Consider the following 54,896-nt stretch of genomic DNA (forward strand, 5'->3'; position numbering starts at 1 on the left):
TATCGACGTAGCGGCCGGTCAACTCGTCCTTGTCCGAAAAGCCGATCGCGTGAACGATGAAATCGATCTTGCCCCACAACTTTTCGATGTGATCGAAGACCGCATCAATGGTGGATTCGTCGCTGACGTCGCAATGCCCGGCAAGAACGCCGTTTACCTCTGCAACCAGCGGCTCGACGCGCTTCTTCAGCGCATCGCCCTGATAGGTAAAGGCAACTTCGCCACCCTGCGCATGAATAGCCTTGGCAATACCCCACGCAATCGAGCGATTGTTGGCAACGCCCATGATGACGCCGCGTTTGCCTGACATGAGGCCTGTTGCCTGAGCCATATTTTGCCCCCTAAGTAATTCTGATCGGTCCTGCCTATGGCATAGGCTGCTAATCGGTTCAAGATTGGCAGCAATCATCAACTGTTAGGGATCGTAACAAAGGGTGCGTGTGTCACCAAAATTTCACAGAAACAGCCCATTCTTCATGCTTCGCATCAGGTCCGTGACTTTGTCATCCGGTTTTTCCCACAAGATTATGCGCAGTTCCACGACGAGATCGCCCCTGTCGCCGTCGGCGTTGGCGAGGCCCTGACCGTGGATTCGGATCGTCTTGTCGGAACCCGACCAGGCGGGGACCGTGATATTGATCGGACCGTCCGGCCCATCGATACGGGCCTCGGTTCCGAGTACGGCGTTTTCGATCGTCACCGGCAGCACCGTATGCAGGTCGAAGCCGCTGACCGTAAATCGCGCATCGGGAGCGATGTGGAGGTTGATGACGGCATCGCCGCGCTGCATGCCGGCGAGCTTGTGGCCCTGGCCCTTGAGGCGAACCTGATGGCCTTCGGTGGCGCCGGCGGCAAGTGCAAATCCGGCCTCGCGACCCTCGCCGAGATCGACGGTGACCCAGCTGCCCTTGATGAGATCGTCGACGGTGACCGTCTTCGTCGCGAACTGGTCCGGTGCCTTCTCGGGCCCCGGCATGCCGCCGCCAGTAAAACGGCGCACGAGCGATGTCAGCAGGCTGAGCGGCTGCATCACTGCTGATGCCTGCGCTGCCGCATCGTCGGCGGCTTGTTGTTCCGCTTCGGCCTTGCCTGCGTCAGGCTGCTTTTCCGATGTCGCGGGGTCGGCGTCCGGACGTTTGGCCGCGCCGGGGGCAGAGGCATACGCTCGGCCACCACCGGCGGCTGCGCGCGCCTGCGTACCGAAGATGCGCTCGATCATCTCTTCTGCCGGCTCGGCCGCGCCAGCCTTCTGTTGTTTGGCGGCATCGGCTGCAGCCTTCTGGGCGGCGGCCCGCGCCAGCTCTTCCATCACGCGCTCTGCATTGGCCTGGGCGGCCTTGGCACGTGCGGCTGCCTCACGGGCTGCCTGGCGCTGCTGCATGATCGTGCCTTCGTTGGCCTTGGCTTCGGCCATGCGGGCGGCGTTGTCGAAAAGGCTCCGCTTCTTCGGATCCTTCAGCGTCTCGTAGGCGCGGCCGATCTCGGCAAAGCGCGCGCTTGCTGTCGGGTCGTCCTGATTGTGATCAGGATGTACCGCCTTCGCCAGGTTGCGCCAGGCTGCCTTGATTTCGTCCTGCCCCGCGTCGCGCTTGACGCCCAAGATCTTATAAGGATCGCGCATGTTCCAAACCGCCGGTTTTGGGATGCGTGTGCCTGTCCTGCCCAGCGCGCCCCGAAGCCACTACAAACTATTCGGTGCATCCCAGAATTCGCTCCAGGAGCGACAGTAGGTGCACACATCAGGCGATTGTCGGGTGAAGTTGCTAATCAGTCCTTATTGCGCGAGGGCAAGCATTTCGCTTTTGCGCCGAATGGTTAGCCTTTTACTAAATATGGGAAAACCGAAGCGCACACTTCAAGCACGCTCGTCGAAGCATCAGCTTTCCGGTTGGAAACTCAGCAGTTGCCAGTTGCCGCCGCCAACCAGGCAGGTCTTGCCGTAGAACTTTGCGATGCCGACGTAGGAATGCCGCGTCGTGCGGAACTGGCGGCAGACGTGGCCGGAATCCGTATTCTCGACGATTGTGTCGATGACGCCGGCGCTGCCGGTCGAAGCGTTCGCCCAGGGAAGGGGTCTACCCTCCAGCCGTTGGATATCGGCGGAGGTCACGGCGTTGCCGACCGTCATTTCATCAGAAATCGAATCACTCGTCGGTGCGGGCTGCGGCACCGTGCCGGTTGCGACCGACCTATCGACCTTGGAACTGCTGAAGAGATCGAGTCCACCCGAGACGCAGCCGGAGAGGCCGAGCATCGCCGTCCCGACAATGCAGAAGGCCGCGCAGCGACGCAGCAGACCCTTTGTATGACGATCTGACTTTGCTATGACTTTCACCCTGCGTCCTGTCCAGTAGCCAAAGGCTGGGCAAATTTTGAATAAACCCGGGGCATTTGAGCTAATATGTCGGCAAATGAGTTAACAAGCGGTGACTTCACCGAGAGCAACGAACCGTTCGATCTTTTTGCCGAGTGGCTGAAGGAAGCGGAGGCTTCCGAGATCAATGACCCGAATGCGGTAGCGCTTGCGACGGTCGATGAGGACGGCCTTCCCAATGTCCGCATGGTTCTCCTTAAGGGGTTCGATCAAGACGGCTTTGTCTTCTACACGAATTTCGAGAGTCAGAAAGGGCAAGAAATCCTCGGACAGAGAAAAGCGGCCATGTGTTTCCACTGGAAAACGCTGAGGCGGCAGGTTCGCCTGCGCGGGCCTGTGGAAATCGTGAGCGACGAAGAAGCAGATGCCTATTTCAAGACGCGGGCTCGCGGCAGCCGGATCGGCGCCTGGGCGTCGAAGCAGTCGCGGCCGCTGGAAAGCCGATTCGCGCTGGAGAAGGCTGTGGCTGAATACACGGCGCGCTACGCCATCGGCGAGATCCCGCGCCCGGCGCACTGGTCGGGCTTCCGCATTCGGCCGCTGTCGATTGAATTCTGGAAGGACCAGAAATTTCGCCTTCACGATCGCATCGAATTTCGCCGTGCGTCGCCTGAAGGCAATTGGGCGAAGGTTCGCATGTACCCCTGATCTTGCAAGGTCAGGTCACGTCCGATTGAGCGCGAAGCGCAAGGGAATGCCGGACGCAAGGCCGGAGACGTAGCGAACCTTCTGGTAAAGGCCGTTGACCGAGAGCCGTGGGAGGTAGGTCACGTTGTCGATCGAACGCCGCGTGATGACGCCAGGCTGTGTGGTCACTGCCACCGCAAAGCCGAGATCGCGGGCGATTGCGGATTGCCGGAGTGTTGCAGCCTCGCGGGTGCCATAGGGGTAAGCAAAGGACTGCGCAGGCTTGCCCGTGATCGCCGCAACATAGTCGCGGGAGGCTCCCATCTCCTCGCGTGCGTCGCTTTCGGAGAGACGCGATACCGCTCGATGGCTGATCGTGTGCGCGCCCAGGGAGGCGAGGGGGCTCGCCTCCAGAAGGTTGAACTCCGACGGGCTCATCACCAGATCGTCGACAATCTCTATTGGATCGATTTCATGCGTCCGCGCGATCGTGTCGATCGTTGAGACTGCAGTAGTTTCGTCATGATGGTGAAGATGATTGGCGATACGCGCGAAAACGCGCTCCTTTGCATCGATCGTCGTAATGTCGAGCATCTCGTGGCCGCCGCCGAAATCGAAGCCAAGCTTCTCCTCCTTGCGCAGGAGTGCTGCAAGCGTCTCCCACCAGATTGTATGGGTGCGTTCGGCAAGGCCCTTGGCGACGAAGACGGTAAAGGGCGCCTCGTGCTTTTCGAAGATAGGCAGCGCGTAGACGAGGTTGTTGCGATAGCCGTCATCGAGAGTGAAAGCCGCGAAAGGCTGGCTGGACCCGGGCTCTGAAAGCAGCGCCGGAATCTCGTGAAGTGCCACGAAGCGGTAGCCGTCGCTCTTCAACCGATCAAGGACGATATCGAGGAACTCCGGAGTGATCTCCAGATGCGCGTTGGGTGCGAACGCAGTCTCGTCATGCGGGCGGACATGGTGGAGCGTGAAGATGGCCCCAAGTCCCCTGGCGCCGCGCATAACGCCAGCTGCGCGCAGAAGATTGGCAGTCTCAAGACCGCCCGCAATCGCAATCCGCTTCGCAAGCCTTTGGACGCCCACCGTCATCTCATCCGCCCGTTGGTTTTCTTGAGCGGCGAAGCTAGCAAGCGCGCGGTTAAGTCTTGCTGAATGAAGATTTTTGAGTGTCCTCTTTACTGGATTTTCACTATGAAGGATAAAACTTGACAAAAATGGTACCAGTTGCCGCAAAGTAGCGCCACATTTGCGCCTTTGTAGCGGAACGGGACAAATCCGAATGGCGCCGGCCATTCGCGCTCATCGAGGGGAAATGCATGAAGAAGCTGTTGGCCGCGTTTTTGACCGCGACGCTCGTCGTTGCGGCGCCGTTGACGGCGATGGCAGGCAGCGCCTCGCTTATCCTCGATGCGAGAACCGGCAAGGTTCTCAGTGCCGAAAATGCCGATGTTTTGAACCATCCCGCTTCGCTGACGAAGATGATGACCATCTACATGGCCTTCGAGGCGATCAAACGCGGCAAGATTGGCTGGGACACGCCGCTCGTCATGTCGAAATACGCCGCCTCGCGGCCCCCGACAAAGCTCGGCGTTCGCGCCGGTGACTCCATTACGGTTCGCGAAGCGATCCTTGGCATGATCACCAAGTCGGCCAACGATGCCGCAGCCGCGATGGGTGAGAAGCTTGGTGGCTCGGAAAGCAATTTTGCCCGAATGATGACGCAGAAGGCCCGGCAGCTCGGCATGAACCGCACGGCTTTCTACAATGCCTCCGGCCTTCCGGATGGCCGCCAGGTCACGACCGCGCGCGACATGTCCACGCTTGCCGTGGCGCTGATGCGGAACTTCCCGAGTGAGTACCGACTGTTCTCGGCGGCAAGCTTCACCTTCCGCGGACGCACGATCCGCGGCCACAACAACCTGATGTACCGGTATCAGGGCATGGACGGCATCAAGACCGGCTACACCAACGCGTCCGGCTTCAATCTGGTCAGCGCCGTAAGGGATGGCAACCGCCGAGTCGTCGGCGTCGTGCTCGGCGGACGCACCGCTCGCAGCCGCGACGACAAGATGGCGGGTCTGCTCGACAAGTATCTCGGCCGCGCTTCCTCGTCTGGGGGAGCAAAACTGGTCGCAAGCAACAACGCTCGTCAATCTGTGGAAGTTGCTTCCGCGGCGGACGACAGCGACATGCCGATCCCGGAAAACGCGCCGCGTACCAGTGAGCTGTCACCAAAGGCGCTCGGTTATCTGAGCGATGCGACAGTGCCGATGGAACGTCCATCCGCCCTTGCCGAGATCGCCAATGTCGGCAAGCCGGCAGCCAAAGCCGCCGGCGCACCATCTGCTTCCGGCGACTGGCAGATTCAGATTTCGGCAGCCCCGAGCGACGATGCCGCCCGCGCGCTTCTTGCCCAGGCCAAGGCTGAGGGGGGCCCAGCCCTGAAGAAGGCGTTGCCCTTTACCGAGGCTGTCGGCAACGGCGCAAATACGGTCTATCGCGCCCGCTTTATCGGTTTCCCGAGCCGCGAAGCTGCAACGTCGGCCTGCGATGCTCTGAGAAAGCGCTCCTACGACTGCATGTTGCTGCCCGAACACGGCTGACCCATCTCGACTTTCCAATAGAATCAGAGTTCTCCTACGTAAACAAAAGGAGAACGTCATGCTGCATGATCTCGCCGAAAAGTTCGAGCGCGCTTCACGGAACTATGCCGATGCCAACGGGATAGATCGCGATGCGGACTGGTTTCTTCTAAAGCTTCAGGAGGAAATCGGCGAGCTCACCCAAGCTTGGAACCGCGTCAGCGGGCGAGGACGCAAGAAGGGCAGGTCGGATGAGGAGCTCAGGCGCGATCTTGCAGACGAGGCGGCCGACGTCCTCGGGCACATCCTTCTTTTTGCCCACAGGAACAATTTGGATCTCTCGGCAGCTATCAGGCGCAAGTGGCTCTTCCAGCCCGAACAGCCCAGTTCTTAGGCCGCAGTGATCCCGCGCCGATAGAATTTGGTGTCCACGGCCATAAGCGGAAACGACTGCGGAAGCTCGCCCTTCGAAACTTCCGAAAAGCCGTTCTTTTCGTAGAAGCGATGCGCGGCGAGGAACTTGTCGGTCGTCCCAAGGAAGATATCCTTGATGCCGTGATCCTCCGCATGTGCCACCAGTTGCGACAGCAGCCGGTTTGCAACGCCATGCTCGCGGCCGCGTACGTCAGCCGCGACGAACATCTTGCGCAAAGCGGTCTGGTTGTTCCCGATGTCCTTCAGCCCGAGCGTGCCGACAACCTGGCCGTTGCGAACGGCGACCCAGAACTGACCTTTGCCGGCTTGATAGAATTCGGGAATGACAGCGAGATCCGGCTGGTCGTTGGCCGTGATCGCGATACCGAATTCCTCGCACTGGATAGGCAGGATCACCGCTAGAACGCCGCCGAGGTCGGCGCCGACGAAGGGTCTGATTTCGATCTCGCTCAACGCTACTGCTCTCAGGCCTTTGTTCCGCCGACAGTCACCTGGTCCATCCTGAGGTGAGGCTGGCCGACGCCAACCGGAACCCACTGTCCGGCCTTGCCGCAATTGCCGATGCCGGTGTCGAGCTTCATGTCGTTGCCGACCATCGAAACGCGTTTCATGGCGTCAGGTCCGTTGCCGATCAGCATCGCCCCCTTGATCGGGGCGCCGATCTTGCCGTTGTCGATCAGGTAGGCCTCGGTGCAGCCGAACACGAATTTGCCTGAGGTGATATCCACCTGCCCACCACCGAACGAGACGGCATAGATGCCCTTCTTGACGGAGGAGATGATTTCTTCCGGCGTCTTGTCACCGCCGAGCATGTAGGTGTTGGTCATGCGGGGCATCGGAACATGCGCATAGCCCTGACGGCGGCCGTTGCCGGTAGGCGCCATGCCCATCAGGCGCGCATTCTGCCGGTCCTGCATGTAGCCGACGAGTTTGCCGTTTTCGATCAGGACGTTGTAAGCGGACGGTGTACCCTCGTCATCGATGGTGATCGAGCCGCGGCGGTGGTCGATGGTACCGTCGTCGACGACGGTCACGCCGGGAGCCGCAACCATCTGGCCAAGAAGTCCGGCAAAGGCCGATGTCTTCTTTCGGTTGAAGTCGCCTTCAAGCCCGTGGCCGACAGCTTCGTGCAGCATGACGCCCGGCCATCCGGAACCGAGCACCACGTCCATGGTGCCTGCCGGTGCTTCGATCGCTTCGAGGTTCACCAGCGCTTGCCGCAGCGCTTCGTCCGCGCCGAATTGCCAGCTGTCCTCGGCGATGAAGTCGCCAAAACCGATGCGCCCGCCGCTGCCGTAGGAGCCGCTCTCCTGGCGCTCGCCTTCGCCCACGATGACCGAAATATTGATGCGCGTCATCGGGCGGATATCGCGAACGCGGTGGCCATCGGCGCGCAGAATGTCAACAACCTGCCAGCTGGCGGCGACCGATGCGGTCACCTGCCGTACCTTGTCGTCCTTACCGCGCAGATAGGCGTCGATATCGGTCAGCACCTTGACCTTGTCTTCGAAGGTGGGTGTGCCGATCGGGTTCTCGTCGGAATAGAGCTTCTTGTTTGTCCGCTGGGGAGCGGCGGCATAGCTGCCGGAATAACCGCGGGTGACAGCACCGACTGCGTCGGCGGCGCGCTTCAATGCGGCCACAGAGAGGTCGCCGGCATGTGCATAGCCCACTGCCTCGCCGGCAACCGCGCGCAGGCCAAAGCCCTGCTCCGTATTGAAGCTGCCGCCCTTGAGGCGTCCGTTGTCGAACATCAGCGATTCCGCCTGGGCATGTTCGATGTAGAGCTCCCCGTCATCAGCGCCCGAAAGCGCCTCGGCGACAAGCGAGCGCATCTTCGCTTCGTCGGCATCGAAAAGCGTAAGGAGATCCGTATTCATGTCTTTATGCTCCGCTGAAGCAGGAATGCTTTCAGCCGATGTAGGTCCGGGGGACGGTTCGAGCAAGTCCGAAAATCGAGACGATCAGGGGAGGGCGTCGTAGCCTTCGGCGAAACCCTTGAGATCGACAGGGATGCCGATCCCTTCCTCTGGCGTCTGGAAGACGATGAAGGTGGCGCTCGCGCCGCTGCGGAACGTCTTCAGAAGCTCGTCCTCAAGAACGACCTCGGCATAGCAGCCATCGGCGAAGCAGCGGACGAAATAAGCACGACCGATATCCTTGCCGTCGACGTTGAGGCCAAGGCCGTTCGGCAGCAGGACGCCGAGAGGCGCCAGAACGCGCAGGATTTTTGACTTCCGGTCGGCAGTCTTCAGTACCACGACGGAGAGCCCGACTTCCGGGCGGTCTTCGGCAATGACGTTCTGCATTAGCGCGCACTGCTCAGCCGAGGCGCCGGCCGGCTTGTCGCACACGACGGACCATGCGCCGTGGTTCGACCTAACGGTGCCGGGCGCCTGAGGTTGCGTCTGCCCAGGTGTTGCCTGCGAAGCCGGAGGCGTTGGCGCAGGCTGCGCCGGCTGCTGGGCGAAAGCGGGAGCAGTTGCTGCGGCCGCGATGCACGCTGTCAGCACGAATGGCCGTGCGAGGGAACGAAAACCCATGAAAACCTCTGCAGTTCGAATCAGTGCCGCTAAGTTGGGGCGCGACACCAAAAATGAAAAGCCCCACACGCTGAAAAGCCGGGGACTACGGCGGAAATCGGACCTTTACGCGAGATTGTTGGCGGAGTCTGCCCGTCGCAAGCGTCTTTTTAGAGGCGACGACGAAAAGATGGAGTGTTTCGTTATGCTTGGATGAACCTGTTTGAAAGCGAAAATGCCGCACAGGCAAATGCTTTGTGATGTTGCGGCGGATGGCAAACTGTGGTTTGAAGCGCTGAGGATGGCAAGGATTCTGCGCGCATTTTACGCAGATCAGCGCTCGAGGGAGATTTTAAGGTGATTAAGAAGGCTTATGCAGCTCTGACCGCGCTGGTCTGTCTGCTTTTTGCTTCCGGCAGTTATGCCGACCAGCCGACGCCGTGGCAGGCAACATTGCAGCCGGCAGCCACGCCGATCATGCGGGACATTCATTGGTTCGAACAATACACCCTTTGGTTTATCGTTCCGATCACGCTCTTCGTTCTGGTCCTTCTTATCGTCGTCTGTCTTAAGTTCCGCGCTGGGGCAAACCCGGTGCCGTCCAAGACGAGCCACAATACGGCCATCGAAGTAGCCTGGACCGTGGGACCGGTTCTCGCGCTTCTTTTCCTCGCTGTGCCGTCGTTCAACCTTTTGACTGCTCAGCTGACGCTTCCGGAAAATCCTGACGTCACCATCAAGGCGACGGCCACCCAGTGGCAGTGGAACTACGAATATGAAGGTTCGGGCGAAACCCCGGTCGCCTTCGATTCCTATCTTCTGAAGGATCAGGACCGCGCGGCCGCCGGCAAGGAAGACAAGTCGAAGTATCCGCGCCTCCTGGCTGTGGACAACGAGCTGGTTCTGCCAGTCAACAAGACCGTCCGCGTTCTTGTGACCGCTGCCCCGACCGACGTCATTCATGCTTTTGCAATGCCGTCGTTCGGCGTCAAGATCGATGCCGTTCCGGGTCGCCTGAACGAAACCTGGTTCCGCGCCGAGCGTGAAGGCATGTTCTACGGACAGTGCTCCGAGCTTTGCGGCAAGGATCACGCGTTCATGCCGATCGCCATCCACGTCGTTTCCGAGGACAAGTACAAGCAGTGGCTCGCCGCTGCTGCCAGCGATTTGCCTGGCGCGTACAAGACACTCATGGCCGCAACCGATGGCTCTGCAAAGACCGTCGACGTTGCCGAAAACGTCGCACAGTAAGGGAAGAGGGAACGGGACATGGCTGGACCTTCCGCACACGACGATCGTCACGCACACGATCACTCTCATGGCGCGCACGCCCATGACGACCACCACGATCACTCGCACAAGCCGAGCTTCATCAATCGCTGGTTCTTTTCGACGAACCACAAGGATATCGGCACGCTCTACCTGATCTTCGCGATCATCGCCGGCATCATCGGCGGCGCGCTCTCCGTTGCCATGCGCATGGAGCTGCAGGAGCCGGGCATCCAGATCTTCCACGGTCTGGCCGCCATGGTTTACGGCTATGAAGGCGACGCCGCCATCGACGGCGCCAAGCAGATGTTCAACATGTTCACCACAGCGCACGCGCTGATCATGATCTTCTTCATGGTCATGCCGGCGATGATCGGTGGCTTCGCCAACTGGATGGTGCCGATCATGATCGGTGCGCCTGACATGGCGTTCCCGCGTTTGAACAACATTTCCTTCTGGCTGATCGTTCCGGCCTTCCTTCTGCTCATCATGTCGATGTTCGTCGAAGGTCCTGCCGGTGCTTACGGTGCAGGTGGCGGCTGGACGATGTATCCGCCGCTGTCGAGTTCGGGCACGCCTGGCCCCGCGGTTGACCTTGCGATCTTTGCGCTCCACGTCGCAGGTGCTTCCTCGATCCTCGGCGCGATCAACTTCATCACCACGATCCTGAACATGCGCGCTCCCGGCATGACGCTGCACAAGATGCCGCTGTTTGCCTGGTCGGTTCTGATCACCGCCTTCCTGCTCCTGCTGTCGCTCCCGGTTCTCGCCGGCGCCATCACCATGATGCTGACCGACCGCAACTTCGGCACGTCCTTCTTCGTGCCGGAGGGCGGCGGCGACCCGATCCTCTACCAGCACCTGTTCTGGTTCTTCGGTCACCCGGAAGTCTACATCCTGATCCTGCCGGGCTTCGGCATCGTCAGCCACATCATCTCGACCTTCTCGCGCAAGCCGGTTTTCGGCTACCTCGGCATGGCCTACGCCATGGTCGCGATCGGTGCCGTCGGCTTCGTCGTCTGGGCGCACCACATGTACACGGTCGGCCTGTCGCTCGATGCGCAGCGCTACTTCGTGTTCGCAACGATGGTCATTGCCGTTCCGACGGGCGTGAAGATCTTCTCCTGGATCGCGACGATGTGGGGTGGCTCGATCACCTTCCGCACGCCGATGGTCTGGGCGATCGGCTTCATCTTCCTGTTCACCGTCGGTGGCGTTACGGGCGTCCAGCTCGCCAATGCCGGCCTCGACCGCTCGCTGCATGACACCTACTACGTCGTGGCTCACTTCCACTACGTTCTGTCGCTCGGCGCCGTGTTCGCAATCTTCGCTGCCTGGTACTACTGGTTCCCGAAGATGACCGGCTACATGTACAACGAGTTCCTGGGCAAGCTGCACTTCTGGGTCATGTTCATCGGCGTCAACCTGGTGTTCTTCCCGCAGCACTTCCTCGGTCTCGCAGGCATGCCGCGCCGTTACATCGACTATCCGGATGCATTCGCCGGCTGGAACTACGTTTCCTCGATCGGCTCCTACATCTCGGCCGTCGGCGTCCTGATCTTCCTGGTCAGCGTTTTCGAAGCGTTCGCCAAGAAGCGCGTGGCCGGTGACAATCCGTGGGGTGAGGGCGCAACCACTCTCGAATGGCAGCTGTCTTCGCCGCCGCCCTATCACCAGTGGGAACAGCTCCCGCGCATCAAGTAAGATGCGAGAAATTGCGACCGCCGCGTGTTACAGTGCGGCGGTCGGCTTACAAGTTTGCAGGACAAGAGAATGACAGTAATCGGCAATCGCAAAGCTCTTGCACACGACGGCGAGTTCCGCCTGTCGGAAGCGAATGCGCGCGATTATTTCGAGCTTCTGAAGCCGCGCGTCATGTCGCTCGTGGTTTTCACGGCCTTCGCCGGCCTCGTTCTGGCACCGGGCCATATCAATCCGGTTCTGGGCCTCATCGCCATTCTTTGCATTGCCATCGGCGCAGGTGCTTCCGGCGCATTGAACATGTGGTACGACGCCGACATCGACGCCATCATGACGCGGACTGCAACCCGTCCGATCCCGGCTGGCCGCATCGCTCCGCGCGAGGCACTGGCGTTCGGTCTCGTGCTTTCCTGCTTTTCGGTGACGATCCTCGGGCTCGCCGTGAACTGGCTGGCAGCCTCGATCCTTGCCTTTACGATCTTCTTCTACGCCGTCATCTACACGATGTGGCTGAAGCGCTCGACCTCGCAGAACATCGTCATCGGCGGTGCAGCAGGCGCGTTTCCGCCGATGATCGGCTGGGCTTGCGTGACCGGTACCGTGACGATCGAAAGCTTCGTCCTTTTCATGATCATCTTCCTCTGGACGCCGGCTCACTTCTGGGCGCTGGCGCTGTTCAAGATGGGAGACTATGAGGCGGTCGGCGTTCCGATGCTGCCGAATGTCGCGGGCGAGCGCACCACCAAGCATCAGATTGTTGTCTATGCCGTGCTGACCGCCGTGTGCGGGGTGTTGCCGACGGTGCTCGGATTTGCAAGCCTCGGTTATGGACTGGTTGCTGCAGCGCTCGGCGCAATCTTCATCTACTGTTCCATCGCCGTCTGGCGGATGCCGGATGGCGACGAGAAGATGATCCCGGCCAAGAAGCTCTTCGGCTACTCGATCCTGTATCTCTTCGCGATCTTCTCCGCCCTGATGTTCGACCGGCTCGCCGCCGTGCTCGTTTCTCACATGGGAGGCATTTCCTGATGGATGTCGTCAAGCTAACGGACGCGCAGCGCAAGTCGCGCCGCAACCGTAATGTCGCTCTGGGCCTCGTCCTGGGCGGTCTGGTCGTCCTGTTCTACGCAATCACGATCGTAAAGTTCACCTCGGGGCATATGTGAGATGAGCGAGACGCAAAGCACGCCGAGAAAGCCGCGCAACAATGGCGCCGTCGTTTTCATGTGCCTTGCCTTCGCTTTCGGCATGGGGGCTGCAAGCTACGCCGCAGTGCCGCTCTACAGGCTTTTCTGCCAGGTCACCGGATATAACGGCACCACGCAGCGGGTCGAGCAGGCCTCCAGCGTGATTCTCGACCGCAAGATGCGGGTCACCTTCGATGCCAACGTCGCGCCCGGCCTTTCCTGGGAATTCAAGCCTGTCCAGTACGAGGTCAATCCGCGTATCGGCGAAACGATCCAGGTCAATTTTATCGCCGAGAACAAGTCGAATGAAACGCAGCGCGGTGCCGCTGTATTCAACGTGACTCCCGGCGAGGCGGGCGCCTATTTCAACAAGGTGCAGTGCTTCTGCTTCAACGAAACCGTTCTGAAGCCGGGCGAAAAGCTCGAAATGCCGGTCGTGTTCTATATCGATCCTGATATTACCAAGGCTGTGGAATCGAAAGACATCCACACCGTCACATTGTCCTATACGTTCTACCCGAAGGAGGGACCGAAGCCGCTGGCTTCGAATGAGGGTGGAACGGTGAAGCTTGAAAAGAAACTTTGATTGAGGTTCGTTTCCGGCCATGCCGGAGCGGAGAGGAAGAGATCCGGGGATAGCTTACATGGCTGATGCTCATCAGAAACATCACGACTACCATATCATCGATCCGAGCCCGTGGCCGCTGCTGGCCTCGATCGGTGCGTTCGTCATCACGTTCGGCGGCGTCGGTTACATGCGCTACCTCAACGGTGGCTCGCTGCACCTGTTCGGTGTTGAATGGGCGCATCCGTGGCTGTTCTTCATCGGCCTCGCGATCATTCTCTACGTCATGTTCGGCTGGTGGTCGGACACCGTGAAGGAAGCACACGAGGGGGCACACACGCGTGTCGTATCGCTGCACCTTCGCTACGGCATGATCATGTTCATCGCTTCTGAAGTGATGTTCTTCGTCGCTTGGTTCTGGGCTTATTTCGACGTGAGCCTGTTCCCGAATGAAGCCATCCAGGCCTCGCGCCTTGCCTACACCGGTGGTCAGTGGCCGCCGAAGGGCATCGAAGTCCTCGATCCCTGGCATCTGCCGATCTACAACACGGTCATCCTGCTTCTCTCAGGCACGACCGTCACCTGGGCGCACCACGCGCTGCTGCACAATGACCGCCGCGGCCTGATCCAGGGGCTGACGCTTACCGTTCTGCTCGGCATCCTGTTCTCGGCTGTCCAGGCTTACGAATACGCCCACGCTCCGTTCGCCTTCAAGAATTCGATCTACGGCGCGACCTTCTTCATGGCCACCGGTTTCCATGGTTTCCACGTTTTCGTCGGTACCATTTTCCTGCTGGTCTGCCTGCTGCGTGCGATCCGTGGCGACTTCACGCCGAAGCAGCATTTCGGCTTCGAGGCGGCTGCCTGGTACTGGCACTTCGTCGACGTCGTATGGCTCTTCCTGTTCTTCTGCATCTACGTCTGGGGTGGCTGGGGCGCTCCACTGCACGCAGGCTGAGCCGGGATTACGGAATTGAAAAGGGCGGGTGCCACGGCACCCGCCCTTTTGTTTTGCGATCACCGCATGGCGGCGATGCGCTCGAATGCGGATGGTTCGGGAATGCCGAGGTCCAGGCGCTGCCGGATTGCTTCGGCGCATTCGAAGGGTGTCAGCACTGACGTGTCGACCTCAAGGTCGTAGATACCGGGAATATGGACCTGTTCCTGCCAGAGCTGGACGGGATGGGGGACGGCCTCATCTTCGGTTGCCGTGACGTAGAGCGAGTGACGACCTGGCGCCGGGATGTTTCGCCTTTTCATGATGACCTTGATCGGACATCTGACACCGACGAAAAGCACCGGCAGTCCCTCAAGCCGGCGCGCACAATCGGCGAGAATGCCGAGCGGTTGAGAGTAGCTGTCGTGATGGCCGAGGTCGGCCACGACATTGAGGCCGAGCCCGGCATGGATGGCGATCGACTCGTAGAGTGCGGCGTAGAAGAACGGAATCATTTCCTCGAGGTCGGGGCGCTCCCCGCCCGGGCGCAGCCCGATTCCCGGCAGATAGCGTTCCGCGGTCATGCTGTTGTAGGTGTCGACGCCAAAGTTCATCCAGGGGCCATCGAAGTGCTCCTGGATCGCGTTGGCGATCGACGATTTTCCGCTGCGCGGGGCGCCGTTCAGGATAACGATCTGTCCGGCCGAGCTGTCGTATGTCATCAGTTTTCTTCTTCTGTTTGGCGCGAATCGCTGGGGCGAAAGAGCGCAGGTATTTCCCTTCCCTCTGTGATTACTTTATGGGTGAGTTATGGCGGAGGAACCAGTTGGCCATAGGCAATTGGAAGGATGGCATGAACGAGGACAGCGCACATTTCCCACCGGTCGATCCAGTCAGGACGGGCATCAAGGGATGCTGCCCGCGCTGTGGCCAGGGGAAGCTCTTCAACGGCCTGCTGGCGCTGAAGCCGAACTGCTCGGCCTGCGGTCTCGATTACGCCTTTGCCGATGCCGGTGATGGTCCCGCGGTGTTCGTTATCCTGATCGTCGGCTTTATCATCATCGGTTCAGTGCTGTGGCTTGAGGTCAACTACGCGCCACCGATCTGGCTGCACATTCTGCTGTTCGGCCCGCTCACGGTCATTCTCTGCCTGCTTGCCCTACGCTGCTGCAAGGGGATCCTCATCGCGATGCAGTATCGCCACAACGCCAGCGAGGGGCGCCTCTCCCGTGACTGAATTCGAAATCTCGGCGCCAAGCCGAAAGCGGTCGGTGCTGACCGGCATCGCGGTGCTCGTTGCGCTCGCCATTCTCCTCTCGCTCGGTACCTGGCAGGTCGAGCGGCTGCACTGGAAGGAAAAGTTGCTTTCCAATATCGCCGAGCGCCGCGTGACACCGCCGGCATCGCTTGCCGACATCGAAGCGCTGGCCGCGAAGGGCGAGGATATAGACTATCGCCACATCACGGTTAGTGGCGAATACGTCAACAGCAAGGAGCGGCACTTCTTCGCCACCTGGCACGGCCGGACGGGCTTTTACGTCTACACGCCACTACAGCTAGCCGATGGCCGCTATCTCTTCGTCAACAGAGGTTTCGTTCCCTATGAGAACAAGGAACCGGAAATGCGCATGCAGGGCCAGCTGACCGGTCAGCAGACGATGATCGGTCTTGCCCGTGCGAAGCTTCTCGGCAAGCCATCGTGGGCCGTGCCCGACAACGACGTCCCCAAGAACATCTTTTACTGGAAGGACCTCGACGTCATGGCCTCCAGCGTTGGGCTGGACAGGGCTGAGGTGGTTCCTTTCTTCGTGGACGCAGATGACACTCCCAATCCGAAGGGGCTGCCGATCGGTGGCGTGACCGATGTCGACCTGCCCAACAACCATCTGCAATATGCGTTTACATGGTATGGCCTTGCGGCAACGCTTGTCATCATCGTCGTGGTCGCCCGTTTCCGTAAGCGGGGGGCGGCGCAATAGTATCGCTTCAATTCTTGCCTATATTGGGCTAGAGCCTTTCAGGGTTAAATTGAAGCGTTCTGCCGGAGCAGGTTTTCGTCAGGAGCAGAGGCGATTGGCGAAGGGCATACCCCAAGGTACGTCCGAGCCGATCGCCTCTGATCCTGGCGGAAAGATGCCCGGCCCTTCGGGTTGGCTGAAACGGGCCGCCTGATCGACGGGCCGGCTTGGCCGTAGAGTATGGCTACGACGCGCGCCGGCCAGTCGACCATCCGACTCCGTTTGAGCCAACAGAACGCTTCAATTTAATCCTGAAAGGCTCTAGAGAGCCCTATCCCTACGAACCGGAACAGACATGAATATTGCGGCGAAACCTCCCTTGACGATCAGGCTCTGCGGACCGCGCGGCTTCTGCGCCGGCGTCGACCGTGCCATCCAGATCGTCGTGTTGGCGCTGAAATCCTATGGTGCGCCCGTTTATGTCCGCCATGAGATTGTCCACAACAGGTATGTGGTCGAAGGCTTGGAAGCCAAGGGCGCTGTCTTCGTCGAGGAACTGAACGAGATTCCGGAAGAGCACCGCGCTCAGCCGGTCGTCTTCTCCGCCCATGGGGTACCGAAGTCTGTCCCGGAAGATGCCAGCGCGCGCAACCTCTTCTATCTCGACGCCACATGCCCGTTGGTCTCGAAGGTGCACAAGCAGGCGATGCGCCACAACAAGCTCGGTCGCCACGTCGTCCTGATCGGCCACGCCGGCCACCCCGAAGTGATTGGGACCATGGGGCAGCTGCCCGAAGGATCGGTATCGCTGATCGAGACGATCGAGGACGCCGACGCTTACGAGCCCGCTGATCCCGACAATCTCGGCTACGTGACGCAGACGACACTATCGGTGGACGACACGGCCGGCGTCATCACACGCCTGCAGGAGCGCTTCCCCAATCTGACTGCGCCTGCGGCGGACTCGATCTGTTACGCGACGACCAACCGCCAGGAAGTGGTCAAACAGGCAGCCCCCGGCTGTGATCTCTTCATCATCGTTGGAGCGCCGAACTCCTCGAACTCCAAGCGGCTCGTCGAGGTGGCGCTCAGGGCAGGGGCGAAGAAGTCGCTCCTCGTGCAACGCGCCTCGGAACTGGATTGGGATGAGATTGGTCCGATCTCCACGCTTGGTCTGTCAGCCGGCGCATCGGCGCCCGAGGTGATCGTGAACGAGATCATCGAGGCCTTCCGCGCGCGCTTCGATGCCAAGGTCGAGCTTGCCGAGACGGTTCAGGAAAACGAGCATTTCCTCGTCAACCGCGAACTGCGCAGCATAGAGCTCACGCATGAGGATATGGCGTGGGTGAACGGGTGAGCCGCAATCCCGGTTAGGGGAGCAGTCGTCGAGGGGACGATTGCAGTGGCTGCCAACGCTCTGCCGGGCGCTGGCGTTCGATTGATCAAACACTTTCGTGGGACGTAAATTGGCAGTCTATACCGATATTTCCGAAGACGATTTGAAGTGGTTCCTGACGGAGTACGATGCCGGAACGCTGCTGTCCTACAAGGGCATCGCGGAAGGCGTCGAGAACTCGAACTTCTTGCTCCACACTACGAATGAGCCGCTAATCCTCACGCTTTACGAGAAGCGCGTCGAAAAGAACGATCTGCCGTTCTTTCTGGGGTTGATGCAGCATCTGGCCGCCCGCGGCCTGTCCTGCCCGCTGCCTTTGCCGCGAAAGGACGGGGCCCTGCTCGGTACCCTGTCAGACCGCCCTGCAGCGCTGATCTCGTTCCTGGAAGGCATGTGGCTGCGCAAGCCCGAGGCCAAGCATTGCCGCGAGGTCGGCAAGGCGCTGGCACAGATGCACGTCGCCGGCGAAGGCTTCGAGCTCAAGCGTCCGAATGCGCTTTCCGTCGATGGCTGGCAGGTGCTCTGGGAGAAGTCCGAGGCTCGTGCCGACGAGGTGGAAAAGGGGCTGCAGAACGAAATTCGCACCGAGCTTGATTTCCTCGCGAGCCACTGGCCGAAGGATCTCCCATCGGGTGTCATCCACGCCGATCTTTTCCCCGACAACGTTTTCTTCCTTGGCGACGACCTCTCGGGCCTGATCGACTTCTATTTCGCCTGCAACGACCTGCTTGCCTATGACGTCTCGATCATCCTGAACGCCTGGTGCTTCGAGAAGGACGGTGCCTACAACATCACCAAAGGCATGGCGATGCTCGATGGCTACCAGAGCGTCCGGCCACTCAGCGATGCCGAACTTGCGGCACTTCCAATCCTGTCGCGTGGCTCGGCGCTGCGGTTCTTCCTGACGCGGCTCTACGACTGGCTGACAACGCCCGAGGGCGCGCTGGTCACCAAGAAGGACCCGCTCGAATATCTGCGCAAGCTGCGCTTCCACCGGCAGATCGCCAACGCTGCCGAATACGGGCTGTCGGCATGAAGCATGTCGATATCTACACCGACGGCGCCTGCTCCGGAAATCCCGGCCCCGGTGGCTGGGGCGCGGTGCTGCGCTATGGCGAGGTCGAGAAGGAACTTTGCGGCGGCGAGGCGGAAACGACCAACAACCGCATGGAACTGCTGGCCGCCATCTCGGCGTTGACGGCGCTGAAGAGCGCCTGCGAAGTCGATCTCCACACCGACAGCAAATACGTCATGGACGGCATCTCCAAGTGGATCTTCGGCTGGAAGAAAAACGGCTGGAAGACCGCCGACAAGAAGCCGGTGAAGAACGGCGAGCTCTGGCAGGCGCTCGATGCCGCCAACCAGCGCCACAAGGTCAAATGGCACTGGGTCAAAGGCCACGCCGGTCACCCCGAAAACGAACGCGCTGACGAGCTTGCCCGCAAGGGCATGGAGCCGTTCAAGAAGCGGTAGAGGCGGCGGCTCAACCCGCATGAAAACAGCCACATGAGGTGCTTGCCTGAATCAATCCGGCAAGCGCTTGAATCAACGCCTGAGGAGGGCTGCGGTGCGCGTGATCTCGCTGAATGCCTGGGGCGGCAAGCTTCACGAGTCGCTGGTCCGCTATCTTCTCGATGCCGATCCCGACGTCCTCTGCCTGCAGGAAGTGACCCGTTCGGTGGGCGTTACCTCGGACTGGCTGGAGTACCGCGATGGCAGCGATATCCTGCCGCAGCGCGCCAATCTCTTCGATGAGATCAAGGCGATCCTTCCCCATCACGACGCCTTCTTTGCGCCGACGGCGCGCGGCACGCTCTTCGATGGCGATCGGCAGGTCTGGTCCGAATTCGGCCTCGCCACCTTCGTGCGCAACAGCTATCCGGTCATCGGCCACGCAATCGATTTCGTGCATGGCGATTTCTCCGGCGATGGCTACGGCGAGCATCCGCGCCCGCGCAACGCCCACTGCCTCAGGATCTTCGACTACGCGAGAAGTCAGCCCATCACCATCGCCCAGCTGCACGGTCTGCGCGACCTCGCCGGCAAGGGCGATACACCGGCCCGCCATGCCCAGGCGCAATCGCTGGTCTCGCTGATCCGCCGCATCTGGCGACCGGGCGAACGGCTGGTCGTCTGCGGCGATCTCAACCTTCTGCCTGACAGCGCGACCTTCGCGGCATTGGCCGAACTCGGCCTCACCGATCTGGTCACCTCCCGCGGCCACACCGATACGAGGACGTCGCACTACACCAAGGACGGCCGCTACGCCGACTACATGCTGGTGACGGCGGATGTTTATGTGGCAGTGTTCGATCCGGTGGCCCATCCCGAGGTCTCCGACCATCGCGCGCTGCTGCTGGAAATCGGGTAGGGCATCACTGCCCGGCGATGGCGAGATAGGCCGAAATCGTCGCGATCGACAGCACCGTCGAGGCAAGCACGACGCGCCCCGTCAGGCTCGCCTCTCGCCCATAGAATTCGGCCAGCATGAACGGCCCGGTGCCGGTCGGCAGTGCCGCAAGCAGGACGGCGGTGTGCACGGCAACCGGCGGCAGCCTGAGCAGCGGACCGGCGATGATCCACGTCACGGCAGGCTGCGCGATCAGCTTGAGCCCGACGAGAATGCCTGTGGTCGCTGCCCGCTCGGTGGCAGCGCCCGCTTTCGAACCCGCCAGGAACAGGCCGAGCGCGATCAGCGCGCAGGGCGAGGCCGCGCCGCCGAGAAGCTTCAGGAAGGAATGCATGGGCGCCGGCAGCGGCACGCCTGAGAGCATGAACAGCGCGCCGAGCACGGGCGCGATCAACAGCGGGTTTTTGGCCAGCGAAACGAAGGTCTTCGTGGCGACATCACGCCGCCGTGTCTCCGATTGTAGTCCGCCCTCGATCAGCACGATGGCAACCGCGAAGAGCACGCAGACCGTCAGGATCGTCGAGATCAGCGTCGGCGCCATGCCGGAATCGCCGACCAACGACAGCACCAGTGGAAAACCGACGAAACCGGTGTTGGCGTAGCTGGCATTCAGGCTGTCGATCGCCGCATCGGCCAGCTGCCGCCCCTTGGCCATCCGCCACCACAGCGTCGCCCCGAAGATGATGGCGCAGCCCGACGTAAACGCCAGGATGAAGCCGGGCTGCCAGATCTGCGAGGGCTTGGCATTGGCCATGATGTCGAAGAGCAGGGCGGGTAGCGCCAGATAGACCACCAGCCGGTTGACCTCGCGCGTCGCGTTCGGACCGAGTGCGCCGGATTTCCGCGCAATCCATCCGGTCAGTATCAGGGCGAAGATCGGCAGGACGATCATGAGATTGGTGAGCATGGGAGGCACTCAGGTTGCAAAGACCATTGTCTACCGCCTGACATCAAGATAATCCAATGTCGGTTTGGTGGCTGATTGATGCCTTGGAGGTATTGAATGGACACGCGCCACATGCGCTATTTCGTGGCCTTGGCGGAGACGCTGCACTTCGGCCATGCCGCGGCGCGCATGAACATGAGCCAGCCGCCCTTCAGCCGCCAGATCGCGGCGATCGAGCGTAGCCTCGGGGCCCGGCTCGTCGAACGCAATTCCCGCAACGTCGCGCTGACGGCGGCCGGCAGGCATTTCCTCGAAGAATGCCGCGCCATACTTGCCCATTTCGATGCCGCCTGCCGCGACGTGCAGCTGGTGGCATCGGGCGTAAAGGGCGAGCTGAAGCTGGGCTTCATGATGAACGCCGCCTACAGCGTCGTGCCGGCGCTGGTGCGGCTGTATTCCACGACGCGGCCGGATGTACGCCTCGTCCTTGAGGAACGCATACCGACCGATATCGAAGAAATGCTGATCGAAGGCCGCCTTGACGCCGCCGTCACCTTCGGCGGCAGTCCCGCGCCGCACCTGCGGACAGCACTTCTCGCCCGCGACCGCCTCCGCCTGATCGTGCCCGACAGCCATCCGCTCGCGCGCATCGAACAGGCCGAGCCAAGGCATCTGCAAGGCGAACGATTGATCGCCGCGCCCGCAAGCGTAACGCCAACCCTGCGCGATGCCATCAGAAACTACTGCGTGGCCGCAGGCGTCGTCCCGCATTTCGCGCTCGAACCGCGCCTGCAGCACACCATCATCCGGCTCGTCGCCGAAGGCCTCGGCATTGCGCTGATCCCGCAGTCACTGTGCTCGGATCTGGCCGAGGGGCTGGTTTCAAGACCGATCGCCGATGCCCCGGAGTTCGATATCGTCCTCTGCGCCCCGGCCACCTCCAACAACCCTGCCGTCCCGCAGCTGTTTGAGGTGGCGACATCGATCCGCGATGGCGCCTAACCTCCGGACGAGCGCATTGCACGCCCGACACTTTGCCAAAGTCGGCGGCATTTGCTATCTCCGTTTGTAGAAACAGGCAGATAGGCCGGGTTTCTGAATCAATCCGGCAACCGCTCGCGTGCATGCCGCGTCATTTTTCGAAATCCTATCGGCGGAAATCGGACAAAGTCGTGTGGCAAACCTTGCTGCTCGACCATTGGAAACCAAGGAATACCATGACTGCTCTGATCGATTTTGACTGCCAGGCGTGCGGCGCCTGCTGCTCGTTCTCGTCAAGCTGGCCAAGGTTCTCCACCGAGACCGATGAAGAGCTGGACGAACTGCCACGGCACTTCGTGTCCCGCGACGAGCAGGGAATGCGATGCTACGGCGATCGCTGTTCCGCGTTGTCAGGCAGTGTCGGTGTCAGTACCTCATGCATGGTCTACGATGTCAGGCCGGACATCTGCCGCGCCTGCATGCCGGGCGACGGAGCCTGCCTCGAAGCCCGCGCGGCCTTTGGCATCGCCTAAGCGTCAGCAGGACCTTTGCTGGCACCAAAAAGAAAACGCGACGGATGCAATCCGCACCCGCCGCGCTCTGCTTGGGAGCTAAGTCAAGCAGCCTTTGCGACTTCGCCATGCGGGTCGAGGACGAACTTCGTCGCGGCACCGTGATCGAAGCTCTCATAGCCCTGAACGGCATCCTCGAGCGGAATGACCTTGGCGTTGACGATGTCGGCGATCGGCAGCCGGTCATGCAGGATCGCCTGCATGAGCTGGCGGTTGTATTTCAGAACAGGCGTCTGGCCCGTATGGAACGACTGCGCCTTTGCCCAGCCGAGCCCGAAGCGGAGCGACAGGTTGCCGTGCTTGGCGGCATTGTCGACGGCGCCGGGATCCTCGGTGACGTAGAGGCCGGGAATGCCGATCGAGCCCGCCGCGCGGGTGATTTCCATCATCTGGTTCAGGACGATCGCCGGCTGCTCGCCGCCCGAATGGCCGCGCGCCTCGAAGCCGACGGCGTCGATTGCGCTGTCCACCTCGTTGCTGCCGGTGACCTGCGCAATCATGTCGCCGAGCCGGTCGCTCTTCGACAGGTCGATCGCCTCGAAGCCGACCTTGGCCGCATGCGCCAGGCGATCCTTGTTGAAATCGCCGATCATGACGACCGCGGCGCCGAGGATGCGAGCGGATGCCGCCGCCGCAAGTCCGACCGGGCCGGCGCCGGCGACATAGACAGTAGAGCCGACGCCAACGCCGGCACGCACCGCCCCGTGAAAGCCGGTCGGCAGGATGTCGGAGAGCATGGTCAGATCGCGGATCTTCTCCATCGCGCGATCGCGATCCGGGAATTTCAGGAGGTTGAAGTCTGCGTAGGGAATGGTCACGTAGCGGGCCTGTCCGCCGATCCAGCCGCCCATATCGACATATCCATAGGCACCGCCGGCGCGCGACGGGTTGACCGTCAGGCAGACGCCCGTGTCCTGCGACTTGCAGCAGCGGCAGCGGCCGCAGGCGACGTTGAACGGCACGGATACGATGTCGCCGATCTGAAGCATCTCGACATCGATGCCTTTCTCGATCACCTCACCGGTGATTTCGTGGCCGAGGACGAGACCGGGCATGGCGGTCGTGCGGCCACGAACCATGTGCTGATCCGATCCGCAGATGTTGGTGGAAATCACTTTCAGGATGACGCCGTGCTCGATTCTGCGGCCATCAGGGGCTTCAAGCTTCGGATCATCGATGTCGTGGATCTCGACCTTGCCGGGCCGCATGTAGACGACGCCTCGGTTCTTGCTCATTTCCATCTCCTCCGTTGAAAATGCTGCCGACCGTCCTTGGCTCCTCAACCTGATCCGGCCGTTGGCAACAGACTAATGAAGAACGGCCATAGCATCGTTCCGATTGCGACGGTTTGAGGGACGGAAATGGTCGTCCGATGTGGAGCGTCTCCTTTCCTGTTGAGAGTGGGCTTTGTTGTTGCCGCACCCGCATTTCTCTCTCTATGTTGCAGCCAATGATATTTGGGAGGATGCCATATGATCCTGCACTGCGTGCTGATGCGGCTGAAGGCCGCGATGACGGCCGAAGAGAAGCAGTCCTTGTTTGAATCGATCGTCGCGCTGAAGCAGGTGATCCCCGGCATCATCGATATCAAATATGGCCCGAACGTCTCGCCGGAGGGGTTGCACGCCGGTTATGTTGACGGTTTTGCCGTGACCTTCGAAAGCGCGGAAGCGCGTGATACTTATCTCGTGCATCCGGAGCATGTGGACGTTGGCGAACGGATCGTCTCCTCGACGGATGGCGGTTTGGGCGGCCTGATCGTCTTCGATCTCAACTATTGAGGCTGGGCCGCACCGCAGCACGGCCCAGTTTTTGTCGTCAGGTGGCTTTTGCCATCGCTGCGACGAGCAGGTCGACGTTGTAGCGGAACATCTTTTCGTAGGTTGCAGCTGGTCCCTTCGCGTCGGAAAGAGATTCGACATAGAGCTCACCGCCGGGTTCTGCCCCGGTCGCCTTTGCGATCTGCCTGACGAGACGAGGATCGTTGGAGTTCTCGAAGAAATAGGTCTTCACATGCTCGGCCTTGATCTGTCCGATCAGCCTGGCGACATCGGCGGCTGAAGCCTCGCTCTCCGTCGAGACGCCGACTGGGGCCAGGAACTGGACGCCATATTCGCGGCCAAAGTAACCAAAGGCGTCGTGGCTGGTCAGTACCTTGCGGTGGTCGGCTGCGATGGTCTCAAGCTTCGAATGCGCGTAGGCATCGAGCGCGCTGAGTTTCTTCAGATAGCTCTCGGCATTGGTCTTGAATGCAGCAGCATCGGCCGGAGCCGCCTTCGCAAGCGCCTGTTCGATGTTGGCGACCCAGACCTTGACGTTGACCGGGCTGTTCCAGACATGCGGATCGGTCACCGTCTGCCCGTCTTCGTCCATGGTCCGGACCTTAATCCCCTCCGAGACGACGACCGGCTTGCCGTGGTAGCCCGAGGCGCTGATCAGGCGATCCATCCAGCCCTCCAGACCCTCACCGCTGACGAAGGCGACCTGTGCCGAATTGAGAGCCCTTGCGTCGCTTGGCGATGGTTCGAATTCATGGGGATCGCCGTTCGGGCCGACGAGGCTCGTGACCGTCACATGGTCGCCTCCGACTTGGCGAACAATGTCGGCAAGCACGGTGAAGGAGGCGACGACCTTGAGGGGCGCGGCGGAAGCCGATGTCGTCGAAAGCGCCACCAGCGCCGGGATCATCACTGAGAAAAGCAGTCTGCGGGAAATCATGGGAAGGCTCCGGTTGTCAGCCCTTGAGGTGCGGGCGAGGAAAGTACCGCCGGGCGAGACCCGACGGGGCGAGGAAGATCGAAAGGCCGTAGATCAGCGCTGCCGTCATGATGATCGTCGGCCCAGAGGCGAGCTCGAGATGGTAGGAGGCGATGAGCCCCAGATAGCCGGAGACAGTGGCGCTCGCCGCCGCGATCGCCATCATGGATGGCAGGCTGCGCGACCAGAGCTGCGCGATCGCCGCCGGCAGCATCATGAGGCCAACCGCCATCAAGGTACCCAGGGCCTGGAAACTGGCGACCAGGTTGAGCACCACCAACAGCAGAAAGACAAAGTGATAGATCGGGCCACGCCCGCCGATGGCTCGGAGGAAGCCGGGATCGAAACACTCGGCGACCAGCGCGCGGTAGATGATCGCGAGCGTCACCAGGGTTGCCGTGCTGATCGCACCGATCTCGTAAAGGGCCTGCGCATCGATCGCGAGGATGGTGCCGAAGAGAACATGCAACAGGTCGATATTCGAACCGCGCAGCGAAACGATGAGGACGCCCAGCGCCAACGAGGAGAGGTAGAAACTGGCAAAGCTCGCATCCTCTTGGAGTGAGGTAGCGCGGCTGACGACGCCGGACAGCAGCGCGACCGAAAGCCCGGCAACCAGCCCACCGAGGCCCATCGCCGTCAGCGACAGCGAACCGGCGATCAGGTAACCAATGGCTGCGCCGGGCAATACGGCATGGCTCATCGCATCGCCGACAAGGCTCATCCGCCGCAGCATGAGGAACACGCCGATCGGCCCGGAGCCAAGTCCGAGGCACAGGCAGGCGACGAGCGCACGGCGCATGAAGCCGTAGTCGGCAAAGGGCGCGAGAAGAAGATCGTAGGCGGTCATGGCGCGGGCTCGCAAATGCCGGCGCTCTCGTCCCAGCGCTCGGCCATCGCTCGCGCTTTGCGGAGGTTCGCCGTTGTCATGACGTCAGCCGTTGCGCCCCAGTCGATGACTTCTCGCGCAAGCAGGAGTGTTTGCGGAAAGTGGTTGCGGACCTGTTCGAAATCATGAAGGACGGCAAGCACCGTTCGGCCTTCGCCATGCCAGTTGACAACGATCTCCAGAAGATCCCGTGTGGTGCGGCCATCGATGGCCGTGAACGGCTCGTCGAGAAGGATGACGCTCGCATCCTGCAGTAGCAGCCGGGCAAAGAGCACGCGTTGAAACTGGCCCGCTGAAAGAGAGCCGATGCTGCGCCGCTCAAATCCTTCCAGCCCGACTGCGCCCAGTGCTTCGTGCGCTTTCTGGCGTTCCGCGGATGCGATCTGCCCGAAGGCTCCTGCCTGTCGCCAGCATCCCAGAAGCACCGTGTCGAGCACCGAGATCGGAAAACGGCGGTTGATATCGGCCGCCTGCGGCAGATAGCCGAAATCCGTGCGCTTCAGCCGGTGCCTGACCGTTCCAGAGGAGGGACGGAGCTCACCGATGATCGCCTTCAGCAGACTGGATTTGCCGGCGCCATTTGGGCCGGCGATCGCTGTCAGGCTTCCTGCCGCAATGCTTCCGGAAACATGATGCACGGCGGGATGTCGTTCGTAGGCGACCGTGAGATCTTCAAGCTCAATCGCGATGTCGCTCATGGCAGCAACGTCGCCCAATGGATTGCCGCCCAGAGCGGGATGCTGATCAATGCGACATAAAAAACACGACGGCCGGCGGATAGCGCCACCAGACCCGGAGAGTGTAAGGGCTTCCAAAAATTCATTTCGCACCAAATGTAATAACATTACAGTTATGTTATAACAAATGAGGCAAAAACATGGCGTCGCGCGAACTTAAACCCGGAAACAAAAAAGCGGCCGCATCGGCCGCTTTCAGATGGTCGAGATGTGGAGAGCTTAAAGTTGCTCCAGCATCGTCGCAGCGCCGGAAACCGTGGCCTGGCCTGGGCTTTCTTCGACGTTGAGCGACTTCACCACACCGTCTTCGACGAGCATCGAGTAACGCTTCGAGCGAACGCCGAGGCCGCCTGCCGAGAGATCCGCGTCAAGGCCGAGCGCCTTGGTGAAGCCTGCATCCCAATCGGCGAGGAAGTGAATCTTGCCCATGCCGCCGGAGGATTGCGCCCAGGCGCCCATCACGTGCCAATCGTTGACGGCGACGACCGCGATGTCATCGACTCCCTTGGAGAGTATGGTGTCGCGGTTCTCAAGATAACCCGGCAGGTGGTTCAGAGTGCAGGTAGGCGTGAACGCACCCGGGACTGCAAAGAGAACAACGCGCTTGCCCTTGAAGAGCTGCTCCGTCGAGATTTCGACCGGGCCATCCGACGTCTTCTCCTTGAAGGTGGCCGCGGGAAGCTTGTCGCCGATTGCGATGGTCATGGACGTCTCCTTGTCTTGATGTATGGGCGCGAACGCCGTGGCATTTTGGCGCGACTATAGAACGCGGTCACTCAAAGGCAAGCGGCGTCTCTATGGCGCGGGCCCCGTCGATGACGAGCGCGCTCCAGGTCTTTCCGTGTACGTTGTACCCCTTCGGAAGCTTGCCGATCGACAGGGTTGTCGTGAAGCTCTTGCCGTCGCGGTGGGTGGCCAGCTGTTTTGTAAAAACGTGCCCGTTCGGGCCTGCGACAATCACCTGAGGCGTGCTCTCGCCGCTTTCCGGCAAGGTGATTTTCAGGGAAAGCTCCGTCATGTCGGCCGAGAGCTTATGGTCTTCGACCTTGAAATCAGAGGCGGCGGCCTTCGGCAATGCCGCATTTGCGTCCCTCAGAATTGCCTCCTCGACCGGCCGTGACTGAGCCGATGGTTCGAAACTCAGCGACAACTCCGCCTGAAAAGGAATGCAGATGTCCTTGCAGATGCCGATAAAGGCGTTTGCCTTGAGTTCGCGCTGCGCGGCATCCTTGACGGTCAAGTGGAGCGGGAGTGTTATCGACGTGTCGTAAGCGACCTCATCGACCTTGCCGTCGACAATGTGCTTCGGGACCGGGTAGCTCATCTTGTCCAGGGTGACGCCGGAGGGGAAGGTAACCTGCGGCGGAATGCCGGCGTCTCCAGGCTCACGCCAATAGGTGATCCATCCGGGTTTTGGTTCGATCTGCAGGCCGGCGCGTATCTTTCCGTTTTCGTCGGGCGCAAGCGCGATCAGCCGCATACGCCCGCCCTCGTTGTCAGCCCAGGCGCTCATTTCCGCCCGGGCAGGGGAAGAGAGCAACTGCACGGCGGCCACCAGTACCGAGACCGACGTGAAACGCCGCATGGAGAGCGAAATAATCTTCATGGATCAGAGATTTACTGAAAAATACGATGCCCGGCTAGAACTTGGGGTCATTTCTGGTTTCATTTTCAGTTGATTGATTTGTGACATTGGCTCATGCTCACGTTGTCGGGGCCCGGTGCGGTCTGGCAGCTGGAGGGATGATGTCCTTAGCAACTCTGAAGAACAGGCGAGAACGCGGCTTCTTTGATGGCCAGTTCCTCATTGCGATGCCGGGCATGGAGGATCGCAACTTTGCCCGCACTGTGATTTACATTTGCGCCCATTCGGATGCGGGCGCGATGGGCTTCGTGATAAACCGCCCCCAGAACCTGACCTTCACGGATGTTCTCCTGCACCTTGAGATGATCAAGGATGAAGAGGCGATCGTGCTTCCTGCACATGCGCGCGATTGCCCGATCCAGACCGGAGGCCCCGTCGAAAGCGGACGCGGTTTCGTACTGCATTCAGACGACTACTTGTGCGACTCCAGCATCCCCGTGAGCGATGATATCTGCATGACGGCAACGCTTGATATCATCCGGGCAATCTCAAAGGGCAAAGGGCCGAAACGCGCTACCATGCTGCTCGGCTATGCCGGCTGGGGCGCGGGCCAGTTGGAGGCAGAGGTCGCGAACAATGGCTGGCTCAATTGCCCCGCCAACGAGGAACTGATCTTCGATCGTAGTCTCGACGATAAGTATGAGCGCGCTCTGGCGGGCATGGGGGTCACGGCCGCGATGCTTTCGACAGAGGCCGGCCACGCATAATTTCAGCGGAACGATTTGCATATCATGACGTTTCCTTCTGGCAGGGCGAGCATAAAACTCGCCAATAAGGAGACACATGATGAGTAGCACGACTGACAAGATTTCCGGCAAGACGAACGAAATCGCCGGCAAGGCGAAGCAGGCAATCGGAAAGGCTTCCGGAGATAATTCTCTACGTGCTGAAGGTGCGGCTCAGGAAGCCAAGGGCAAGGCCCAGGTTGCGACCGGCACCGTCAAGGAGAAGCTTAAGAACGCGGTAGACCGGCTCTAAGCAATCCGGTTTCATTCATGGAATTGCCCGTTGTGCATTTTGCGCAGCGGGTTTTTTGATCCTGCCACGAGGGAGGGCGCGTTGAGGCTGTTTGTATGTGACAACTGCGACCATGTTGTTCATTTCGACAATCGCCAATGTGTTCGATGCGGCCACCGCCTTGGCTTCTTGCCGAATGGTCTGCGGATGCATGCTGTTCAGCAGGACGGGGATATCTGGCAATACGCAGCCCAACCGGACCTGGTGCGCTTCTGCGCCAATGCTGGCCTCGATATCTGCAACTGGCTTGTGGAGGACGGAGACGCGGGTGATTATTGTGTCGCCTGTCGGCACAATCGGCTCGTGCCCAATTCAGCGACGCAGGATGGTGTCGACCGCTGGCGCCGCATCAGCCAGGCGCAGCGACATCTGTTCTACTCGCTCTTGCGCTGGCGGCTGCCGCATCCGGATCGCACGCAGGACCCCGCTGGCGGCCTGGTTTTCGACTTCCTCGAAGATGTCGTCCAGGATGATGGCAGCGTCGTGCCGGCGATGACGGGACACGAGGAGGGCCTGATCGCAATTCGGGCCGCCGAGGCCGATGACCTCACGCGCGAACAGGCGCGCACCTCGATGGATGAACCCTACCGGACGCTGCTCGGTCATTTTCGCCATGAGACGGGTCATTTCATGTGGAATCGCCTCGTGCGAGACAGGAACAACTTCGATGGATTCCGGGCGGTGTTCGGCGATGAGCGCGAGGACTACAGTGAGGCCCTTGCACAACACTACGCAAATGGGGCTCTGCCCGGGTGGCAGGACAGCTTCGTCAGCGCCTATGCCAGCGCCCATCCCTGGGAAGACTTCGCCGAATGCTTTGCTCACTATCTCCACATCGTCGACACCTTGGAGACTGCACGCGCCTTCGGCATCGCAATTGATCCCCGCGGCCATGAAGAGATGGCGGCGGAGGTGGATTTCGATCCCTACCGGGCAGCAAGCGCCGATCAGCTTGTCGACGAATGGGTGCCGCTCAGCGTTGCGATCAACTCGATACAGCGCAGCATGGGGCAGCCCGATTCCTACCCGTTCGTGCTGTCAGCGCCGGTGGTCGCCAAGCTCGAATACATGCATCAGCTGATAGCGGGGGTCCCGCAACAAGCAGCAATGTAGCTTGGGTCGCCGGATTAGGCGCGTTTCGTCAGCGGGAACCGCTCCTTTAGCAGCCGCAAGACGGACTCCGATGCCATGGGCGGCCCGAAGAGGTAGCTTTGCCCAAAGGTGCAGCCCATCTTGGCAAGCTCGATCGCATCCTCGTTGGACTCGATCCCCTCGGCAACCACCTTCATATCCAGTTCGCGCGCCATGGCGATTGCCGAACGAAGCACGGTCGCCTTCTTGTCGCTGCTGTCACATACCATCGTCTTGTCGAGCTTGATCGTGTCGAACGGGAAGCGCGTCAGATAGGCGAGGGAGGAGTAGCCGGTTCCAAAATCGTCAAGCGCAAGGCCAAGGCCCATTTCCCGCAACTTCTCAAGGACGAGGCGGGCCTGCTCCGGATTCTCCATGACCATGGATTCCGTCAGCTCGAGCTTCAGCCGCGACGGGTCGCAATGGGTTTTCGCCAGCACCGAACGGACGTCTTCGTAGAGCTCGTTGTTCAGCAGCTGGGCACTCGAGAGGTTGATCGAGACGAAGATCGGCAGCTCGCCGGTCTGGTTCTCCCAGCCCATCAGGTCGTTTGTCGCCTGCTCTAGTGCAAAGAGGCCGAGCATGTCGATGATGTCGGATGTTTCTGCGATCGGAATGAACTCCGAAGGCGGGATGCTGCCACGCTTCGGATGCTCCCAGCGCATCAACGCTTCGAAGCCGGCGATCTCCACGTCTTCCAACCCGGCGATCGGCTGGTAGACCATCGACAGTTCTTTGCGCTCGATGGCGCGTCGGAGGTCGGATTCGAGCTGCAGCCTGTCGGCACCGAAGTCGCGGAAGGCGGGCTGGAACGGCTCGACGCGATTGCCCCCGGCGCGCTTGGCGCGGTACATCGCAAGCTCCGCGTCGCTGAGCATCCCGGCGGCGCTTTCCTGCTGGTCGACGAAGGAGGCAAGCCCGATCGACGCGGTCAGGATGATTTCGCGATTGGCGAAATTGATCGGCACCATGATCGCCTTGCTGATCGCATCAGCGAAGTCGGCCACCTTCGTCGGGTCGCGCTCTGACGTCAGGATCAGGCCGAACTGGTCGCCGGAAAGGCGTGCGAGCGTGTCCTGCGGCTTGAGAAGACGGCGCAGGCGTCGCGTGAGCGCGATCAGGATATTGTCGCCGGCGGCGATCCCCAGCGTATCGTTTACCAGTTTGTAGCGATCGATATCGATCACCATGACGGTCGGGCGCAACGTTTCGCCGCCCGGCGCCAGCGCAAGCACGGCCTGCAGGCGATCGAGGAACAGCTGTCGGTTCGGCAAGCCCGTCAGGTTGTCGTGCAGCGCGTCGTGCAACAGCCGCTCGACGGAATTCTTCTGTTCGGTGACGTCGACGATCGTCCCGACGCAACGGATGATCTCGCCGTTTGAGCCGAGCACAGGTCGGGCTCGGATGAGAAGCCAGTGGAAGTGACCGTCTTCCGCCCGGATGCGGAACTCGTGGTTCAGGCGACCGCGGCGATGCTCAAGCAACACGTCGAGCGTCGCCCGGAAGCGGTCACGGTCATCGGGATGGAGCCGTGGCAGCCAGTTGCGTGCAGCGCCATGCATTGCGCCAAGGGGTAGGCCGAGCTTAACGGAAACGTCCGGGATGGTGACAACGCGGTCGCGTGCCACATCCCAGTCCCACACCATGTCGCCGGAGCCGGTCAGGGCCAGCGATTGACGCTCCAGATCGGAAAACAGCCCTTGTTGAAATGCGCCGCCGGCAAAGGCGTGCTGCATCACGGTAAAGCCGATCAGGAGCACGATGAGAACAAGGCCGCCACCGAGGGCCGGCTGGATGATATCGTTGTCGAGCCGGCCGGTAATTGTCAGCCAGGCTCCGAAGATCCAGACGAGGATCAGCGCCCAGGCCGGGACAAGAAGAATGGCGCGGTCATAGCGGTTGAGACCGAGATAGACGATCAAGAGCAGACCCATCGTTGCGGTCAGCGCAAACGACAGGCGCGCAATGCCGGCGGCGATTGCCGGGTCGTAGATCGCGACGCCGAAGAGCAATGCCAGACCAAGCACCCAGGCAAGCGTCAGGTAGCCGAGGTGTGTGTGCCATCGGTTGAGGTTCAGGTAAGTGAACAGGAAGATGACGAAGCTCGAGGCAAGCGCAACTTCGGCGCAGGCGCGCCATATTCGCTGGTCGGTCGAAGCGATGCTGATGAGCTTGCCGAGAAAGCCGAAGTCGACGCAGATATAGCCAAGCACCGCCCAGGCTAGTGCTGCCGTTGCCGGCAGCATCGACGTTCCCTTGACCACGAACAGGATCGTCAGGAACACCGCGAGCAGGCCGGCAATGCCGAGCACGATGCCGCGATAGAGCGTGAACGCGTTGATCGTGTCCTTGTAGGCGTCCGGTTCCCAGAGATAGATCTGCGGCAATTCCGGCGTCGTCAACTCCGCAACGAAGGTGATGACCGCGCCGGGGTTGAGCGTGATGCGGAAGACATCCGCCTCGTCGCTCGGCTGCCGGTCGAGTGCGAAGCCTTCGCTCGGCGTAATGGCGATGATGCGCTCGGAGCCGAGATCCGGCCAGAACAGCTTCGAATTCACCAGGCGGAAGTGGGGAGCCACAATCACCCGTTCAAGCTGCTCGTCGGAGACGTTGGCAAGCGCGAAGACGGCCCAGTCGCCCTGGTGATTGTCGGAGCTGGCACGTACCTCAATACGGCGGCGGATACCATCGGCGCCGGCAGCGGTCGAGACCTGAAAGGCCTCACCTTGGTTGGCGTAGATTTCCGTGGTGGCGGTCAGATCGAGCGCGGTATCGTCACGGGAGATCTTGACCGGCTCGGCTGCCTGAACATGACCTGCCGCTAGCAAGAAGGCCGACAGGAAAAGAGCTGCGATCACCGCGATCAATCGTCCGGCCGGTGATGAGAGCAGCATGCGATTGTTAGTCATCGGCTGTCGGTTGTCCTGCCTTTATCCGTGTCGGTGGCGAGCAATGAGAACATCACGTGGTCGTGCCACTGACCGTTGATTTTCAAGTATCCGCGCAGATAGCCTTCCCGCTGAAACCCGGCTTTTTCAAGCAGGCGGATGCTCCGAGCATTGTCTGGAATACAGGCTGCTTCAATACGGTGCAACTCAAGCCCTGTGAAGATGTAGGGTATAACCAATTGAAGTGCGGCGAACATATGGCCCTGGCCGGCATATGCCTCCCCCATCCAGTAGCCGATCATGCAGCTCTGTGCCGCGCCTCGCCTGATATAGCCGATGGTGATTCCACCCAGGAGTGTCATGCTCTCCTTGTGGAATAGGAAGAGTGGGATCGCCTGACCGGAGGCGTATTCCTGCTTGCCGCGGATGACGCGGGCGCGGTAAGCGCCCTCCGTCAATTCGTCGCGGCGCCAGGTCGGCTCCCATGGTTCCAGAAACTGCCGGCTTGCCACCCGCAGCTTGTGCCACTGGTTGAAATCCTGGTAGCGCGGCAGGCGCAGGACATAGTGCTCGTTCTCGAGTTCCACTGCGTCCGGCTGCCGCGACAGGAACCGAAAAACCGATTTTGGCATCGATCACCCCCGGCAGGATGGACGTCGGATCAGACTAGGGCCTGTTTGCTCTGAGGAGCAGGCGATGAAAGAGACGCGGCAATGTCCTCCATCGGAGCCAGGTGTTCGAGCGGACCGATGGCCGAGAGGGTCGGCACGGTGTCGAAGAACAGGCGTCCTGCAAGATCCGTCAGCCGCTCGACCGTAATGCCTTCCAGTCGTTCCATCATCTCCGAGTTGGAGATCGGGCGACCGTAGAGCATCATCTGCCGTGCAATCTGGCCAGCGCGGGCTGCCGGGCTTTCCTGGCCCATCAGCAGTTGCGCGCGGATCTGTGCGCGGGCACGTTCGATTTCCTTCTGCTCGATCAATGCTGCCGACTTGTGCAGTTCGTCGATGATGACGGGCACGAGCTCCGGAAGGTTCTCGCCGCCTGTCGCCGCGTGGATGCCGAAGATGCCGGTATCGGAAAAACCCCAATGGAAGGCATAGATCGAGTAGCAGAGGCCACGGATTTCGCGCACCTCCTGGAACAGCCTCGACGACATGCCGCCGCCAAGGATGTTGGCGAGAATCTGCGAACAGTAGAAGTCGCGGGCGTGATAGGCCTTGCCTTCGAAGCCGAGCAGGATCTGCGCATCCATCAGGTCGCGCGTCTCGCGGATGTTGCCACCGATGTACTTCGCCGCTTCCATCACAGGTGGAGCGGAGGGAGTCGTCGGCAGGCTGGCAAAACGCGTTTCGACCATGCGGACGAATTCATCGTGCTGGACCGCGCCGGTCGCAACGACGAACATCCGGTCGGTCGTGTAGTTGCGGCTCAAGTATCCACGGATCTGCTGGGGCGTGAACGAAACCACCGTCTGCGGCGTGCCGAGAATTGCCCGGCCAAGCGTCTGGTCGCGATAGGCGGTTTCGGAAAATTTGTCGAAGACGACGTCGTCAGGAGTGTCGTTTGCGGCGTTGATTTCCTGCAGGATGACCTGCTTCTCGCGCTCGAGTTCTTCTTCCTCGAAGGCCGATTCCGTCAGGATATCGGCAAGGATGTCGACTGCGAGCGGCACATGATCCTTGAGGACGCGGGCATAGTAGGAGGTCGTTTCCGTGGACGTCGCAGCGTTGACCTCGCCGCCGACATCCTCGATCTCTTCGGCTATTTCACGCGCGCTGCGGCGTGCCGTGCCCTTGAAGGCCATGTGTTCGAGCAGGTGGGCAATACCATGCTCGTCCGTCGTTTCGTTACGCGATCCTGATTTGATCCAAACTCCCAGCGCAACGCTTTCCAGATGCGGCATGGTCTGTGTGACTACTGTCAGCCCGGATTTGAGCCGGGTGCACTCAACTGTCATTGGCTATCTTTCTGCGCCTGCAATACTTAGGCCCGGGCGTGCTCGCCGATGAAGGTCTCAATGGCTTTGAGCTCAGGCTTGATGATCTGAAAGCGCTCCTCCTTGTGCATCAGATCAGCAAGCCACGTCGGAAGCGCGGGGTCAATACCGGAGGCCGATTTTACGGCAGCGGGGAATTTTGCCGGGTGTGCGGTGGCGAGCGTCACCATCGGCGTGTTCGGCTTCTCGTGCTTTCCCGCAACGAAGACGCCGATCGCCGAGTGCGGATCGAGGAGGTAGCCGGTTTCGGCATGGGTTTTCTTGATGGTCTCGGCGACCTGCTTCTCGCTGGCACGGCCGGCGCGGAAGTCCTTCTTGATGAAGGCCAGGGCATCTTTCGAAATCTCGAAACCGTTCGATTGCTTGAGGCTGTCCATGGCCGCGCGAACCTTCGAGGCATCGCGATCGTAGGCTTCGAACAACAGCCTTTCGAAGTTCGAGGAGATCTGGATGTCCATCGACGGCGAAGTCGTCGCCTTCACGGATTTCATCTCGTAGCGGCCGGTCTTCAGCGTGCGGTCGAGGATATCGTTCTCGTTGGTGGCGACCACCAACTTGCCGATCGGCAGGCCCATGCGCTTGGCGCAGTAACCGGCAAAGATGTCGCCGAAATTGCCCGTCGGCACGGTAAACGAAATCTTGCGGTCCGGTCCGCCGAGCGCGATCGCCGTCGTGAAGTAATAGACGATCTGGGCCATGATGCGGGCCCAGTTGATCGAGTTGACGCCAGAGAGTTTGACGCGGTCACGGAACGGTGCGTCGTTGAACATCGCTTTGACGAGGTTCTGGCAGTCGTCGAAATTGCCTTCGACAGCAAGCGCATGAACGTTGGGGGCCGTGGACGTCGTCATCTGGCGCTGCTGCACCGGCGAGACCTTGCCATGCGGGAACAGGATGAAGATGTCGGTGCGTTCGCGGCCGGCAAAGGCGTCGATCGCCGCCCCGCCGGTGTCGCCGGAGGTGGCGCCGACGATGGTCCCGCGCTCGCCGCGCTTCTCCAGCGCATAGTCCATCAGCCGGGCGAGAAGCTGCATCGCGACATCCTTGAACGCGAGCGTCGTGCCGTGGAAGAGCTCCATGACAAAGCTGTTCGGGCCGGTCTGCACAAGCGGCGCGATCGCTGGATGGCGGAAAGTGCCGTACGCCTCGTCGATCATCGAGCGGAAGGTCTCGTCAGGAATCTCGCCATTGGTGAAAGGCGACAGGATCGCGAATGCAATCTCCTGATAGCTCTTGCCGCGAAGCGCCCGGATTTCCTTCTTGGAGAAGTGGGGCCATTTGCGCGGCACATAAAGACCGCCATCGCGCGCCAGACCCGCCAGCAATGCATCGCAGAAACCGAGGGAAGGGGCTTCGCCGCGGGTCGAGATATAATCCACTGTCGTCATCCTTGATGTGCCGGCCGGAGAAGATCCGGGTTGGAGGGAAAGTATGCCTTACGCTGCATCTCGCTTGCCCTGCCGGCCGTCGCCTGCAATCCCGAAATGTGCATCAAAACGGTTCTTACCCAATCGATTTTTGTTTGCGCCGCTGATATAGACCATCGCAAACTGTCACGAAAGGCCTGCCATCAAGTGATTGGGCCTACCAAAAAACTTTGTGGAGAGGGTGGAATAATCGTGCTTGGCAAGGTCTCGCGTCTCATCGTTTCGGCTTCGCTTGCGGCAATTCTTGCCGGCTGCAACTCGCTTGGTGTCGGCGGCGGAGATGGCGCAACAGCCCCGGCCCAGTCGAACGGCAATGCGCAAGTCATGCCGATGGCGCCCTCCAATCCGTCGTCCAACGACGCTTCGATCGGCACCGCCAAGACTGCATCGGGCGCTACAGCTCCTGTCGTTCAGGGCGCCTGCCCGCAGATGTTCATGAAGGACAGCGACGCGATCTTCCGCACCTATGCGGGCGGCGCCAAGACCGGCGATGCCGAGAAGCTTGCCTATCAGGCATCGATCGGCGACTACACCCGCCAGTGCAGCCTCAACGATACCAACCTGACGATGACCGTGGTGGCGCAGCTTCGCGTCATTGCAGGGCCGAGCGGTTCTGCCGGCAAGGTCACCCTCCCGGTTCGCATCACGGTTTACGACGGTGAGGACGCGCTCTATTCGGAAGTGACGAAATTCCCGGTCGATGTCGGCTCCGGTGCTACGCAGGCTCTGTTCCGCAAGGATGGCATCAAGCTGCCGGTTGGTTCCGGCTCGCTGGTTCGTGTGAATATCGGTTTCGATCAGGGGCCGGTATCGACGAAAAAGAAGAAGGCCTGAGAAACGTCCTTGTTTCCGCTTCGCCTTGCTGGCCGGCGCGGGGAGCGCAGATCGCTTGAAAATCGGCATCGTTTTGAACCCGGCGTCGGGACGGCGCGGAAAGAAGTTGTTCTGGTCGGCGCTGCGGCGTGCCATCGAGGCGCGATTTACCGATCTCAGCCTTCGTGAGACCAAGGGTTTCGGCGACGCCGAGCGTTTCGGGCGGGAACTGGCGGATGACGGGGCCGATCTGGTGATCGCCGTCGGTGGCGACGGGACAATCGGCGAGGTGGCCGGCGGTATTCTGAAGTCGCATCGACCGACTACGGCCTTCTCGTTCATAGCCACCGGGACCGGCTGCGACTTTGCCCGCAATTTCCCGATATCGCGTGATCCTGCCAAGATCGCAGAAGGACTGGTGTCTCCGTCCGTACGGCAGATCGATTCCGGACTGCTGACCTGCGACGACGAGGACGGCGACACGGTCACACGCCACTTCGCCAATATCGCAAGCTTTGGTGTGTCCGGTCATATCGTGCGCGCCGTGAACGAGGCGCGCAACGGTCGGCGCCTGCCCGGGCCGATGGTGTTTCTCTTCCACAGCCTGCTGCAGATCCTGCGCTACACGCCTCGCAATATTCGTCTGAGGCTGGATGGCGAGGACGTCTATGAAGGTCCGATCACGGCGGTTGCCGTTGCCAACGGTGCCTGGTTCGGCGGCGGCATGAAGGTGGCACCTGACGCCGATGTCGCTGACGGCCTGTTCGATGTGGTCGTTATCCGCGGTGCCGGCAGGCTGAAGGTGCTGTCACTTATGAACAGCATCTATAGCGGCGGCCACCTCAGGAGCCCGCTTGTCAGCACCCATCGGGCGCGGCTCGTCGAGGCGTGGCCGATCTGCAAGGAACCGATTCCCATCGACAGCGACGGCGAGGCGCCCGGAAAACTCCCGGCGCGCTTTGAGATGCTCGCTGGTGCGCTCAACCTGAAAATCTAGCGATTGCAATAATGTGCGCCGACGAAACTGAAAAAGCCGCGTTCGAGCGGCCTTTTTCTAAGCGTTTGTCGGGTTACAGCACGCCTTCCCATTCGGCGAGTGCTGCGACGACGCCCGGCAGGTCGCTCATGCGGGAGATGACCGTTTCGGCGCCGGCATCGGTCAACCGGTCGGCATGTGCCGGATAGGTGTGCGATGCACCGGTAAAGCCGATGACGCGCATGCCTGCGGCGCGCGCGGCGTGGACGCCATGAACGGAGTCTTCGACGACAACGGCACGATCAGGCGAAACGCCCATCTGCTTGGCGCCATGCAGGAAAATGTCCGGCTTCGGCTTAACGCGATCGGGACCAAGGTCCTTTGCCGAGAAGATGTGGGGCGCGAAAAGGGGCTTCAGACCGACTTTGCCGAGCATCATGTCGAGCCGCTTGCTGCTCGAGTTGGAGCAGATGCAGCGCTTCAGCTGCAGACGCGAAAGGGCCGCTTCGACACCCGATATCGCCTGCACGTCCTGTTCCAGGCGTAGGTCGAGGAGCTTCTCGGACTTGTCGAGCAACGATGCTGGGATCGGAATGCTGGCCTCGCGCTCGACCTGGAAGAGAATGTTCTGCCAAGTCATGCCGGCAAAGCGCTCGCCCATTTCCTCGATGCTGATCGGGTAACCCGCTTCGGTCAGAAGCTTGGATTCGACATCCGCGGCAATGATTTCGGAATCGACCAGAACGCCGTCGCAGTCGAAGATGATGAGGTCGAAGCCGTCCATTTACTCGCGCCTTGTTTGGGATGATGCCCCTTTACACGATGCCTTGGCGAAGCTCAACCGATAGCAGGGCATGGCTGGATTGCGCGTCGCGGGCGGCTTGGATTTTGCGATTGGTCGCAGCTATTTAGCGGCTGGAAACAGCGCGAGAAATTGCCGTTCGCCTTCCGGAGAGAAGATGATCGAACGGCTTTCAGCCGTGCGACGGGCCCAGCCTTTCTCCAGGAAGCTCGAAAGCAGGGCCTTGCCAAGGCTGCCCGCAAGATGCGCCCGTCGCTCGCTCCAGTCGAGGCAGGAGCGACACATGGGCCGGCGCGACGATTTCAGCGCAGGCATGTCTATGCCGATCCGCTTCAGTTCGTTTTCGCCGCTCTCCGTCACTGCGAGACCGTCACCGAAGGCATCGATCGCGCCTCGAGCAACGAGGCTGTCCAGCATCCGCACGCCGTAGTCGCCGGCAAGGTGATCGTAGCAGATGCGCGCTTTGCGCAGGGCCGGTTCCTTCGGCCCCGGTTTGTGCCGCAGATGGCCGCGCCCGGCGGCGAAGCCCATGATGCTTTCCAGGAACTTCCCGACGCTGTCATCCGCCAGCGCGAAATAGCGGTGGCGGCCTTGCTTGCGCTGTACAAGCAGGTTGCCTGCTTCGAGTTTGGCAAGATGGGTGCTCGCCGTCTGCAGGGTAATGCCGCCAGCGGCCGCAAGTTCAGTTGCCGTCAGCGCCTTGCCACCCATCAACGCCGTCAGCATGTTCGCTCGGGCGGGGTCGCCGATCAGCGCCCCGATCTGGGCTATGTCAGGTCCTTCCTTCATACTTCGATCCTAACCGAAGCATTGTCGTCCGGCAATGTGCGAAAACTGTTTCCAGACAACAAGGAGACGACGATGATTACCTGCTTTATCCGCTATGAGATCGATCCGTTCAAGAAGGAAGCCTTTGGCGAATATGCCCGCAACTGGGGCCAGGCGATTCCGCGTAACGGGGCTGACCTGATCGGCTATTTCGCACCGCATGAGGGCTCGGCGACGACAGCTTACGGTGTCTATAACATCGAAAGCCTCGCAGCTTACGAAGCCTATCGCTCCCGCCTTGCCGGCGACCCGCTTGGCAAGGAGAATTACGAGTTCGCCAAACGCGAACGCTTCATCCTCAAGGAAGATCGCATCTTCCTCAGGAATGCCTCCCTTCCTCATGCAAAGCTGGTGATGCCATGATCGCTGTCATCTTTGAAGTCCTGCCCTTCATGGGCGAACGCCACACCTATCTTGATCTCGCCGGCGAGCTTCGCGGTGAACTGGAAAAGATCGACGGCTTCATCTCGATCGAGCGCTTCGAGAGTCTCACCAATCGCGGCAAGCTACTTTCGCTTTCCTTCTGGCGCGACGAGGAGGCCGTGAAGGAATGGCGAAGCCTTGAAGCACACCGCGCCGCTCAGCATGCCGGTCGCAATGGCGTCTTCGCGGATTACCGTCTGCGGATCGGCCATATCGTTCGCGACTACGGCATGAACGAGCGCACCGAGGCACCCGCCGACAGCCGCAAGGTGCATGACGTCGCGGCCTAGCTGCCTCAGTCGAAAAGGGCGGGGCGGGCATCGTTTGACGACCGCCCCTTTCTACCGCCGAAACTTGCGCTGCGACTTATTTTCTCGAAATCGCTCATCCTTCAGGCTTTGGTAACCAAACTGAGTAACCATAACAGACAGTAAAAAGCGTAATTGTGTATGAGCGAGTTTCCAGATGGCGTCAGTATTTCCGCTTGCCGATCTCAAGGCCTCCGCAAAGCCGGACTCCTGGATCGACACGATCATCAAGGGCGATTGCGTTGCGGCCCTTGAAGCCCTGCCGAACCACTCCGTAGACGTTATCTTTGCCGATCCGCCGTATAACCTGCAGCTCGGCGGCAACCTGCATCGTCCCGACCAGTCGCTTGTCGACGCCGTCGATGACGAGTGGGATCAGTTCGCATCCTTCGAAGCCTATGACGCCTTTACTCGCGCCTGGCTGCTTGCCTGCCGTCGTGTCCTGAAGCCGACAGGCACGCTCTGGGTCATCGGCTCCTACCACAACATTTTCCGCGTTGGTGCGACGCTGCAGGACCTGAATTTCTGGATCCTCAACGACATCGTCTGGCGCAAGACCAACCCGATGCCGAACTTCAAGGGCCGCCGCTTCCAGAACGCGCATGAGACGATGATCTGGGCGAGCCCGAACGCCAAGGCCAAGGGCTATACCTTCAACTACGATGCCATGAAGGCGGCAAACGACGACGTGCAGATGCGCTCCGACTGGCTGTTCCCGATCTGCAGCGGCGGCGAACGCCTGAAGGGCGACGACGGCAAGAAGGTGCATCCGACTCAGAAGCCGGAAGCGTTGCTTGCCCGTGTCATCATGGCGTCCTCGAAGCCAGGCGACATCATCCTCGATCCATTCTTCGGCTCCGGCACGACGGGTGCCGTCGCCAAGCGCCTCGGTCGCCACTTCGTCGGCATCGAGCGCGAGCAGGACTATATCGATGCGGCCTCCGCCCGCATCGAAGCGGTCGAGCCGCTCGGCAAGGCCGAACTCACCGTCATGACCGGCAAGAAGCAGGAAGTCCGCGTGGCCTTCAACGTGCTGGTCGAAAGCGGCCTGATCAAGCCCGGCCAGGTGCTCACGGATGCTAGACGCCGTTACAGCGCGATCGTTCGCGCCGACGGCACCGTCGCTTCCGGTGGCGAGGCCGGTTCCATTCATCGCCTTGGGGCAAAGGTCCAGGGCCTTGATGCATGCAACGGATGGACATTCTGGCATTTCGACGACGGGCAATCCCTGCGCCCGATCGACGAACTCAGGTCCGTGATCCGCAGTGATCTGGCAAAGGCGGAATGACGCGCGCCTCGACCTGATCGAGACTCCCTTCTTCCGGTGTTTTGTACCTCCAGTTACGGAAGAAGGCCTGGCGCCCGGGGATCAACACCCCCGGGCGCTCTTCATTTTGGCTCGCGCGAAAGCGCAATTCCGTGTCATGTATCGGCCGCTGATGATCCGAAGCAGGCAAGGAAGCCGCCATGTATCTTGCGATCATACTGTTGCTGATGCTTGTCCTGCCGCTGGGTTCGGTTGTTGCCGAAGCGCTGTGGAGCACGGATGCCAACATCGTCTTTCTGGTCGGAAAGTGGTTCGTCTTCTGGGGCGTAGGGCTGCGGTTGCTTGTTGCCAGCCTGAAGCAGATCCTCAATCCGGCCTTCACCGCTGAGACTATTTTCGGTGTGACCGATCACAAAGCCCAGTCACTGGTGCAGGAGATCGGCTTCGGCAATATGTCGATCGGCATGCTTGGCGTGCTGAGCTTCTTCGAGCCACAGTGGGTCGTCCCGGCAGCGATCACCGGCTGCCTGTTCTTCGGGCTTGCCGGTCTCAAGCACCTTCTCGAGCCAGGGAGAAACAGGTCGAGAAACATCGCGATGATCTCCGACCTGTGGCTCTTTTTCGTGCTCGCCTTTTATCTCTCGGCAGCGTTCTTTCAGAACGCCTGATAGTCTTTCACTTCGACGTGGGTGACACGGCCGTCTTCGTTGAACGTAAGCGTCTCTTCGCCTTCCCGCACCAGGGGCTTGCCCGTCTTGCTGTGCGTCGCGCGAACCGACCATACCGCGCGGGCCGCTTTCGGGCTTACCTTCTCGACCAGTGTGTCGATCGCCGTCTGATCAGGGTAGTCGTCGAAGTACTTGCGGAAGGCGACCATGATCTCGTCTCGCCCCGAAAGGCTTCCGACGCCTTTCGAGACATAGGTCGCGTCTTCCGCGAAATAGTTCTCGATCGTCTCGAAATCGAGCGCGTTGACCGCGCCGTGGAAACGCTTGAGTTCCTCAACCGGATCGAATGCCATTGTCAGACCCTCACGCCACGTGCTGCAAGATCGGCGCGCAGCTTGTCGGCGCCAGTGAAAAGAACCGCATCCCAGCCTGCCGCCTTCGCGCCTTCGACGTTGGGGGCCGAGTCGTCGATGAAGATTGTCGCAGCCGGATTGAGGCCGAAGCTCTTCGTATGTGTTTCGTAGATCGCGATGTCAGGCTTGATGAGGCCGACGTCGCCCGAGACCGTTACGCCGCGCGGCTTGGTCAGGAACGGAAAGCGCACTTGTGCTTCGCGGAAGGTGTCCGACGCGAAGTTTGTCAGCATCGTCACGTCCTGGCCATCGGCAATCAGGCCCTCCATGATGGCGACGCTGTCGTCGTATGGATGCGAAACCATTTCGTGCCAGTGCTTGCGGAAGGCGCGAATGTGCTCCTCACGATCCGGATGAACCTCGATCAGCAGCGCTTCGGCATCAGCCCAGGTGCGACCGCGATCCTGTTCAATGTTCCAGTCATGGGTGCAGACATTCTCGAAGAACCACTTGCGCTCGGCCTCATCGGGGATCAGGCGGCTGTACGGAATATCCGGATCGTAATGGATGAGAACTTTTCCGATGTCGAAAACAATATGCTCGATGGGCATCGATTAATCCTTGGCATGTTTGAACGCGAGCGGGATAGCCGCGGTGATTGCTTTTTTCATGACGGTCGGCAACGCCTGCGAGTCAAGATTTGTAACCGGCTCCCACCAACCGTTATCCACTTGAATTCGCGAGGGGATCGCGACGCGGTAGATCGAGAGCCGGAGCTCGAAGTGGGTGAAGACGTGGGTCACGGTTCCGCACGGCTCCCAGGTTGCCGGGAAAGGTCCTGCATCGGCCGACGTCTCGCCGTCCTGCCGCGCCGTCCAGTGGGTCGTCGGTACTTCGGTCATGCCGCCGAGCAGGCCGCTTTCGATGCGACGCCGCAGCAGAACCTCTCCATCAGCCGTGACCGCAATAAAGGCTGCGCCCTGGCGGATCGGCTTTTCCTTCTTGGCGGCCTTGACCGGAAACTGTTCGGGATCATGCAGGCGTAGCGCCTCGCAGGATCCGTTGAAAGGACAGAGAGAGCAGGCGGGACGCTTGGGCGTACAGATCGTCGCGCCGAGATCCATCATAGCCTGTGCGAAGTCGCCCGGCCGATCCTTCGGCGTCAGCAGAGCCACCTTCTGCTTCATGTCAGGTTTGGCAGCGGGCAGGGGCGTGGCAATAGCGTAGAGCCGCGAAATCACCCGCTCGACATTGCCATCCATCACCGCTGCCTGCCGGTTGAAGGCGATTGCCGCCACCGCGGCGGCGGTATAGTCGCCAATCCCAGGAAGCGATTTCAACCCGTCCTCGCTATCCGGAAAGACGCCGTCGTGTTCACGCGCGACTGCTTCGGCGCATTTCTTGAGGTTGCGGGCACGGGCGTAGTATCCAAGCCCGGCCCAAGCCGCCATCACGTCCTCGCTGGGTGCATCCGCGAGATCCTTCACGGTCGGCCAGCGCGCCAGGAAATTGGCGAAGTAAGGCTTCACCGCCGGTACCGTGGTCTGCTGCAGCATCACCTCGGAAAGCCACACACGATAGGGATCGGCCTTGATGCCGCGCGCAGCCATCGGCGGCGAAACCCGCCAGGGCAGGTCGCGGTGGTGGCGATCGTACCAGTCGAGAAGGGGCTTGGCGGCGGGCGCGTCCAGTGTCGTTGATGTCATCATTTGCCGTCGTGAGGGGAAGTGCCCTATACTTGGCGAAGCAATGCCGCGCGATCAAGGCAGTGGCGCCTGAAGGCAGCGCGATGTGAAGGTTTCGATGAGTTATCCACGCAAAGGTGAAAAGCAGATCTCCGAATTGACCAATGGGTTGATCGATCCGGTGCTGGCAAAGCGCGCCGGTATCAACACGGCGCTGCTCGGTTCATGGGATGAGATCGCCGGCGAGGAGTTTGCCGATTGCACGCGGCCGGAAAAGATCGCCTGGGCGCGCGGCAACGACGATGGCAGCTTCCGCCCGGGTGTTCTCACCATCGCTTGCGAGGGTGCACGGGCACTGTTTTTGACGCATGCGCAGGGCGAGTTGGTCCAGAGGGTCAATAGTTTCTTCGGTTTCGCTGCCGTTCACCAGATCCGTATCGTTCAGAAACCTGTCTATCAGGCGGTCAAGCGCTCCCGTACGCCTCCGCCTCTGAAGGGCGCGGCTGCCGCAAGACTCGACGAGATGATGGAAGGGATCGAAGGCGACAAGTTGCGCGAGGCCGTCAAGCGCCTCGGCACGGCGGTGTTGGGGAAGCGCGGTCGCTAGTGCCTTCCGAGTATTGCCGCAGCAATTCTGTCCTCAATTTAATCTGGCGGTCCAACCAAGGTCACAATTCTTTGAAGAGAGTTGGTCAACGGTGCCTTGTTCACGGCATCGAGCCGTTATATCGCACTGTCAGCCACTACTCTGATCCATGGGGAACTTCATGCCGATTTCCGAAATGCAACTGACGAAACGCCAGCTTCTGGGCGGCGTGGCTGCCGCGACAGCGACCCTTGCGGTTTTCAGCACCGCTCAGGCGGCCGCCGAAATCCCGCAGGCTGATGGCGACGTCGACATGGCTGCCGTGCTGAAGCCGGGCGAGTTGCCGGAGATGGCAATCGGCAAGGCGGATGCCCCGGTCAAGATCGTCGAATACATGTCGATGACCTGCCCCCATTGCGCGCACTTCCACGCGACGACCTTCGACGAGATCAAGAAGAAGTACGTCGATACCGGCAAGGCGCAATTCATCATCCGCGAATTCCCCTTCGATCCGCGCGCAGCGGCTGCCTTCATGCTGGCTCGCTGCAACCCGTCCAAGCCGGAAGAATTGAGCACGGCTGAACAGTATTTCCCGATGGTTTCGATGCTCTTCAAGCAGCAGCCGACATGGGCGGCCGCTGAAGATGGCCGCGCTGCACTGCTTCAGATGTCCAAACTTGCTGGATTTACTGAGGATAGCTTCACGAAGTGCTTGACGAACCAGAAGCTGCTGGATGAAGTGAATGCAACACGGGAAAGGGGTTCCAAGGAGTTTGGCGTCAACTCCACGCCTACTTTCCTGATCAACGGCAAGCGCTATTCTGGAGACATGACGGTTGACACCATGTCGGCCCTTATCGACAGCCTGCTCTAAACCGAACCGTATCCAATCGACGGGCGACGGCGGAAGCCGTGCGCCCGTCGATTGCTTTGTGTGGCGCGGGGCCGCCGCATGAAGTTCAACAAGCTTCGCGTCGTCGGCTTCAAGTCTTTCGTCGAACCCACCGAATTCATCATCGAGCGCGGCCTGACCGGTGTCGTCGGTCCGAATGGTTGCGGCAAGTCGAACCTCGTCGAAGCGCTCCGCTGGGTGATGGGCGAAAACTCCTATAAGAATATGCGTGCGTCCGGCATGGACGACGTCATTTTCTCCGGCTCCGGCAACCGGCCCGCGCGCAACACCGCCGAAGTGGCGCTCTATCTCGACAATGCCGAGCGCACGGCGCCCGCCGCCTTCAACGACAGCGACGAAATCCAGGTGACGCGCCGTATCGAGCGCGAGCAGGGATCGATTTATCGTATCAACGGCAAGGAAAGCCGTGCCAAGGATGTGCAGCTTCTCTTCGCTGATGCCTCGACCGGTGCCCGTTCGCCGTCAATGGTCGGGCAGGGGCGTATCGGCGAGCTGATTTCGGCAAAGCCGCAGGCCCGCCGCCAGCTGCTTGAAGAGGCGGCCGGCATATCAGGCCTGCATTCGCGTCGCCACGAAGCCGAGCTTCGTCTGCGGGCTGCCGAAAGCAATCTCGAACGCCTCGATGACGTGACCTCGCAGCTCGAAAGCCAGATCGAGAGCCTGAAGCGTCAGGCCCGTCAGGCAAACCGCTTCAAGTCGCTGTCCGCTGATATCCGCGCTCGCGAGGCATTGCTCCTGCATATTCGATGGGTTCAGGCCAAAGAGGCGGAAGCCGAGGCGGACAGTGCGCTCAATCAGGCCACTGTCATCGTTGCCGAAAAGGCGCAGATGCAGATGGAGGCTGCCAAGGCTCAAGGCATCGCGAGCCTCAAGCTGCCGGAGTTGCGCGAAGGCGAAGCCCGGGCGGCTGCAGCGTTGCAGCGCCTGCAGATAGCCAAGACGCAGCTTGAGGAGGACGCCAACCGCATCCTGCGCCGTCGCGACGAACTGACCCGGCGGCTGACACAGCTTGGCGAAGACATCCGCCGCGAGGAACGGCTGGTGGAAGACAACGCCGCAATTCTGGCAAGGCTCGATGCGGAGGAGGCTGAGATCACCGAGATCCTCGCCGATTCCGGTCGCTTTGCCGAAGAGACGCGCGAGGCCTTCGAGGAGGCTGCGGCGAAGCTCGCAGACAGTGAACGCATTTTTGCAGCGCTGACGGCCGAACGCGCGGAGGCTGCAGCCGGGCGTAACCAGCTCGAACGGGCGATCCGCGATCTTGCCGATCGCAAGATGCGCCTTGAACGGCAAATGGACGAAGCCAATCGCGAGCTCTCCGCAATCGGCGAAAAGATTGCCAGCCTGCCTGACCCGGACGAGAAGCGGGCCGTGGTGGAGGCTGGCGAGCAGGCGCTTGCTGAAGCGGAGGCTGCGATCCAGGGCGTCGAGCAGGCCCTGGCGGCTGCCCGCCAGACCGAAGCTCTATCCCGATCGCCAGTTGATCAGGCGCGTGCGAAGCTGAACGCCCTCGAAACCGAGGCCCGGACCATTGCGCGCATGCTTGCTGCCGGTGCCGCAGCAGGCGAATTTGCGCCAGCCGCCGATGAGCTTCGCGTCGATCGAGGTTTTGAAACAGCACTCGGTGCTGCCCTCGGTGACGACATCGAATCCCCGCTCGATCCCAAGGCACCGGTTCACTGGTCCGGTAACGGCGACGGGTCAGGAGATCCCGCGCTGCCGGCTGGTGTAACGCCACTGGTTGACTACGTTCGCGCTCCCGCCGCGCTCATGCGCCGCCTGAAGCAGATCGGCCTCGTCACGGATTCCGATGCTGCCGCCCTTGTAAAGGATCTCAAGCCCGGCCAGCGTCTGGTGACCAAAGAGGGTGCCGTCTATCGTTGGGACGGGCATGTCACGGGTGCCGATGCACCGAGCGCGGCCGCGTTGCGGCTGGCGCAGAAGAACCGGCTCGCCGAACTGGAGAGCGAAGCGGCACTTGCCCGCGACATACTCGCCGAAGCAGAAGAGCGCTTGGCGGGCGCTGCCGATGCCATTCGCGTGCAAGAGCAGCGCCTTGGCGAGGCGCGCGAGAAAAGTCGTATGTCCGCGAGGCAACTCTCCGAGGCGCGCGACGCGCTGGCTGTGGCCGAGCGCGCCTCAGGCGATCTTATCCGTCGCCGCGATGTCGTTGCCGAGGCGGTCAGCCAACTTCAGATACAGCTTGAGGATCTTTCGATCCAGGAAGAGAACGCCCGCATCGAGCTGGACGATGCTCCCGATCTGATCGCGATAGACGAGCGGCTTCGCTTGCAGCAGGCGGAAGTCGCGACCGATCGCGGCGCACTCGCCGAAGCGCGCGCCCGCCATGAAAGCCTCAACCGGGAAAACGAGGCCCGCCAGCGTCGCATCGTTGCCATTGGCCAGGAGCGCGAGACCTGGCGCCAGCGGGCTGCCGGCGCTGAGGATCACATCGCCACGCTTCGCGACCGCGAGGAGGAAGCGCGCGAGGAAGCGGCCGACCTCGAGATGGCGCCCGATGAGTTCGACGACAAACGCCGTGCGTTGCTGACCGAACTCCAGAAGGCCGAGGAAGCCCGTCGCCACGCGGCCGATGTGCTCGCCGAGGCCGAACTCGTCCAGCGCGACGCCGACCACAAGGCGGCGACTGCTCTCTCCGAACTTGCCGAAAGCCGCGAGCGCCGTGGCCGTGCCGAAGAGCGCCTGGTCTCCGGTCGCGAAAAGCGGCAGGAAACCGAGGCGCGCATTCGTGAGACCTTGAACGTTGCGCCGCACGAGGCACTTCGGCTTGCAGGGCTGGAGGCGATGCAGGCAGCGCCTGACCTTCGCGAGGTCGAGCGTGAACTCGAGCGCCTTAAGATGGAGCGCGAGCGACTTGGCGCGGTCAACCTGCGCGCCGAGGAGGAGCAGAAGGACCTGAGCGAGAACCTCGAGGCGCTGATCAAGGAGCGGGACGACGTGATCGATGCGATCCGCAAGTTGCGCGGCGCAATCCAGAGCCTCAATCGTGAGGGCCGCGAGCGTCTGATTGCCGCCTTCGATGTGGTCAACGGTCAGTTCCAGCGTCTCTTCACGCATCTTTTCGGTGGAGGCACGGCGGAACTGCAATTGATCGAATCCGACGATCCGCTCGAAGCCGGCCTCGAAATCCTCGCCCGTCCGCCCGGCAAGAAGCCGCAGACGATGACGCTGCTTTCGGGCGGCGAACAGGCGCTGACGGCAATGGCATTGATCTTTGCCGTCTTCCTGACCAATCCGGCGCCGATCTGCGTGCTGGACGAAGTGGACGCCCCGCTGGATGACCACAATGTCGAGCGCTACTGCAATCTGATGGACGAGATGGCTGCCTCCACGGAGACGCGCTTTGTCATTATTACCCACAATCCGATCACCATGGCACGAATGAACAGGCTCTTCGGGGTGACAATGGCAGAGCAGGGTGTATCGCAGCTCGTGTCGGTTGATCTGCAGACGGCTGAACAACTTCGCGAGATCGCCTGAGCAAAGAGCCCAAAAAAGGTCTGCAGGAATAGGCCTTCTTGCCGATTTAGGTAATGTTTTCCTACCGATCTTGTATTAGGGATTACTTCATGTCGTCGCTGCATACCTCGAAAGGGTGTGGGCGCTACAGTTTCCTGTGCGACGCGATTGGAGCAATATCTCTGGCTCTAGCCGTCGCTTAACGGACGGAACCCCCCGTCCGGTTTTCCTGGCCGGACGGATATAAGGCTTTGCGGGACTTTGTTGCAGTCCCGCAAAGCTTTTATTCCCACCTAATCGATACAGTCTGTCGCAGTTTTGTGCATCGCACCATTTCGGCCGCATTTGTCGATTTTCATTTCAACACCAACGGATTAAGTTGATCCGGATTTGGTGTTGGGGGGAATATGACCAAGTGGGTCTACACATTCGGCAATGGCAGGGCGGAGGGTAGCGCTCTCGAGAGCGAGCGCTTGGGCGGCAAGGGCGCCAACCTTGCGGAGATGTGCAATCTTGGCCTTCCTGTTCCTCCCGGTCTGACGATCACCACCGATGCATGCTCCGCTTACTACAAGGACGGGCGACAGATTGCCCACGAACTGAAGGAACAGGTTCGCGCCGGCATCGAGTGCATCGAGGGAATCACGGGCCGCCGGTTCGGCGCGGGCAGTCGACCTTTGCTGCTCTCCGTGCGCTCCGGCGCCCGCGTGTCGATGCCGGGAATGATGGACACCGTTCTCAATCTCGGTCTCAACGACGAGACGGTACAGGCGCTAGGCCATGATGCCGGCGATGCGCGGTTTGCCTGGGACAGCTATCGCCGTTTCATCCAGATGTATGCCGATGTCGTCATGCGCCTCGATCATGACGTGTTCGAGGAAATACTCGAGGACGAGAAGGCCCGCCTCGGGCACGAATACGACACCGAGCTGTCCGCCAGCGAATGGCAGCACGTGGTCTCGCTCTACAAGAGCGTCATTGAGGAAGAGCTGGGCGAGGAGTTTCCGCAGGATCCAGAGGTACAGCTTTGGGGCGCGGTCGGCGCCGTTTTCGCAAGCTGGATGAGCGCTCGCGCCGTCACCTATCGCCAGCTTCACAATATTCCTGAAGGCTGGGGAACGGCGATCAACATCCAGGCAATGGTTTTCGGCAACCACGGCAATTCATCAGCAACCGGTGTTGCCTTCACCCGCAACCCTTCGACAGGCGAAAAATCGCTTTACGGTGAGTTCCTCGTCAATGCGCAGGGCGAGGATGTCGTCGCCGGCATCCGTACGCCGCAGAGTATCAATGAGGAGGGCCGCATCAGCTCTGGCTCCGATCGGCCATCGATGGAAAAGCTGATGCCGGAGGCATTCAGGGAGCTGTCACGCATCTGCGCCGAGCTTGAGGCACATTACCGTGACATGCAGGACATTGAGTTCACCATTGAGCGTGGCAAGCTCTGGATGCTGCAGACGCGCTCGGGGAAGCGCTCCACGCGCGCGGCGATGAAGATTACCGTCGACATGGTGGACGAGAAGGTGATCACGGAGGCGGAGGCCGTGCTTCGGATCGAACCGTCTTCCCTCGACCAGCTCCTGCACCCGACGATCGATCCGCGGGTGTCGCGTGAGGTCATCGGCACGGGTCTGCCGGCGTCACCGGGCGCTGCAACGGGCGAGATCGTCTTCACGGCCGAGGAGGCTGTCACGGCTTCGGAGGAGGGCCGTAAGGTCATACTGCTGCGCGTCGAGACCAGTCCCGAAGATATTCACGGCATGCACGCGGCCGAAGGCATTTTGACGACCCGCGGCGGCATGACCAGTCATGCTGCGGTCGTCGCGCGTGGCATGGGCATCCCCTGTGTTGTCGGTGCCGGCAGCATGCGTATCGACGTTCGCAACGAGCGGCTGATCGGTGTCGGCGTCAACCTGAAGAAGGGCGACGTCATCACCATTGACGGCTCGGCCGGACAGGTGCTGAAGGGCGACGTGCAGATGGTCCAGCCGGAGCTTTCGGGAGATTTCGGACGCATCATGCAGTGGGCCGATCAGGCGCGCCGCATGACCGTCCGCACGAATGCTGATACGCCGGCCGACGCGCGCGCTGCTCGCTCCTTCGGTGCCGAAGGCATTGGCCTTTGCCGCACCGAGCACATGTTCTTCGAAGGTGACCGCATCCATCTGATGCGCGAGATGATCCTGGCCGAGGACGAGACTGGCCGCCGTGCCGCGCTTGACAGGCTGCTGCCGGTGCAGCGGCATGATTTCACCAGCCTCTTCAATGTCATGCATGGGCTTCCGGTGACGATCCGTTTGCTCGACCCGCCATTGCACGAGTTCCTGCCGAAGACCGACGAGGAGATCGCGGACGTTGCGGCTGCCATGGGCATGGAGGCCGCAGCGTTGCGCCAGCGGGTCGATGCGCTGCACGAATTCAATCCGATGCTCGGGCATCGTGGCTGCCGTCTCGCAATCTCCTATCCGGAAATCGTCGAGATGCAGGCGCGAGCCATTTTCGAGGCTGCTGTCGCCGCCGCTCATGAGACAGGCGCCGCCGTCGAGCCCGAAATCATGGTGCCGCTCGTCGGGCTGCGTTCGGAGCTGGACTACGTCAAGGAGCGCATCGACGCCATCGCCGGGGAAGTGACGGCAGAGGCGGGCATGCGGATCGACTACCTGGTCGGCACGATGATCGAGTTGCCGCGCGCGGCGCTCCGGGCCCATATCATTGCCGAGGCGGCAGAGTTCTTCTCTTTCGGCACCAACGACCTTACGCAGACGACCTTCGGCATCTCGCGCGACGATGCGTCCGCATTCATCCCGACCTACCAACGCAAGGGGATCATCGAGCACGATCCCTTCATTTCGCTTGATTTCGACGGCGTCGGGGAGTTGATCCGAATCGCTGCCGAACGCGGCAGGCGCACGCGCAACGACATGAAGCTCGGAATCTGCGGCGAACACGGCGGCGACCCTGCATCCATCCATTTCTGTGAGGAAATCGGATTGGACTATGTGTCCTGTTCACCTTTCCGCGTGCCGATCGCCCGGCTTGCAGCTGCGCAGGCCGTGATCACCAACGATAGTGCCGCCAATAGGGGCGACCGTAGTAGGACGGGTCGAGTTCAAACGCCATCCCCATCATGAGCCTGTCGCTGTCATAGCGGTACTGGGCGCGGCGGTAGAGATCGATGCGCTGCAGGCAGCCGGCAAAGCCGTCCGTTCCGTATTTAAAGCCATAGCGCCGGCATTGGTCTTCATCGGCGGCGCGCTGCTGCTCCGGCGATAGCGTCTGGCACGCCGAGAGGCTCACGGCAGTTGCGGCAAGCACAAGAGATAAAACGAACATACGCATCGGGTGAGTCTTCGCAACGGGAACGTTTGACGATCAGATGACGCCAATCCCGGCTTACAGTCAACTAAAAGAATGGCTTAGGGTAAAGGCCGGCTTTTGCGATCGCAACTTGCCGCCGGCCTTTCGCGTGAATGGCTTTGACCGCTCGTCGATCGCCTGTAAGAAGGCGGCTCTGACTACACTGGAAGGCAAGCATGGCACTGCGCGATCGATTTTCGAAGAAACTGACCTGCCCGCAATGCGGTAATAGCGGCTTTGCAGAGGCGTCCGAAAACGACGATCCGAAGCGCAAGCATCCCGGCTTCAACGTCGATCACCTGCCGCGCGGTTTCTTTATCCAGCGCGCGTCAAATCACCAGGAAACCAGCATGATCAAGTGCGAATGCGGACGAAAATTCCCGTTCCGCAGCCTGGCGGAAGCGGCGGCTGAGCGGCACTAGAGCGGAATACCGAAAAGTGTGAGCGGTTTTCGGCCTGAGTCCCGCTCCAGCCCTGATGCCGGTCAGAACCGTTCGAGAACCTTGACGAAGGCGTCGGCGAAGCGGACGAGGTGGGCTGTCGCAGGGTCGGGCGCCTCCATGCGGATCTCCGTGCCGCTGTGATCGAGCACGGCGAGCACGACGCGCATCTTTTCGTTGACCGAGGGGATACGAAGCACGGCGATCCGCTGACAGTCGTCCATCAGGCCTTCGGCCGGAAGGTCGAAGAGGAACTCTCCGCCGGCTTTGGTGGAAGCTACGCGCACCGTCTCGCAGAAATCGGCTTTGCCGTCATATCCGTCGAGCGACAGTTCCAGCTCCAGAAGCTCGATCGGCAGTAATGGATCCGCATGATCGGCCGGCCCCAGCGTCGGTGCCTGGGGTCCCGATGCAGGCTCCGGTGCAATCATTGCCCTTCTCCTGTTGGGTCGGTGCGCGATGGAAGCCGCACAACTGCAGATTAACGAATATCAGAAAATGCTTGCGTACGCCATGTCGTCTTCTTCGTGGATTGCGTGCTTCAAGCCGACACAACAGTTTCAATTTAGGCGAATCTTGCACTAAACAGGTCGAGGACGATTTGCGTGTTCATGCGGGACGCGCCGCTTGCGAGTAGTCGGTAAGTTTGATGGCAATCCGTTTCGACCGCCCCGTTTCAAGTGCCTCCCGCTTTGCGCGGAGGTTCGGGGCATTTGCACTGGTTCTCTGCATCGCGGCCCTGGTCGGCCATCGTTTTGCCGGCCTTGCAACGCCTTACCTGGTGCTGGTTCTGCTCGTCTCTGCCGGCTTCGCGCTCCTTGCGGCCTTGCTTGCCATTGCCGGGCTTCGCAGCCTCTGGCTGACCGGCGCTCAAGGCGGGCTTGATGCGCTGAAAGCCATTATTTTCGCAGCACTTCCGCTTGCGATCGGCGGTATTGCCGTCGAGCGCTATTTTGCGCTGCCGGCAATCTACGACGTGTCGAGCGATCTGGTTTCTGCGCCCGATTGGCTGAAGACCCCGAATGCCGATCAGACCTGGCTGAAACGGAAGCCTGAGGTGACGACGGAGGATCGCGAAAAGCAGGTCGAAGCCTATCCGGAACTG

At 60.9% G+C, this 54,896-nt stretch carries 59 protein-coding genes (2 of these 59 cut by a window edge); 34 read left to right on the forward strand and 25 right to left on the reverse strand.

From position 1 onward, the window contains the following. The 3 genes from fabI to JNB88_RS19255 form a co-directional block, all read right to left on the reverse strand. On the reverse strand, positions 1-331 hold the 5' portion of the coding sequence (gene fabI, locus JNB88_RS19245; RefSeq protein ID WP_220356854.1) for an enoyl-ACP reductase FabI. 488 nt of this gene lie to the left of the window's left edge; the window shows 331 of its 819 coding nt (coding positions 1-331); it begins with the start codon at positions 329-331; its stop codon lies off the left edge, out of view. A gap of 123 nt (positions 332-454) precedes the next feature. Continuing rightward, a complete protein-coding gene (locus tag JNB88_RS19250; RefSeq protein WP_220356855.1) occupies positions 455-1,621 on the reverse strand; it encodes a DnaJ C-terminal domain-containing protein in 1,167 nt (388 codons plus the stop codon). Positions 1,622-1,876: 255 nt separating this feature from the next. Continuing rightward, on the reverse strand, positions 1,877-2,335 hold the full coding sequence (locus JNB88_RS19255; protein WP_220356856.1) for an RT0821/Lpp0805 family surface protein: 459 nt from the start codon (positions 2,333-2,335) through the stop codon (positions 1,877-1,879). Positions 2,336-2,401: 66 nt separating this feature from the next. On the opposite strand from JNB88_RS19255, the gene pdxH reads away from it, so the two are divergent. Continuing rightward, a complete protein-coding gene (gene pdxH / locus JNB88_RS19260; protein WP_220356857.1) occupies positions 2,402-3,022 on the forward strand; it encodes a pyridoxamine 5'-phosphate oxidase in 621 nt (206 codons plus the stop codon). A gap of 15 nt (positions 3,023-3,037) precedes the next feature. Here pdxH and JNB88_RS19265 read toward each other — a convergent pair whose 3' ends face one another. Further along, positions 3,038-4,090: a polysaccharide deacetylase family protein gene (locus tag JNB88_RS19265; RefSeq protein ID WP_220356858.1), complete on the reverse strand. Its 1,053-nt coding sequence runs from the start codon at positions 4,088-4,090 to the stop codon at positions 3,038-3,040. A 227-nt stretch (positions 4,091-4,317) separates the two neighbouring features. Between JNB88_RS19265 and JNB88_RS19270 the strand changes: the two genes are divergently transcribed. Together JNB88_RS19270 and JNB88_RS19275 are read left to right on the forward strand one after the other, a co-directional pair. Continuing rightward, entirely contained in the window at positions 4,318-5,604 is a 1,287-nt protein-coding gene (locus JNB88_RS19270) for a D-alanyl-D-alanine carboxypeptidase (RefSeq protein ID WP_220356859.1), read from the forward strand. A gap of 58 nt (positions 5,605-5,662) precedes the next feature. Next, positions 5,663-5,977 (forward strand): nucleoside triphosphate pyrophosphohydrolase family protein, encoded by a 315-nt coding sequence (locus JNB88_RS19275; protein ID WP_037135696.1) that lies wholly within the window; start codon positions 5,663-5,665, stop codon positions 5,975-5,977. Here JNB88_RS19275 and JNB88_RS19280 read toward each other — a convergent pair. The 3 genes from JNB88_RS19280 to JNB88_RS19290 form a co-directional block, all read right to left on the reverse strand. Beyond that, positions 5,974-6,471, reverse strand: coding sequence for a GNAT family N-acetyltransferase (locus JNB88_RS19280; protein WP_220356860.1), 498 nt, complete (start codon positions 6,469-6,471; stop codon positions 5,974-5,976). The two genes, JNB88_RS19275 and JNB88_RS19280, sit on opposite strands and share 4 nt — an antisense overlap. Positions 6,472-6,482: 11 nt before the next feature. Next, on the reverse strand, positions 6,483-7,898 hold the full coding sequence (gene tldD, locus JNB88_RS19285; protein ID WP_220356861.1) for a metalloprotease TldD: 1,416 nt from the start codon (positions 7,896-7,898) through the stop codon (positions 6,483-6,485). 84 nt (positions 7,899-7,982) lie between these two features. Further along, a complete protein-coding gene (locus JNB88_RS19290; protein WP_037135702.1) occupies positions 7,983-8,561 on the reverse strand; it encodes an invasion associated locus B family protein in 579 nt (192 codons plus the stop codon). A gap of 336 nt (positions 8,562-8,897) precedes the next feature. Here JNB88_RS19290 and coxB point away from each other — a divergent pair, with 336 nt between their 5' ends. The 6 genes from coxB (at position 8,898) to JNB88_RS19320 (ending at position 14,220) form a co-directional block, all read left to right on the forward strand. Next, entirely contained in the window at positions 8,898-9,791 is an 894-nt protein-coding gene (coxB, locus tag JNB88_RS19295; protein ID WP_220356862.1) for a cytochrome c oxidase subunit II, read from the forward strand. A gap of 18 nt (positions 9,792-9,809) precedes the next feature. Continuing rightward, positions 9,810-11,513: a cytochrome c oxidase subunit I gene (gene ctaD / locus JNB88_RS19300; protein WP_037135706.1), complete on the forward strand. Its 1,704-nt coding sequence runs from the start codon at positions 9,810-9,812 to the stop codon at positions 11,511-11,513. 69 nt (positions 11,514-11,582) lie between these two features. Next, on the forward strand, positions 11,583-12,539 hold the full coding sequence (locus JNB88_RS19305; protein ID WP_037135707.1) for a heme o synthase: 957 nt from the start codon (positions 11,583-11,585) through the stop codon (positions 12,537-12,539). Further along, positions 12,539-12,676, forward strand: coding sequence for a hypothetical protein (locus tag JNB88_RS19310; RefSeq protein ID WP_037135708.1), 138 nt, complete (start codon positions 12,539-12,541; stop codon positions 12,674-12,676). The genes JNB88_RS19305 and JNB88_RS19310 overlap by 1 nt, the downstream gene beginning before the upstream one ends. 1 nt (position 12,677) lies before the next feature. After that, a complete protein-coding gene (locus JNB88_RS19315; protein WP_220356863.1) occupies positions 12,678-13,283 on the forward strand; it encodes a cytochrome c oxidase assembly protein in 606 nt (201 codons plus the stop codon). A gap of 58 nt (positions 13,284-13,341) precedes the next feature. Beyond that, entirely contained in the window at positions 13,342-14,220 is an 879-nt protein-coding gene (locus JNB88_RS19320) for a cytochrome c oxidase subunit 3 (RefSeq protein WP_037135711.1), read from the forward strand. A 59-nt stretch (positions 14,221-14,279) separates the two neighbouring features. Here JNB88_RS19320 and JNB88_RS19325 read toward each other — a convergent pair whose 3' ends face one another. After that, positions 14,280-14,921 carry a chloramphenicol phosphotransferase CPT family protein gene (locus JNB88_RS19325; RefSeq protein ID WP_220356864.1) on the reverse strand — a complete coding sequence of 214 codons (642 nt, stop codon included), beginning with the start codon at positions 14,919-14,921 and terminating at the stop codon, positions 14,280-14,282. Positions 14,922-15,052: 131 nt separating this feature from the next. Between JNB88_RS19325 and JNB88_RS19330 the strand changes: the two genes are divergently transcribed. From JNB88_RS19330 to JNB88_RS19355, 6 genes are all read left to right on the forward strand, one after another. Then, a complete protein-coding gene (locus JNB88_RS19330; RefSeq protein WP_037135713.1) occupies positions 15,053-15,436 on the forward strand; it encodes a DUF983 domain-containing protein in 384 nt (127 codons plus the stop codon). After that, a complete protein-coding gene (locus JNB88_RS19335) occupies positions 15,429-16,178 on the forward strand; it encodes an SURF1 family protein (RefSeq protein WP_220356865.1) in 750 nt (249 codons plus the stop codon). The genes JNB88_RS19330 and JNB88_RS19335 overlap by 8 nt, the downstream gene beginning before the upstream one ends. 334 nt (positions 16,179-16,512) lie before the next feature. Beyond that, positions 16,513-17,514, forward strand: coding sequence for a 4-hydroxy-3-methylbut-2-enyl diphosphate reductase (gene ispH, locus JNB88_RS19340; RefSeq protein ID WP_037135715.1), 1,002 nt, complete (start codon positions 16,513-16,515; stop codon positions 17,512-17,514). Between the two features lie 109 nt (positions 17,515-17,623). Further along, the gene (locus JNB88_RS19345) at positions 17,624-18,589 is read left to right on the forward strand and encodes a homoserine kinase (protein ID WP_220356866.1); all 966 of its coding nucleotides are present in this window, start codon (positions 17,624-17,626) and stop codon (positions 18,587-18,589) included. Next, the gene (gene rnhA, locus JNB88_RS19350; protein WP_018902017.1) at positions 18,586-19,026 is read left to right on the forward strand and encodes a ribonuclease HI; all 441 of its coding nucleotides are present in this window, start codon (positions 18,586-18,588) and stop codon (positions 19,024-19,026) included. The genes JNB88_RS19345 and rnhA overlap by 4 nt, the downstream gene beginning before the upstream one ends. Positions 19,027-19,120: 94 nt before the next feature. Beyond that, on the forward strand, positions 19,121-19,924 hold the full coding sequence (locus tag JNB88_RS19355) for an endonuclease/exonuclease/phosphatase family protein (RefSeq protein ID WP_220356867.1): 804 nt from the start codon (positions 19,121-19,123) through the stop codon (positions 19,922-19,924). Positions 19,925-19,928: 4 nt separating this feature from the next. On the opposite strand, the gene JNB88_RS19360 is transcribed toward JNB88_RS19355, so the two are convergent. After that, on the reverse strand, positions 19,929-20,870 hold the full coding sequence (locus JNB88_RS19360) for an AEC family transporter (RefSeq protein WP_220356868.1): 942 nt from the start codon (positions 20,868-20,870) through the stop codon (positions 19,929-19,931). 96 nt (positions 20,871-20,966) lie between these two features. On the opposite strand from JNB88_RS19360, the gene JNB88_RS19365 reads away from it, so the two are divergent. Together JNB88_RS19365 and JNB88_RS19370 are read left to right on the forward strand one after the other, a co-directional pair. After that, a complete protein-coding gene (locus JNB88_RS19365; protein ID WP_220356869.1) occupies positions 20,967-21,851 on the forward strand; it encodes a LysR family transcriptional regulator in 885 nt (294 codons plus the stop codon). Positions 21,852-22,066: 215 nt separating this feature from the next. Beyond that, on the forward strand, positions 22,067-22,363 hold the full coding sequence (locus JNB88_RS19370; protein ID WP_037135721.1) for a YkgJ family cysteine cluster protein: 297 nt from the start codon (positions 22,067-22,069) through the stop codon (positions 22,361-22,363). 83 nt (positions 22,364-22,446) lie between these two features. Here the strand turns inward: JNB88_RS19370 and fdhA are convergent, their stop codons facing one another. Then, a complete protein-coding gene (gene fdhA / locus JNB88_RS19375; RefSeq protein ID WP_037135722.1) occupies positions 22,447-23,637 on the reverse strand; it encodes a formaldehyde dehydrogenase, glutathione-independent in 1,191 nt (396 codons plus the stop codon). 237 nt (positions 23,638-23,874) lie between these two features. Here fdhA and JNB88_RS19380 point away from each other — a divergent pair, with 237 nt between their 5' ends. Next, positions 23,875-24,183 carry a Dabb family protein gene (locus tag JNB88_RS19380; protein ID WP_037135723.1) on the forward strand — a complete coding sequence of 103 codons (309 nt, stop codon included), beginning with the start codon at positions 23,875-23,877 and terminating at the stop codon, positions 24,181-24,183. A gap of 37 nt (positions 24,184-24,220) precedes the next feature. Here the strand turns inward: JNB88_RS19380 and JNB88_RS19385 are convergent, their stop codons facing one another. From JNB88_RS19385 to JNB88_RS19405, 5 genes are all read right to left on the reverse strand, one after another. Beyond that, positions 24,221-25,120 (reverse strand): metal ABC transporter solute-binding protein, Zn/Mn family, encoded by a 900-nt coding sequence (locus JNB88_RS19385; protein ID WP_220356870.1) that lies wholly within the window; start codon positions 25,118-25,120, stop codon positions 24,221-24,223. Positions 25,121-25,136: 16 nt separating this feature from the next. Beyond that, complete coding sequence (locus JNB88_RS19390) at positions 25,137-26,009, reverse strand: metal ABC transporter permease (RefSeq protein WP_220356871.1); 873 nt, start codon at positions 26,007-26,009, stop codon at positions 25,137-25,139. Continuing rightward, positions 26,006-26,746 (reverse strand): metal ABC transporter ATP-binding protein, encoded by a 741-nt coding sequence (locus JNB88_RS19395; protein ID WP_220356872.1) that lies wholly within the window; start codon positions 26,744-26,746, stop codon positions 26,006-26,008. The genes JNB88_RS19390 and JNB88_RS19395 overlap by 4 nt, the downstream gene beginning before the upstream one ends. Before the next feature lie 258 nt (positions 26,747-27,004). Further along, positions 27,005-27,490 (reverse strand): peroxiredoxin, encoded by a 486-nt coding sequence (locus JNB88_RS19400; protein WP_220356873.1) that lies wholly within the window; start codon positions 27,488-27,490, stop codon positions 27,005-27,007. Between the two features lie 67 nt (positions 27,491-27,557). Then, positions 27,558-28,391: a protein-disulfide reductase DsbD domain-containing protein gene (locus tag JNB88_RS19405; protein WP_220356874.1), complete on the reverse strand. Its 834-nt coding sequence runs from the start codon at positions 28,389-28,391 to the stop codon at positions 27,558-27,560. Positions 28,392-28,531: 140 nt separating this feature from the next. On the opposite strand from JNB88_RS19405, the gene JNB88_RS19410 reads away from it, so the two are divergent. The 3 genes from JNB88_RS19410 (at position 28,532) to JNB88_RS19420 (ending at position 30,560) form a co-directional block, all read left to right on the forward strand. Next, positions 28,532-29,137, forward strand: coding sequence for a YqgE/AlgH family protein (locus JNB88_RS19410; protein WP_220356875.1), 606 nt, complete (start codon positions 28,532-28,534; stop codon positions 29,135-29,137). Between the two features lie 79 nt (positions 29,138-29,216). Beyond that, positions 29,217-29,408 carry a CsbD family protein gene (locus JNB88_RS19415; RefSeq protein WP_037135729.1) on the forward strand — a complete coding sequence of 64 codons (192 nt, stop codon included), beginning with the start codon at positions 29,217-29,219 and terminating at the stop codon, positions 29,406-29,408. Positions 29,409-29,489: 81 nt separating this feature from the next. Beyond that, a complete protein-coding gene (locus tag JNB88_RS19420) occupies positions 29,490-30,560 on the forward strand; it encodes a zinc-binding metallopeptidase family protein (protein ID WP_220356876.1) in 1,071 nt (356 codons plus the stop codon). Positions 30,561-30,574: 14 nt separating this feature from the next. Here JNB88_RS19420 and JNB88_RS19425 read toward each other — a convergent pair whose 3' ends face one another. From JNB88_RS19425 to thrC, 4 genes are read right to left on the reverse strand one after another with little or no spacing between them, the layout of a single operon-like run. Further along, positions 30,575-33,487 carry a sensor domain-containing phosphodiesterase gene (locus tag JNB88_RS19425; protein WP_220356877.1) on the reverse strand — a complete coding sequence of 971 codons (2,913 nt, stop codon included), beginning with the start codon at positions 33,485-33,487 and terminating at the stop codon, positions 30,575-30,577. Beyond that, positions 33,484-34,098 (reverse strand): GNAT family N-acetyltransferase, encoded by a 615-nt coding sequence (locus JNB88_RS19430; protein WP_220356878.1) that lies wholly within the window; start codon positions 34,096-34,098, stop codon positions 33,484-33,486. Before JNB88_RS19430 ends, JNB88_RS19425 begins: the two co-directional genes overlap by 4 nt. Positions 34,099-34,127: 29 nt before the next feature. Then, complete coding sequence (locus tag JNB88_RS19435) at positions 34,128-35,426, reverse strand: M16 family metallopeptidase (protein WP_037135736.1); 1,299 nt, start codon at positions 35,424-35,426, stop codon at positions 34,128-34,130. 26 nt (positions 35,427-35,452) lie between these two features. After that, complete coding sequence (gene thrC, locus JNB88_RS19440; protein WP_220356879.1) at positions 35,453-36,844, reverse strand: threonine synthase; 1,392 nt, start codon at positions 36,842-36,844, stop codon at positions 35,453-35,455. A 237-nt stretch (positions 36,845-37,081) separates the two neighbouring features. Here thrC and JNB88_RS19445 point away from each other — a divergent pair, with 237 nt between their 5' ends. Both JNB88_RS19445 and JNB88_RS19450 read left to right on the forward strand, forming a co-directional pair. Next, positions 37,082-37,726, forward strand: a complete 645-nt coding sequence (locus tag JNB88_RS19445; RefSeq protein ID WP_197066687.1) for a hypothetical protein — start codon at positions 37,082-37,084, stop codon at positions 37,724-37,726. A 55-nt stretch (positions 37,727-37,781) separates the two neighbouring features. Beyond that, positions 37,782-38,702, forward strand: coding sequence for a diacylglycerol/lipid kinase family protein (locus JNB88_RS19450; protein WP_220356880.1), 921 nt, complete (start codon positions 37,782-37,784; stop codon positions 38,700-38,702). A gap of 73 nt (positions 38,703-38,775) precedes the next feature. Here the strand turns inward: JNB88_RS19450 and JNB88_RS19455 are convergent, their stop codons facing one another. Both JNB88_RS19455 and JNB88_RS19460 read right to left on the reverse strand, forming a co-directional pair. Next, the gene (locus JNB88_RS19455) at positions 38,776-39,465 is read right to left on the reverse strand and encodes an HAD family hydrolase (RefSeq protein WP_220356881.1); all 690 of its coding nucleotides are present in this window, start codon (positions 39,463-39,465) and stop codon (positions 38,776-38,778) included. Positions 39,466-39,585: 120 nt separating this feature from the next. Then, positions 39,586-40,272, reverse strand: coding sequence for an ArsR/SmtB family transcription factor (locus JNB88_RS19460; RefSeq protein ID WP_220356882.1), 687 nt, complete (start codon positions 40,270-40,272; stop codon positions 39,586-39,588). Positions 40,273-40,344: 72 nt separating this feature from the next. On the opposite strand from JNB88_RS19460, the gene JNB88_RS19465 reads away from it, so the two are divergent. The 4 genes from JNB88_RS19465 (at position 40,345) to JNB88_RS19480 (ending at position 42,977) form a co-directional block, all read left to right on the forward strand. After that, a complete protein-coding gene (locus JNB88_RS19465; protein ID WP_220356883.1) occupies positions 40,345-40,674 on the forward strand; it encodes an NIPSNAP family protein in 330 nt (109 codons plus the stop codon). Then, positions 40,671-41,024, forward strand: coding sequence for an antibiotic biosynthesis monooxygenase family protein (locus tag JNB88_RS19470; RefSeq protein ID WP_220356884.1), 354 nt, complete (start codon positions 40,671-40,673; stop codon positions 41,022-41,024). Before JNB88_RS19465 ends, JNB88_RS19470 begins: the two co-directional genes overlap by 4 nt. 175 nt (positions 41,025-41,199) lie before the next feature. Then, a complete protein-coding gene (locus tag JNB88_RS19475) occupies positions 41,200-42,330 on the forward strand; it encodes a site-specific DNA-methyltransferase (RefSeq protein WP_113363675.1) in 1,131 nt (376 codons plus the stop codon). A gap of 179 nt (positions 42,331-42,509) precedes the next feature. Then, positions 42,510-42,977, forward strand: coding sequence for a DUF6790 family protein (locus JNB88_RS19480; protein WP_220356885.1), 468 nt, complete (start codon positions 42,510-42,512; stop codon positions 42,975-42,977). On the opposite strand, the gene JNB88_RS19485 is transcribed toward JNB88_RS19480, so the two are convergent. The 3 genes from JNB88_RS19485 to mutY are packed head-to-tail and all read right to left on the reverse strand — an operon-like array spanning position 42,965 to position 45,036. Continuing rightward, entirely contained in the window at positions 42,965-43,330 is a 366-nt protein-coding gene (locus tag JNB88_RS19485; RefSeq protein WP_037135747.1) for a nuclear transport factor 2 family protein, read from the reverse strand. The two genes, JNB88_RS19480 and JNB88_RS19485, sit on opposite strands and share 13 nt — an antisense overlap. A gap of 2 nt (positions 43,331-43,332) precedes the next feature. Continuing rightward, the gene (locus JNB88_RS19490; RefSeq protein ID WP_220356886.1) at positions 43,333-43,941 is read right to left on the reverse strand and encodes an HAD family hydrolase; all 609 of its coding nucleotides are present in this window, start codon (positions 43,939-43,941) and stop codon (positions 43,333-43,335) included. Between the two features lie 3 nt (positions 43,942-43,944). After that, positions 43,945-45,036, reverse strand: a complete 1,092-nt coding sequence (mutY, locus tag JNB88_RS19495) for an A/G-specific adenine glycosylase (RefSeq protein ID WP_220356975.1) — start codon at positions 45,034-45,036, stop codon at positions 43,945-43,947. A 97-nt stretch (positions 45,037-45,133) separates the two neighbouring features. Here mutY and JNB88_RS19500 point away from each other — a divergent pair, with 97 nt between their 5' ends. The 4 genes from JNB88_RS19500 to ppdK all read left to right on the forward strand — a co-directional run bounded on the left by JNB88_RS19500 (position 45,134) and on the right by ppdK (position 53,125). Next, positions 45,134-45,622, forward strand: a complete 489-nt coding sequence (locus JNB88_RS19500) for a DUF721 domain-containing protein (protein ID WP_220356887.1) — start codon at positions 45,134-45,136, stop codon at positions 45,620-45,622. Positions 45,623-45,782: 160 nt separating this feature from the next. Continuing rightward, positions 45,783-46,475 carry a DsbA family protein gene (locus JNB88_RS19505; protein ID WP_037135751.1) on the forward strand — a complete coding sequence of 231 codons (693 nt, stop codon included), beginning with the start codon at positions 45,783-45,785 and terminating at the stop codon, positions 46,473-46,475. A 78-nt stretch (positions 46,476-46,553) separates the two neighbouring features. Then, positions 46,554-50,015 carry a chromosome segregation SMC family protein gene (locus JNB88_RS19510; RefSeq protein ID WP_220356888.1) on the forward strand — a complete coding sequence of 1,154 codons (3,462 nt, stop codon included), beginning with the start codon at positions 46,554-46,556 and terminating at the stop codon, positions 50,013-50,015. A 386-nt stretch (positions 50,016-50,401) separates the two neighbouring features. Next, positions 50,402-53,125 carry a pyruvate, phosphate dikinase gene (ppdK, locus tag JNB88_RS19515; RefSeq protein ID WP_220356889.1) on the forward strand — a complete coding sequence of 908 codons (2,724 nt, stop codon included), beginning with the start codon at positions 50,402-50,404 and terminating at the stop codon, positions 53,123-53,125. Here ppdK and JNB88_RS19520 read toward each other — a convergent pair. Next, the gene (locus tag JNB88_RS19520; protein ID WP_081931051.1) at positions 53,052-53,333 is read right to left on the reverse strand and encodes a hypothetical protein; all 282 of its coding nucleotides are present in this window, start codon (positions 53,331-53,333) and stop codon (positions 53,052-53,054) included. The genes ppdK and JNB88_RS19520 overlap by 74 nt on opposite strands. 194 nt (positions 53,334-53,527) lie before the next feature. Between JNB88_RS19520 and JNB88_RS19525 the strand changes: the two genes are divergently transcribed. From JNB88_RS19525 to JNB88_RS19535, 3 genes are all read left to right on the forward strand, one after another. Then, the gene (locus JNB88_RS19525) at positions 53,528-53,773 is read left to right on the forward strand and encodes a hypothetical protein (protein WP_037135754.1); all 246 of its coding nucleotides are present in this window, start codon (positions 53,528-53,530) and stop codon (positions 53,771-53,773) included. A 158-nt stretch (positions 53,774-53,931) separates the two neighbouring features. Continuing rightward, positions 53,932-54,153: a PHP-associated domain-containing protein gene (locus JNB88_RS34655; RefSeq protein ID WP_420832201.1), complete on the forward strand. Its 222-nt coding sequence runs from the start codon at positions 53,932-53,934 to the stop codon at positions 54,151-54,153. Positions 54,154-54,440: 287 nt separating this feature from the next. Further along, positions 54,441-54,896, forward strand: partial view of a DUF1499 domain-containing protein gene (locus JNB88_RS19535; RefSeq protein ID WP_220356891.1) — the 5' portion only. 453 nt of this gene lie beyond the right edge of the window; only the first 456 of its 909 coding nucleotides appear in the window; its start codon is at positions 54,441-54,443; the stop codon falls past the right edge of the window.

Origin of the sequence: Rhizobium cauense, assembly GCF_019511525.1 — a bacterium.
Classification (GTDB): Bacteria; Pseudomonadota; Alphaproteobacteria; order Rhizobiales; family Rhizobiaceae; genus Rhizobium; species Rhizobium cauense.

Bases quoted from the DNA above. Each gene is read 5' to 3' on its own strand.
- JNB88_RS19305 (WP_037135707.1), top strand. From the start codon at position 11,583: ATGACAGTAATCGGCAATCGCAAAGCTCTTGCACACGACGGCGAGTTC.
- JNB88_RS19525 (WP_037135754.1), top strand. From the start codon at position 53,528: ATGGCACTGCGCGATCGATTTTCGAAGAAACTGACCTGCCCGCAATGC.
- JNB88_RS19415 (WP_037135729.1), top strand. From the start codon at position 29,217: ATGAGTAGCACGACTGACAAGATTTCCGGCAAGACGAACGAAATCGCC.
- JNB88_RS19485 (WP_037135747.1), bottom strand. From the start codon at position 43,330: ATGGCATTCGATCCGGTTGAGGAACTCAAGCGTTTCCACGGCGCGGTC.
- JNB88_RS19290 (WP_037135702.1), bottom strand. From the start codon at position 8,561: ATGGGTTTTCGTTCCCTCGCACGGCCATTCGTGCTGACAGCGTGCATC.
- JNB88_RS19320 (WP_037135711.1), top strand. From the start codon at position 13,342: ATGGCTGATGCTCATCAGAAACATCACGACTACCATATCATCGATCCG.
- JNB88_RS19465 (WP_220356883.1), top strand. From the start codon at position 40,345: ATGATTACCTGCTTTATCCGCTATGAGATCGATCCGTTCAAGAAGGAA.
- JNB88_RS19475 (WP_113363675.1), top strand. From the start codon at position 41,200: ATGGCGTCAGTATTTCCGCTTGCCGATCTCAAGGCCTCCGCAAAGCCG.
- JNB88_RS19265 (WP_220356858.1), bottom strand. From the start codon at position 4,090: ATGACGGTGGGCGTCCAAAGGCTTGCGAAGCGGATTGCGATTGCGGGC.
- rnhA (WP_018902017.1), top strand. From the start codon at position 18,586: ATGAAGCATGTCGATATCTACACCGACGGCGCCTGCTCCGGAAATCCC.
- JNB88_RS19270 (WP_220356859.1), top strand. From the start codon at position 4,318: ATGAAGAAGCTGTTGGCCGCGTTTTTGACCGCGACGCTCGTCGTTGCG.
- JNB88_RS19455 (WP_220356881.1), bottom strand. From the start codon at position 39,465: ATGGACGGCTTCGACCTCATCATCTTCGACTGCGACGGCGTTCTGGTC.
- JNB88_RS19435 (WP_037135736.1), bottom strand. From the start codon at position 35,426: ATGACAGTTGAGTGCACCCGGCTCAAATCCGGGCTGACAGTAGTCACA.
- ispH (WP_037135715.1), top strand. From the start codon at position 16,513: ATGAATATTGCGGCGAAACCTCCCTTGACGATCAGGCTCTGCGGACCG.
- JNB88_RS19385 (WP_220356870.1), bottom strand. From the start codon at position 25,120: ATGATTTCCCGCAGACTGCTTTTCTCAGTGATGATCCCGGCGCTGGTG.
- JNB88_RS19460 (WP_220356882.1), bottom strand. From the start codon at position 40,272: ATGAAGGAAGGACCTGACATAGCCCAGATCGGGGCGCTGATCGGCGAC.
- JNB88_RS19370 (WP_037135721.1), top strand. From the start codon at position 22,067: ATGACTGCTCTGATCGATTTTGACTGCCAGGCGTGCGGCGCCTGCTGC.
- ctaD (WP_037135706.1), top strand. From the start codon at position 9,810: ATGGCTGGACCTTCCGCACACGACGATCGTCACGCACACGATCACTCT.
- JNB88_RS19400 (WP_220356873.1), bottom strand. From the start codon at position 27,490: ATGACCATCGCAATCGGCGACAAGCTTCCCGCGGCCACCTTCAAGGAG.
- JNB88_RS19275 (WP_037135696.1), top strand. From the start codon at position 5,663: ATGCTGCATGATCTCGCCGAAAAGTTCGAGCGCGCTTCACGGAACTAT.
- JNB88_RS19390 (WP_220356871.1), bottom strand. From the start codon at position 26,009: ATGACCGCCTACGATCTTCTTCTCGCGCCCTTTGCCGACTACGGCTTC.
- JNB88_RS19250 (WP_220356855.1), bottom strand. From the start codon at position 1,621: ATGCGCGATCCTTATAAGATCTTGGGCGTCAAGCGCGACGCGGGGCAG.
- JNB88_RS19520 (WP_081931051.1), bottom strand. From the start codon at position 53,333: ATGCGTATGTTCGTTTTATCTCTTGTGCTTGCCGCAACTGCCGTGAGC.
- JNB88_RS19410 (WP_220356875.1), top strand. From the start codon at position 28,532: ATGTCCTTAGCAACTCTGAAGAACAGGCGAGAACGCGGCTTCTTTGAT.
- JNB88_RS19480 (WP_220356885.1), top strand. From the start codon at position 42,510: ATGTATCTTGCGATCATACTGTTGCTGATGCTTGTCCTGCCGCTGGGT.
- fdhA (WP_037135722.1), bottom strand. From the start codon at position 23,637: ATGAGCAAGAACCGAGGCGTCGTCTACATGCGGCCCGGCAAGGTCGAG.
- JNB88_RS19310 (WP_037135708.1), top strand. From the start codon at position 12,539: ATGGATGTCGTCAAGCTAACGGACGCGCAGCGCAAGTCGCGCCGCAAC.
- JNB88_RS19470 (WP_220356884.1), top strand. From the start codon at position 40,671: ATGATCGCTGTCATCTTTGAAGTCCTGCCCTTCATGGGCGAACGCCAC.
- JNB88_RS19315 (WP_220356863.1), top strand. From the start codon at position 12,678: ATGAGCGAGACGCAAAGCACGCCGAGAAAGCCGCGCAACAATGGCGCC.
- JNB88_RS19490 (WP_220356886.1), bottom strand. From the start codon at position 43,941: ATGCCCATCGAGCATATTGTTTTCGACATCGGAAAAGTTCTCATCCAT.
- JNB88_RS19360 (WP_220356868.1), bottom strand. From the start codon at position 20,870: ATGCTCACCAATCTCATGATCGTCCTGCCGATCTTCGCCCTGATACTG.
- JNB88_RS19510 (WP_220356888.1), top strand. From the start codon at position 46,554: ATGAAGTTCAACAAGCTTCGCGTCGTCGGCTTCAAGTCTTTCGTCGAA.
- pdxH (WP_220356857.1), top strand. From the start codon at position 2,402: ATGTCGGCAAATGAGTTAACAAGCGGTGACTTCACCGAGAGCAACGAA.
- JNB88_RS19395 (WP_220356872.1), bottom strand. From the start codon at position 26,746: ATGAGCGACATCGCGATTGAGCTTGAAGATCTCACGGTCGCCTACGAA.
- JNB88_RS19365 (WP_220356869.1), top strand. From the start codon at position 20,967: ATGGACACGCGCCACATGCGCTATTTCGTGGCCTTGGCGGAGACGCTG.
- JNB88_RS19430 (WP_220356878.1), bottom strand. From the start codon at position 34,098: ATGCCAAAATCGGTTTTTCGGTTCCTGTCGCGGCAGCCGGACGCAGTG.
- JNB88_RS19330 (WP_037135713.1), top strand. From the start codon at position 15,053: ATGAACGAGGACAGCGCACATTTCCCACCGGTCGATCCAGTCAGGACG.
- JNB88_RS19500 (WP_220356887.1), top strand. From the start codon at position 45,134: ATGAGTTATCCACGCAAAGGTGAAAAGCAGATCTCCGAATTGACCAAT.
- JNB88_RS19380 (WP_037135723.1), top strand. From the start codon at position 23,875: ATGATCCTGCACTGCGTGCTGATGCGGCTGAAGGCCGCGATGACGGCC.
- mutY (WP_220356975.1), bottom strand. From the start codon at position 45,036: ATGACATCAACGACACTGGACGCGCCCGCCGCCAAGCCCCTTCTCGAC.
- JNB88_RS19425 (WP_220356877.1), bottom strand. From the start codon at position 33,487: ATGACTAACAATCGCATGCTGCTCTCATCACCGGCCGGACGATTGATC.
- JNB88_RS19505 (WP_037135751.1), top strand. From the start codon at position 45,783: ATGCCGATTTCCGAAATGCAACTGACGAAACGCCAGCTTCTGGGCGGC.
- tldD (WP_220356861.1), bottom strand. From the start codon at position 7,898: ATGAATACGGATCTCCTTACGCTTTTCGATGCCGACGAAGCGAAGATG.
- ppdK (WP_220356889.1), top strand. From the start codon at position 50,402: ATGACCAAGTGGGTCTACACATTCGGCAATGGCAGGGCGGAGGGTAGC.
- JNB88_RS19325 (WP_220356864.1), bottom strand. From the start codon at position 14,921: ATGACATACGACAGCTCGGCCGGACAGATCGTTATCCTGAACGGCGCC.
- JNB88_RS19405 (WP_220356874.1), bottom strand. From the start codon at position 28,391: ATGAAGATTATTTCGCTCTCCATGCGGCGTTTCACGTCGGTCTCGGTA.